General features: G+C 64.3%; 37 protein-coding genes and 1 pseudogene. 3 read left to right on the top strand and 35 right to left on the bottom strand.

Translation table 11 applies throughout. The features are described from left to right. From ABWY06_RS01345 to ABWY06_RS01280, 14 genes are all read right to left on the bottom strand, one after another. A partial coding sequence (locus tag ABWY06_RS01345) for an acyl-CoA dehydrogenase family protein (RefSeq protein WP_353923754.1) occupies window positions 1-531 on the bottom strand: 531 nt, incomplete at its 3' end. Window positions 532-560: 29 nt separating this feature from the next. Further along, window positions 561-962, bottom strand: a complete 402-nt coding sequence (locus tag ABWY06_RS01340) for a MerR family transcriptional regulator (protein ID WP_353923753.1) — start codon at window positions 960-962, stop codon at window positions 561-563. 497 nt (window positions 963-1459) lie between these two features. Beyond that, on the bottom strand, window positions 1460-1987 hold the full coding sequence (locus ABWY06_RS01335; RefSeq protein ID WP_353923752.1) for a hypothetical protein: 528 nt from the start codon (window positions 1985-1987) through the stop codon (window positions 1460-1462). Further along, on the bottom strand, window positions 1980-2618 hold the full coding sequence (locus tag ABWY06_RS01330; RefSeq protein ID WP_353923751.1) for a CDP-alcohol phosphatidyltransferase family protein: 639 nt from the start codon (window positions 2616-2618) through the stop codon (window positions 1980-1982). The genes ABWY06_RS01335 and ABWY06_RS01330 overlap by 8 nt, the downstream gene beginning before the upstream one ends. Further along, the gene (locus tag ABWY06_RS01325) at window positions 2615-4213 is read right to left on the bottom strand and encodes a fatty acid CoA ligase family protein (RefSeq protein WP_353923750.1); all 1599 of its coding nucleotides are present in this window, start codon (window positions 4211-4213) and stop codon (window positions 2615-2617) included. The genes ABWY06_RS01330 and ABWY06_RS01325 overlap by 4 nt, the downstream gene beginning before the upstream one ends. Continuing rightward, window positions 4210-5322: a hypothetical protein gene (locus tag ABWY06_RS01320; RefSeq protein WP_353923749.1), complete on the bottom strand. Its 1113-nt coding sequence runs from the start codon at window positions 5320-5322 to the stop codon at window positions 4210-4212. The genes ABWY06_RS01325 and ABWY06_RS01320 overlap by 4 nt, the downstream gene beginning before the upstream one ends. Beyond that, window positions 5315-8062, bottom strand: coding sequence for a phosphoenolpyruvate synthase (locus ABWY06_RS01315; protein WP_353923748.1), 2748 nt, complete (start codon window positions 8060-8062; stop codon window positions 5315-5317). The genes ABWY06_RS01320 and ABWY06_RS01315 overlap by 8 nt, the downstream gene beginning before the upstream one ends. Before the next feature lie 106 nt (window positions 8063-8168). After that, window positions 8169-10901 (bottom strand): hydroxymethylglutaryl-coenzyme A reductase family protein, encoded by a 2733-nt coding sequence (locus tag ABWY06_RS01310; protein WP_353923747.1) that lies wholly within the window; start codon window positions 10899-10901, stop codon window positions 8169-8171. 10 nt (window positions 10902-10911) lie between these two features. Continuing rightward, window positions 10912-11871, bottom strand: coding sequence for a UbiA family prenyltransferase (locus ABWY06_RS01305; protein WP_353923746.1), 960 nt, complete (start codon window positions 11869-11871; stop codon window positions 10912-10914). An 11-nt stretch (window positions 11872-11882) separates the two neighbouring features. After that, a complete protein-coding gene (locus tag ABWY06_RS01300) occupies window positions 11883-12914 on the bottom strand; it encodes a fatty acid desaturase family protein (RefSeq protein ID WP_353923745.1) in 1032 nt (343 codons plus the stop codon). Next, window positions 12907-15297 carry an efflux RND transporter permease subunit gene (locus ABWY06_RS01295; protein ID WP_353923744.1) on the bottom strand — a complete coding sequence of 797 codons (2391 nt, stop codon included), beginning with the start codon at window positions 15295-15297 and terminating at the stop codon, window positions 12907-12909. Before ABWY06_RS01295 ends, ABWY06_RS01300 begins: the two co-directional genes overlap by 8 nt. 128 nt (window positions 15298-15425) lie before the next feature. Further along, window positions 15426-16694 carry a hypothetical protein gene (locus ABWY06_RS01290; protein WP_353923743.1) on the bottom strand — a complete coding sequence of 423 codons (1269 nt, stop codon included), beginning with the start codon at window positions 16692-16694 and terminating at the stop codon, window positions 15426-15428. A 1-nt stretch (window position 16695) separates the two neighbouring features. Further along, entirely contained in the window at window positions 16696-17466 is a 771-nt protein-coding gene (locus ABWY06_RS01285; RefSeq protein ID WP_353923742.1) for an outer membrane lipoprotein-sorting protein, read from the bottom strand. Window positions 17467-18071: 605 nt separating this feature from the next. Next, a complete protein-coding gene (locus ABWY06_RS01280; protein ID WP_353923741.1) occupies window positions 18072-18998 on the bottom strand; it encodes a LysR family transcriptional regulator in 927 nt (308 codons plus the stop codon). Between the two features lie 157 nt (window positions 18999-19155). Here ABWY06_RS01280 and ABWY06_RS01275 point away from each other — a divergent pair, with 157 nt between their 5' ends. Beyond that, window positions 19156-20385, top strand: a complete 1230-nt coding sequence (locus tag ABWY06_RS01275) for an acyl-CoA dehydrogenase (protein ID WP_353923740.1) — start codon at window positions 19156-19158, stop codon at window positions 20383-20385. A 24-nt stretch (window positions 20386-20409) separates the two neighbouring features. Here ABWY06_RS01275 and ABWY06_RS01270 read toward each other — a convergent pair whose 3' ends face one another. The 13 genes and pseudogenes from ABWY06_RS01270 to ABWY06_RS01210 form a co-directional block, all read right to left on the bottom strand. Further along, window positions 20410-20580, bottom strand: coding sequence for a hypothetical protein (locus ABWY06_RS01270; protein ID WP_353923739.1), 171 nt, complete (start codon window positions 20578-20580; stop codon window positions 20410-20412). Between the two features lie 286 nt (window positions 20581-20866). Further along, window positions 20867-22456 carry a glucose-6-phosphate isomerase gene (pgi, locus tag ABWY06_RS01265; RefSeq protein ID WP_353923738.1) on the bottom strand — a complete coding sequence of 530 codons (1590 nt, stop codon included), beginning with the start codon at window positions 22454-22456 and terminating at the stop codon, window positions 20867-20869. A 14-nt stretch (window positions 22457-22470) separates the two neighbouring features. Continuing rightward, window positions 22471-23973: a xylulokinase gene (gene xylB, locus ABWY06_RS01260; protein WP_353923737.1), complete on the bottom strand. Its 1503-nt coding sequence runs from the start codon at window positions 23971-23973 to the stop codon at window positions 22471-22473. A 9-nt stretch (window positions 23974-23982) separates the two neighbouring features. Next, window positions 23983-24186: pseudogene (locus tag ABWY06_RS01255) on the bottom strand (transaldolase family protein); the annotation flags it as partial. Between the two features lie 14 nt (window positions 24187-24200). After that, window positions 24201-25682, bottom strand: coding sequence for a mannitol dehydrogenase family protein (locus ABWY06_RS01250; RefSeq protein ID WP_353923736.1), 1482 nt, complete (start codon window positions 25680-25682; stop codon window positions 24201-24203). 94 nt (window positions 25683-25776) lie between these two features. Then, a complete protein-coding gene (locus tag ABWY06_RS01245) occupies window positions 25777-26880 on the bottom strand; it encodes an ABC transporter ATP-binding protein (protein WP_353923735.1) in 1104 nt (367 codons plus the stop codon). 78 nt (window positions 26881-26958) lie between these two features. Then, the gene (locus ABWY06_RS01240; RefSeq protein ID WP_353923734.1) at window positions 26959-27792 is read right to left on the bottom strand and encodes a carbohydrate ABC transporter permease; all 834 of its coding nucleotides are present in this window, start codon (window positions 27790-27792) and stop codon (window positions 26959-26961) included. Window positions 27793-27802: 10 nt separating this feature from the next. Continuing rightward, a complete protein-coding gene (locus tag ABWY06_RS01235; RefSeq protein ID WP_353923757.1) occupies window positions 27803-28717 on the bottom strand; it encodes a carbohydrate ABC transporter permease in 915 nt (304 codons plus the stop codon). A 96-nt stretch (window positions 28718-28813) separates the two neighbouring features. After that, window positions 28814-30118: an ABC transporter substrate-binding protein gene (locus tag ABWY06_RS01230; RefSeq protein WP_353923733.1), complete on the bottom strand. Its 1305-nt coding sequence runs from the start codon at window positions 30116-30118 to the stop codon at window positions 28814-28816. 275 nt (window positions 30119-30393) lie between these two features. Continuing rightward, a complete protein-coding gene (locus tag ABWY06_RS01225; protein ID WP_353923732.1) occupies window positions 30394-31623 on the bottom strand; it encodes a maltoporin in 1230 nt (409 codons plus the stop codon). 212 nt (window positions 31624-31835) lie between these two features. Continuing rightward, entirely contained in the window at window positions 31836-32729 is an 894-nt protein-coding gene (locus ABWY06_RS01220; protein ID WP_353923731.1) for an AraC family transcriptional regulator, read from the bottom strand. A gap of 71 nt (window positions 32730-32800) precedes the next feature. Continuing rightward, window positions 32801-33736 carry a carbohydrate kinase family protein gene (locus tag ABWY06_RS01215; RefSeq protein WP_353923730.1) on the bottom strand — a complete coding sequence of 312 codons (936 nt, stop codon included), beginning with the start codon at window positions 33734-33736 and terminating at the stop codon, window positions 32801-32803. A 291-nt stretch (window positions 33737-34027) separates the two neighbouring features. After that, on the bottom strand, window positions 34028-35407 hold the full coding sequence (locus ABWY06_RS01210; protein ID WP_353923729.1) for a substrate-binding domain-containing protein: 1380 nt from the start codon (window positions 35405-35407) through the stop codon (window positions 34028-34030). A 526-nt stretch (window positions 35408-35933) separates the two neighbouring features. Between ABWY06_RS01210 and ABWY06_RS01205 the strand changes: the two genes are divergently transcribed. Together ABWY06_RS01205 and ABWY06_RS01200 are read left to right on the top strand one after the other, a co-directional pair. After that, entirely contained in the window at window positions 35934-36617 is a 684-nt protein-coding gene (locus ABWY06_RS01205) for a hypothetical protein (RefSeq protein ID WP_353923728.1), read from the top strand. Window positions 36618-36879: 262 nt separating this feature from the next. After that, on the top strand, window positions 36880-37566 hold the full coding sequence (locus ABWY06_RS01200; protein ID WP_353923727.1) for a hypothetical protein: 687 nt from the start codon (window positions 36880-36882) through the stop codon (window positions 37564-37566). Between the two features lie 108 nt (window positions 37567-37674). Here ABWY06_RS01200 and alaC read toward each other — a convergent pair whose 3' ends face one another. The 8 genes from alaC to acnB all read right to left on the bottom strand — a co-directional run bounded on the left by alaC (window position 37675) and on the right by acnB (window position 48197). Then, window positions 37675-38904: an alanine transaminase gene (alaC, locus tag ABWY06_RS01195; protein ID WP_353923726.1), complete on the bottom strand. Its 1230-nt coding sequence runs from the start codon at window positions 38902-38904 to the stop codon at window positions 37675-37677. A 120-nt stretch (window positions 38905-39024) separates the two neighbouring features. Beyond that, window positions 39025-40140, bottom strand: a complete 1116-nt coding sequence (locus ABWY06_RS01190; protein WP_353923725.1) for a polysaccharide lyase family 7 protein — start codon at window positions 40138-40140, stop codon at window positions 39025-39027. A 140-nt stretch (window positions 40141-40280) separates the two neighbouring features. After that, window positions 40281-41639, bottom strand: a complete 1359-nt coding sequence (locus tag ABWY06_RS01185; protein WP_353923724.1) for a pyridoxal phosphate-dependent decarboxylase family protein — start codon at window positions 41637-41639, stop codon at window positions 40281-40283. A 376-nt stretch (window positions 41640-42015) separates the two neighbouring features. Continuing rightward, window positions 42016-43164 carry a polysaccharide lyase family 7 protein gene (locus ABWY06_RS01180; RefSeq protein WP_353923723.1) on the bottom strand — a complete coding sequence of 383 codons (1149 nt, stop codon included), beginning with the start codon at window positions 43162-43164 and terminating at the stop codon, window positions 42016-42018. A 113-nt stretch (window positions 43165-43277) separates the two neighbouring features. Further along, on the bottom strand, window positions 43278-43853 hold the full coding sequence (locus tag ABWY06_RS01175; RefSeq protein ID WP_353923722.1) for an ANTAR domain-containing response regulator: 576 nt from the start codon (window positions 43851-43853) through the stop codon (window positions 43278-43280). A 12-nt stretch (window positions 43854-43865) separates the two neighbouring features. After that, complete coding sequence (locus tag ABWY06_RS01170; RefSeq protein WP_353923756.1) at window positions 43866-45071, bottom strand: CmpA/NrtA family ABC transporter substrate-binding protein; 1206 nt, start codon at window positions 45069-45071, stop codon at window positions 43866-43868. Between the two features lie 208 nt (window positions 45072-45279). Then, the gene (locus ABWY06_RS01165; protein ID WP_353923721.1) at window positions 45280-45489 is read right to left on the bottom strand and encodes a YgdI/YgdR family lipoprotein; all 210 of its coding nucleotides are present in this window, start codon (window positions 45487-45489) and stop codon (window positions 45280-45282) included. Between the two features lie 107 nt (window positions 45490-45596). After that, window positions 45597-48197 (bottom strand): bifunctional aconitate hydratase 2/2-methylisocitrate dehydratase, encoded by a 2601-nt coding sequence (gene acnB / locus ABWY06_RS01160; RefSeq protein WP_353923755.1) that lies wholly within the window; start codon window positions 48195-48197, stop codon window positions 45597-45599. Window positions 48198-48250: the final 53 nt, after the last annotated feature.

Raw genomic sequence — 48250 nt, 5'->3', positions numbered from 1 at the left:
GGTCTTGGCGTAGATCACATAGGTGTTGGCGTCAGGGCCGTTGGTAATCCAGGTCTTGCTGCCATTGAGCACGTAGCGATCGCCACGTTTGTCGGCGCGCAGTTTCATCGATACCACGTCGGAGCCGGCATTCGGCTCGCTCATGGCCAGGGCGCCGACATGCTCGCCGCTGACCAGCTTGGGCAGGTACTTGGCTTTCTGCGCGGCCGTGCCGTTACGCTTGATCTGGTTGACGCAGAGGTTGGAGTGGGCGCCGTAGGAGAGGGCGACCGAGGCCGAGGCCCGGCTGATTTCTTCCATGGCGATCACATGGGCCAGGTAACCCAGGCCGGCGCCGCCGTACTCTTCCTCGACGGTGACACCGAGCAGGCCCATGTCGCCGAACTTGCGCCAAAGGTCGGCGGGAAACAGGTTTTCGCGGTCCAGCTCGGCCGCGCGCGGGGCTATCTCGACGGCGGCGAAGTGCTGCACTTGCTCGCGCAACATGTCCAGGGTTTCGCCATGGGCGAAGTTGAGTGACGGATAGCTCATGGTTCCACCTGTTATATTTGTAAAGAGATTCAGTTGCTAAGAGATTGTTTTTGATCGGTTTCAGCCAGCGCTACCTGGCACCGCTCTTCGGCCGTGTCGAGTTCCAGCTGCATCTGTTGGATATCCAGTAGCTGCTGCTCGAGCTGGGCGCGACGTTCGGCGATCTTGCGCATAAAGGTTTCCAGCTGCTTGCGGTTGCCGTGTACCGGATCATAGAGCTCGATCAGCTCCTTGCACTCGGCCAGGGAAAAACCGATGCGCTTGCCGCGCAGGATCAGCTTGAGGGTGACCTTGTCCTTGGCGCTGTAGATGCGCTCCAGCCCCCGGCGCTCGGGGGCCAGCATCGCCTGCTCCTCGTAGAAGCGGATGGCGCGGGTGGTGATGTCCAGCTCGCGGGCCAACTCGGAAATGCTGTAGGTGGGGCTGCTCATCGACAGGGCTCGGGCTATGACCTTTACGTTAACGTAAGGCATGCTTGACGTATACGTCAAGCGGGATCGCTGAAGCGGCTCCACAGCTAAACAACTGATAATTTATATGCATTTAAATCAGTTGGATAAGAGCGTTATCTGATCTGATTTCGCATTCAGCAATGCTTAGCTTTCGGTTACTGCAGTGTTCCAAAGGCGCGGGTATGGACCCTGGGAGTAGCGTTACTGGCGTTCAACACTGTCGATGGACCACGGTTTGTGCGCTGCGGCCGCTACGTAGGGGCAGGTCGGGCGACGCAGTTCCAGACTGCTACGGGCATAGACAGGCCATGGAGACCCCGGCTTCCTCACTTTGCGCACCGCCTGCCAGGACCAGTGGGGCTGGATCGAGATCAGCCGCGACGGCCGCGGTATCCCCAGCGAGACACTCATGGCGCATTAGATAGCGGCTTTGTAATGGGTGAGGCGCTACAGGTCGAAAATTGCCTGCGTTGTTCCTAGACCGCCGATTGCTTGAGCCGCCCCCAGTACAGCAGGCGCTTGACCAGCAGCGCGGTCAGCGGAAAGGTCAGGGCGTACAGCAGGCAGACCCGCGCCGGTTGCCCCAGTAGCAGGCCGTAGGCCAGGGCCACGCCCAGGCCCGAGTCCAACTGGTCGCCCAGCACCACCCAGCGCGAAGGCGCCACGCCTGGGGCGATGCCCAGTCGGCGTTTGATCCAGGAGTTAGGCAGCTCGGCCAGCACGTAGGCGAAGCCGGCCACCAGGCCGGCCAGCCACAGCGGCTGGGTGAAGACCGCGCGAGCGCCCAGCAGCTGCTCGCTGGGCCACAGGCACAGTGCGCCGAAGGCGGTCAGCAGCGGCACCAGCAGCACCCCGCGCCAAGTCTTGTTGGCGCCGAACAGGCCGGCATGCAGCGGAACACGCAGCGTCGGCAAGGCGTCGCGGGTCACCGCCAGCATATGCAGGACCCCGCCAATCACCACTGGCACTTGCAGGTACAGCGCAATCAGCAGGGCTTCAGCCATGGGGAACGCCCACCAGGAACTGCAGTGCTGCCAGCAGCGCAAAACCGCCCAGGCACAGCGCGAAAATATGCGACAGGCGCTTGAACTTGAAGAACGGCCGGCGCCAGAGCATGGCGTGACTGAACGCAACCAGGGCAATGGCCAGCAGGCTGTGCAGCAGCAGCGGCGGCAGCCACAGCACCAGCAACTGGAAGCCGGCCAGCAGGAACAGGTTCCAGAACACCGGCATGCCCAGGTAGGCCAGGTCGTCGCCCTCACGGATATTGCCGATGTCGTTGAACACCGCCAGGCGCGTGCAGCCGCAGCCCATCAGCAGCAGCAGGAAAAACATCCAGAAGCCGTCGAAACCTTGCAGATACAGAATCAGCGCGGGCGACACCAGGTAGATCTGCATGTCGACGAAGCCGTCCAGGTAGCGCCCGAACGGACGCTCCAGCTGCAGGTGGCGGGCCAGCATGCCGTCCAGGGCGTCGCCGAGCATGGCCAGGAACAAGCAGGCGCAGGCCAGCGGAAAAAGGCCGTTCAAGGCACTGAGCAGGGCCAGGCCCGAGGTCAGCAGGCCGGACAGCGTGACCAGGTCCGCCGGGTTCAGCCGCACTATGTACAAGGAGGGGGTGTCGAGGCTTTTCATGGTGGGGTTCCCTTGAGGACCAGTTGCCCCTTGCTCAGCGCGTCGCGCAGGGCCGGGCGGTCAATCTTGCTGTTGTGCCGGCCATCCACCGGCATCCGTTCGATCTGGGCCAGGCGTGCGGTGCCCAGACCGTGCTGGCCGAGCAGGCTGGCCAACCCGCTCGGCGGATGGCCTTCGATGACCAGCACCGCGTCACCCTGGGCGTGGCTGATCAAGGCGCTGCGGCGTACCCCAGGCAAGGCATCCAGCGCCTTTTCCAGGGGAAAGCTGTAGAACGGCTGGCCGTCCAGTGCCAAGGCATCCTTGAGTCGGCCGCTGAGCCAGAGCCGACCCTGGTCGTCCAGCGCGCCGACATCGCCGGTGCGGTGCCAAACCAGGCCGTCGCCACGGGGGATCTTGCTCTCGGCGGTGGCCAGGGGGTTGTCCACATAGGCCTTGAGCACGTGGGGGCCGGCCACCAGGATTTCTCCCAATTGCCCGGCCGGTTGCCGCGCACGCACCACCGCCCTCGCGTCCGTCAGCGCCTGGTTCGGGTCGACGATGCACAGTTCGGTCATGGGCGCGGGCCGGCCGACCAGGTGGCCTGGTTGCCGGTGCCAGTCGCGCAACAGCTCGTCCATGTCCACTTCGGCGATCGGCTCGGCTTCGGTTGAGCCGTAGACCACCCGGGCGTGGGCATTGGGGAAAACCGCCAGGCAATCGCGCGCCAGGCGCTCGGTCAGGGTCGAGCCGCCGACCACCAGCGAACGCACGCCGGGATAGCGCCAGCCATGGGTCTGCGCGTGCTCGACCAGCCGCTGCAGGTAAGCCGGCGCGCCAGCCACGCGGGTGATGCCATCGAGCTGGATCTGCCGCAACACGCTGGCGGCGTCGACCTGGCCCGGTGTGGCGAGGTCGGTGGCCGGCAGCACGGTGCTGATGCCGCAGCAGAGGTTATGCAGCACCAGCACCGGGAAACAGGGCAGGTCGATGTCGTCGTCCTGGTCCGGCCAGTGTTCGCGGATGGCCAGGTGCTGGGCCGTCAGGCTGGCGTGGGTACGGTCGGCACCCTTGGGCAGGCCGGTGCTGCCGGAGGTGAAGCTGATCAGCCCATGGCTGTGTTCGTCCACCGTTTCGCAGCGAAAGCCCTGAGCCGTGGGTCGGGTATTGCAGCTCAGCGCGCTTACCCCCGCTGTGCGACCGTCCAGTGCCAGGCGCTTGAGGGGCCAGAGGCTGGGCAGCAGCCACCAATGTTTCAGTAACTGCCGCTCGCCGAGCACGGCACGGGCGCCACTGTGGCGGATCGAGGCGACCAGGCGTGGGCGGCTCATGCCGCGGTCCAGCAGGACGGGGACCATGGCCAGGCCGAGCAGCGCAAGAATCACCGCGTAGAGGTCCAGGTTGGGCTGGGCGATCAGCAGCACGCGGTCGCCGCGCTGCAGGCCGGCCTTGAGCAGGCCGTCCTGCAGTTGGGCGGCGCGGGCCAACAACTCGGCATAGCTGAGGTGATCGACGCTGCGGTAGTCATCGTTGGCGCGCGGTACCCGCAGCGCCAGACGTTGGGGATGGCGGCGGGCCGCGGCGACCATGGGAGCGCAGAAATTGTCGATGGTCATAGGCTTCCCCCGTACAGGCCATAGTGGTGCAGGTCACCGCCACTGTGGCGCAGGGCGAACTGCCGGGAGTTGTTGTCCTCGCGCACCATGGCGCCGACGATGCGCTGGTAATGGGGCGCGGCGCGCAGCACCACCTCGCTGCCCATGGCGGTAAACAGGCCGTGCTGGCGGAAGTCCGGGTGCACGCCACCGGTCTTGGCCAGCAGCTGGCGCGGCGTGGGCAGCAACGGGTAGTGCGCGGCATGGCTGAGCGAGTTAGCGGACACTTGCTGAGGGCTGTCCCGCCGCAACAGCGGGCCGTAGTCGGGGTAAGCGAGGAAAAACCCGGCGATCCGGCCGTCCTTTGCCCGTGCCAGCACCGAGCTGTGTGGGCACAGCCGGTCAGCCAGGCCCTGGCCGCACTGTTGCTCGAACGCCTGGCGCGACAACGGCGTATAGGCAAAGTTGGCGCCGAACACCTGGTCGACGAAGGGGTACAACTCGTCCAGATGGGCCATCCAGAACGCCCCGTCGAGCGGCTCCAGGCTGACCAGCCGCTGCAGCTCGGGCCTGACCCGCATATAGTCAGGCCCCACCGAAGCGGCTATCTGCCCGGTCTGGTTGAAGGTCGAGAGGTAGCGGTGACGCAGGTCCAGACCGAGCCCCTCGAGCAGGCCCGGGTAATAGGGCGGGTTGAAGGGTTCACCGGCGAAGCAGCCAGCCTCGAACTGGTCCAGGCGCAACCGGTAATTGCCAAAGGTGGTGAAATTGATCGGTCCGTACAGGCGGGTGGCACCCAAGCCATGGGCCCAGTCGCGCAGGCCCTGGAACAGGCGCTGGTTGGCGGCCGGATCCTCCAGTGTCTCCCAGAAGCCGAAAAACGCCACGGTTTCGCCGTCCACCACCTGGCCATTGAAGAAACCGGCCAGGCGCGCCAGGCCCGGTTCCACCCCCAGCCAGGCCTGGCCGCTGGCGAACCAGGGGTTGGCCGGCGAGAACTGCCGGGCCAGGGCCTGGGGATCCTCGCCGAGCCAGGCCGGATGCTCGGCATAAACCTGCTGGGGCAACTCGACAAAGGCAGCCGGCAGCGCCTGTTCCGGCCGCCAGGCCCCCATCCAGACACTAGCCATGGGCCACCCCCTGATCGTCGAGCAGGCTGACCGCCACCGGGATCTCCAGCGGATCCAGGCGTTCGATGGTGCCCGCCGCGCCGTCCATGCGCACCCGCTCGCCGTTGCGCAGCAACGCGGTGATCCCGGGAATCCCGACAATCGCCGGAATGCCCAGCTCGCGGGCCACCACGGCCGAGTGGGACAGGGTCGAGCCGCGTTCCACCAGAATGCCGCCAGCGGTGGGGAACAGCGGCGCCCAGCCCGGGTCGGTGCGCACGGTGCAGAGGATCTGCCCGTTGAGCGACAGCTCGTCCTGGGGCGAGAAGATCAGCCGGACTTTTTCCTCCACCACCCCCGGGTAGCAACCGATGCCGCGGATATCGCCCTCGGCCTGCACCACCGGGGTGTGCGGGTACTCGTAGCTGTTGTGCCGGTAGACCATGCCCCAGGTCCAGAAATGGTGCGGCAGGTCCTGCTGCTCGTAGCCGGCATACTCGGCCTGGCGGGCACTGACCAGGCTTTTCAGCTCGGTCTGCACGGCGCGCCCATCCTGCAGCGCGTAAAGCTCGTCCAGGCTCAGGTAGAAGATATCCCGGGGTAGGGCCAGGGCCTCGTCCATGGCCAACTGCTGGCCGATCTCGAGGAACAGGTCGCGGTACAGGCCGAACATGCGGGTACGCGCCAGGCGCATGTTCTCGCGGTTGCGGATGGCCGAGCGCAGCTGCCCCAGGTGCTTCTTGAAGCGGCGCAAGGCCCGGGCGCCGAGACGCTGGGCGATGGTCTCGAATGCCAGCTGCTCGGCCTGCAGGCGGTAACGCGCTTCGTTGGCGGCCAGGGTTTCGGGGGTCAGGTCGGGCCGGCTCAGGTAGTTCTTCAGAATGGCGAAGAGGAAACTCGGGTCCTGGCGCAGGGTGATGGACTCGAGCTTGAGTTCGCCCATGGTGCGGTCACCGTACTGCTCGATATAGTGCAGGCACTGGCCATGGAACAGCGGGTCCCAGACCTGCACCCGGCCCAGCAGACTGGCGTTGTCGGCGCCCTCGATCAGCTCCTTGAGTTCGGCGCGGGTGCGCACGTAGGCGCACATGCGCAGCAGCAGTTTGGTCGGCTCGGTGCTCTCGATGCCGTCCTCGCCGGACAGCAGGTTGTTCTGCAGCACCTCGGGCTGTTCCAGGCCGGCGGCCACCAGGCAGCGGTGCACCCGGCCGTTCATCATCATCACGTAGAAATCGTTGACGATGGGCGAGGTCCAGCGCTGCAGCAGTTCACGGTCGAGTCGACGGACTTCGTCGATCAGCTCGCCGACGCTCAGGCAATGCAGTTCGTCGCGCGGCACGCTGCGGTAGGCGCGGTCGAACATCGCGCGGAACTCGCCGACCAGCGCGTCCATGCGGCGGAAACCGCGCGTCAGCAGGAACAGCGCGCGCAGCACCTGGGGCAACTTGGCCAGCTTGGCCGCCAGGCCCGGTTGCTGGTCCTGCACCAGATCCACCGGATCGGTCAGGCCCATCATGCGTTCCAGGTCGGCCTTGTTGGTCTTGAACGAAGGCAGCACCAGCAGGCCGCGGTACCAGTTGTTGATGTTGTAATAGACCCGCCCGTGGATCAGCCCAAGCATATTGTCGAGCATGTCGCGGTGGGCCTGAATCTGCCGGTCGGAGACGCCGATCACCCGCATGGTCTGTTCGTACACCGTGGCGTAGGCACGGTTGGCGAACGAGAAGGTCAGCGGCGTGGTCACCCCGCAGTAGGATTCCTGAATATTCGAATTGTCGAACACCAGGCGCTGGCCGCTGGGCTGGCTGGGCGCCGGCAAGCGGGTGATGGGGCGGGTCTGCAGGATATAGAACTGCTCGCCGCGCAAGGTCCACTCGATGTCCTGGGGAAAGCGCAGCAGGCTGGCGATCTGCCGACCCTGGTCGCGCAGCTGCAGCACCTGGGCATCGCTCAGCGCCCGGGCATGGCGCTGCGCCGAATCGACCTCTACTTCCCGGGTGCCGCGGCCGCTGCCGCTGTCGAAACGCACGGCGACGTCCTTGTCCGCCAGCTGCACCGCGACCTGGTCGTCGAACAGGCCGACGCTGTATTCATCGGTATTGCAGATACCGGCGACTATGCCTTCACCGACGCCCCAGGCCGCCGAGATCAGGGCATGGCGACGGCTGCCGGTGACCGGGTGGGCGGTGAACATCACACCCGAGACGTCGCCCTCGACCATCTCCTGGACGATCACCGCGGCGCGGATATCGCTCAGGGCGATGCCCTTGGCCTGGCGGTACTGCAAGGCACGGGCGTTGAACGCCGAGGCGGCGACCTGCAGCAGGCTCTGCTCGATGGCGCTGAGCCCGGACTGAAACAGGTAACTGTCCATCTGGCCGGCGAACGAGGCGCCCTGGGCGTCCTCACCGAGCACCGAGGAGCGCACCGCGAACTGGACCTGCTCCTGGCCCGCCAGGGCCTCGGCGAGTTGGTTGCGCAACACCTGGGGCAGCACCGCGGCCAGCACCTGTTGCTGGATCTGCAGGGCCAGCACCTCGAGGGCGGCGTTGTCGCGGCCGACCAGTTTCAGCCGTGCCTCGATCGAGGCGCTGAGGTGGTTGTCCTCCAGCAGCAGCTGGAAGGCCTCGGTGGTCAGCACCCACCAGCGCGGTACGGGCAGACCTTCACGGGTCAGGCGGGCGAGGTTGGCAGCCTTACCGCCGAGCTGCTCGGGCGGCAGGAACAAGGCCTGTTCCTGGGTGTAGAAATATTGAGTCATGACCAATTTACCCCATCGATTTCCAGCGTCTGAGAGACGGTCTGCAGGTTGGCGTGCAGCTCCGGGGGCAGGAACAGAGCCTGTTCCTGGGTGTGCAAGTAACGAGTCATGACAGGCGTACCCCTTCGATTTCCAGCAGGTGGCGGAAGGTGCGGTAGACCCTTTCCATAAATGGGTAATGGCGGAAGGTGTGGGCCATCAGGTACATCGGCAGGCGATTGACCAGCAGGTCGCGCAGCGCCAGCTTGTAGCCATAGCGCCATTGCTCCGGGTCGATGGACTGGCCGCTGTGGCGCTCCAGCTCGACGCGGTGCAGTTCCAGGTAACGCTCCACCGTGGCCGGGTCGACCGGCGCGATCAGGGTGAAACCCAGCAGCTCGGCCAGGTCGTGCTGGGGCAGGTGCAGGGTCGCCAGTTCCCAGTCGTAGGCGCACAGGCGTAGGCCGTCGCGGTCCTTGCGCAGGGCGATATTGCGCGGGTTGAAGTCGTTGTGGATCAGGGTGCGCGGCATGCGTTCGATATCCGCCCACCAGGTGCCGATGCCGCTGACGATGCTGCGGAACACCCCCAGGTGCTCCTCGCTGAACCATACCGGGAACTCCTCACGGGCATGGGTACCGAGCAGCTCCCAGAGGCGGCGTTTTTCCAGCATGCCAGCGGCGCTGGGGTAGTCCACCAGCCAGGGTTGCTGCTTGAGCTCTTCCTCGCGGCCATACCAGATGCTGTGCACCTCGGCGATGCCGCGGATCGCGGCCTCCAGGTGGGCCGGCGTCCAGTCGTGGGTGTCGTCGGCGCTGTCCATCAGCTCGAGGCCCTCGAGCAACTCCTCGACTATGACAAAGGCCTCGCGCTCCGGGTCCTCGACCACGCCGTACACGCGCGGCGCGTGGCGGGTAAAGCGCGGGTCCTGCTGGCTCATCACCGCCAGCTCGCGCACATGGCAGCCCTTGAAACCAAGCTGTTCGCGGTACTGGTTGAAAGTCTGCGCCAGGCGCGCGTCGCACATGCTGGCCATGCTGTTGAGCATGATGATGACTTCGCCGTCCAGCGGCTTGACCTTGGCCATCACCCGCACATCGCCGTCGTTGGTCTTGAGCGTGAAGGGGAAGTGCCCGAGCAACTTGCTGACCTTGTGCGCGGTCAGCTCGGTGATGATGCTCGAGCCCTTGTTTTCAACCTCCAGAGATTCCACGGCATAGGGTCGCAGGCTGCTGAGGCCGCTGCGGGCCAGAGCCTCGGCGAAGAACGGGGTGTCCAAGTCAGCGAGTTTCAGGTAGTTGACCGGGCGATTGCGGCCCAGGCGCTCGTGGGCGCGGGCGAACTGGTCGGCGGCGATCGCGGCCAGGGTCGAGAGGTCCAGGGCCAGGCAGTAACTGGCGATGACTTCCGCCAGTTTGTGGGCCTTGCCGGGGCCGGCGCAGTCGATCAGCTCCAGGCACTCGCGCTGTTGCGGCAGGTTGGTGCCGCCGCCGACGGTGCCAATCACCAGCGAGGGCATGGTCATGATGCAATACACGTCGCCGCTGTCGTTGAGTTCCAGGTGCAACTGCGCCAGGGCCGATTCATGCACGCAGGCGATGTCCTGGCCAAGGGCGGTAAACATGGCGGCGACCACGTTGGCGACATTGATGTTGAAGCCGATCATGCCGGCCGCCAGGGAGCCGGTGACGAAGTTCTGGTAGGCCGTCACCAACTGCGGCGCGCTGACCTTGAGCACCCGCTGGCAGATCTCGTCGGTCAGCACCGCCTCGGCCATCACCCGCACGCCACGGCCCTTGAGAAAGGTCTGGTAAGTGACCTTCTTGTCGTTGGACAGGTTGGCCTCGACCATGAAATTCAGCACCTTGAGTCCTTCGAAGCGCTGCAACTGTTTGAAGATCCACTGGCAGGCCTGCCAGGTGCAGGTGGTGGTCATGTTCTGCCCGGCGGCGTCGCCGGTTTCGTAGATGAAGTGCACGTGCACGTTGCGGCCCATGACCTGCGCCTGCACCTCGACCAACTTGGCGTAGTTGGAAAACTTGCGCACCTCAAGGGCCAGGTCCTGGCTCTGGTCCTGCACCCAGTCGGCGAAGAACAGCGCCTGTTTCATGCAGCCGAAGCCGAACAGCGGCACGCGCATCATGCGCTGGCCGATGACCCGGGTGGTCACGCCGCCGGAGCGTGACACCGCGGTGGCGCCGCGCGTGGCGGAGGCCAGCAGGGCGCCTTCGGAGGTCGCCATGGGCGCGTAGTACAGACCCACCGCGTGTTCGCCCTTGATATGCAGCGGGCCGGCCAGGCCCACCGGGATTTCCACGGTGCCGATAAAGGCCTCGATGTTGCTGACCAGCTTGCGCGGATCGAGGCGGGTTTGTTCCACCTCGCCGAGCTGCGCGCCGGTCTGTTCGCGGGCGAAGGCCAGGCGTTCCTGGCGCGCCTGCTCGGTGTACAGGCCGCGGGCCGGGACCTTGGGCAGGGTCAGTTCGTCGTAGCACAGTTCGGCGCCGCGCTGGGGCTGCATGCGCATGCGGTAACTGAGCTCCCAAAGGCGCTGGGTGGTGATTTCGCAATCGTCGCTGGACAGCAGCAGGTGCGGGCCGCCGGCGGCCTTGCGGATATGCTCCAGGCGCATGTTCGGCAGGATAAAGTCCTGGCCGAGGGCATGCAGTTGCAGGTTTTTCAGGGCGCTGCCGAGGCTGGGCAGCAAGCGGTCCGGCTCGACCCGGACCCAGAGGTGGTCCTTGGACACTTCCAGCGGTGTCAAGGGGCTCAGCGAAGTGGGGACCAGCAACGTCAGGCAGGCATGGTGCTTCTCGCTGAAGGACATGCGCTGCGCGTCTTCTTGGGTATTGATTCGCATGCTCTGTTCCTCAGATCAGATAAAGGGAAAGGCCGTGGTCGAGCGCCACGGTGGCGATCAGCACGGCATAACCGGCCAGCATGGTCAGGGCGACCAGGGCCTCGTTCTTGCCGCGCAGGGCGGCCGAGGGCGTGCGGATAAAGGCGAACAGTTGGCGCAGGGCCAGGGCGTAGGCCGCGACCAGCACCAGTACCGCCCAGACCGGCCAACCGTTTACCAGCAGGCGCAACAACCACAGCTGGTTCAGCAGCATCAGGCTGACCAGCACCACCACCAGCACCGCCGAGCTGCGGGTGCCAAAGATCCGCGAGTAGGATTCGATGCTGTCGCGTTCCTCCTCCGGGCCCTTGGTCTTGCGGGTGATCTCGAAACAGAAGCCGCTGACGAAGGCCAGCGCCATCATGGCCTGCAACTCGAGGCTCAAGGTGCAGCCGGGTGCGGCCAGGTTGGCCAGCCACCAGACCACCAGGGGCATGACCAGCATGTGCGACACCGCGTACCAGGTCAGGTGGCGGTTGAGCCAGTCGTGGATAAAGAACTCCTTGGCCATCAGCCCGGTCCAGGCCAGCAGCGCGACCCAGGCCAGCGTCACCTGGCCGATGCCCTGGTCCAGCCACAGCGACCAGAGCCCCTGGGCGAGCACCGCCAACACCCCGGCGACTTTCAGGTGGCGCAGGCTGATCAGCCCGCTTTGCAGCACCCGCTGGGGGTGATTGTGGCAATCGAGTTGGTAGTCCTTGTGCTCGTCCAACACCCGCAGCAGCAGGAAAAACGACCAGGTGACCAGGCAGCCGATCAGGTCGCGCAGGCTGACCTCGAGGCTGCCGGTTTGCCCGGCGCGCACCACCGTGGCGGTGGCCAGGTAGAGGATGAAAAACAGCAGGGCGTTGGCGAAGGGGAACCGTTCCTTGAGCCAGGCGAGGAAACGGCTGGGAAAGGGTGAAGCCAGTGTCAGCGTTTGAGTGTGCATAGCGATCCCTGTCATGAAGCGGAAGAAAGCGGTGTGGAGGGCGAGCGGCGGGGCCGCGGCCACAGGCTGCGGTGCGCGTAACCCTGGATAAACCAGCCCTTGAGCAGGTCGAGGTACGAGCGCCGCTCGACGACGCCGTGGGCCAGCAGCAGCGGGCGCATCAGCTCGACGGCGCGGCCCATGTGGTAGAACGGCAGGCGCGGGAAAATGTGGTGGATCACGTGGCAATCGCCCGAGTCCCAGAAAAACAGCAGGCGGCTGATCGGCCCCGTGCGGTAGCAGGTCGACCAGTGCCAGGGGTTGCCAGGATCCGCCTCGGCATGTTCGATGATGATCCGCAGGCTGTTGGCAACCGGGCCCACCACCAGCACCGGCAGCAGGTAGCCGAGCAGGGTGTGGGCCGGAAACAGCCAGGCCAGTGGCAACAAGGCCAGCAGGCCTGCGCGCAGCAGGGTTTTTTCCAGGCGCGCGCGTCGCTCGACCGATTCGCCCTGGCCACTGACGTCGTGGTAGCCCTTGAGCGATTCGCCCTGTTTCAGCTTGCCGGCCTGGGCCAGCTTGATGCCCAGCAGCGTGGCGAACAGCCAGCGTTTGCCGCGGCTGTCCAGTTGCTGCTTGTAGGCTTCGGTGTCCCGCTCGGTGCCGATCCAGCGGTGGTGCGCCAGGTGCGCCTGGGCGTAACCGGTGGGCAGCGACAGGCGCGGCAGGGTCAGCACCAGGCTGGCCAGCCAGGAGCCGGTCGAGCCCCAGAGGCGCCGGTGGACGAACAGGTCATGACTGACCAGGCCCAGCAACTGCAGCAAAAAGCCTTGCAGCACGAACAGCAGGCCCCAGGTCAGGCCGAACGGCAGGCTGGCCAGCAGGTGCAAGTTGAGCCCGAACAGGCCGACGGAAGCCAGCACGGCCAGGGCGTCCAGCCAGGGACGCGGTCGGTGCAGGTCGGCGACGGTGTCGCGGCCCAGTCGGGCACTGATTTCCTGGCGGACCTGGGCCAGGTCCTGCTCGCCGTGCCGAGGGGGGAGAGTCGCAGTATCGTCAGCCATGTTGAATCACCTTGGGTAGCGTGAGCTCGTCGTGGGCAGGCGCTACAGCCATATCGCGCTTGTCGATGAATAGGAACAGGATCGGCAGCAGGAACAGGTCCACCAGCAGGGCGAAGGCGATGGTGATGGTGGTGACAATCGCCGTGTTCACTGTCACCTGGATGGTCGAATTGGCCAGCCAGGCGAACCCCGAGCCCAGCACCAGGGTGGTGGTCAGCAGGGCGAAGCCGACGTTGCGAAAGGCCGCGCGGATCGCGTCCTCGGGCATCAGCCCCTGCTGGCGGGCGTGTTCGTACTTGCTGATGAAGTGGATGGTGTCATCGACCACCACGCTGAAGGAGATGCCCAGCACCAGGGTCAGGCCCAGATCGATATTGCCGTTGAGCAAGGCCCAGGCGCCGAACGCCATGCCGATGGGGATCAGGTTGCCGACGAAACTGGCGAAGCCCAGGCGCCAGGCGCCGAACACCAGCATGATGAACAGCGATTCCATCAGCAGCGAGCCAAGCATGCCGCCGAACATGCCGGTGATCGAGCGCTCGCCAATGTGCGCGAACATCAGCGACAGCGACGCGCCCTGGACCTGCATGGTGGCCGGCGCGTGCTGCTTCAGCCAGGCATTGGCGGCGGCGTCCACGGCGATGATTTTTTGCCCACTGGAGGTGCCGACGGCCACCCGCACCCGCGACTCGGCGCGGTCGAAGCGGATCAGGTAGTTCAGGTCCATGCCATAGGGCATCGACAGTTCGTACTGCAACAGGTACTGGGCGATCTCCTCGCGGCTGTCCGGGATCCGGTAGAAGGCCGGGTCGTTGTCGTGCATCACCTGGTTCATGCGCTTGATGATGTCGACCAGGGAGTTCACCTGGGTCACGTCGGGCTGGGTCTTGAGCCACTGCTGGAAGGCGTCGAGGGTCCGCAGGTACTCCGGTTCGGCGATGCGGTCGGGGCCGCCGGCCGGCAGCGAGTAGTTGATCTCGCCGATACCGGTCAGGTGCTGGTTGACGAACTCCATGTCCTGGCGAAAGGTGGTGTCGGGGGTGTAGTACTTGACGATGTCATCGTTGACCTGGTTGCGCGGCACGAAGGCGATCAGCGCCCCGGCCAGCACCAGCATCAAGGCGAAGATCGGGTGACGGCGGCGGATCACGAAGTCGGCCAGGCGGCCCATCTGCACCGAATCGGCGGTCATCAGTGGCGAGATCTTCTTCGGCGGCCGACCCGGCAGCACGACCAGCAGGGGCGCGGTGATAAAGAAGGTGACCAGCAGGGCGAACATCACCCCGGCGGCGACTATGTAGCCCATGACCTGGAAGGGCGGCGAGTCGTTGAAGTACAGGGTCAGGAAGCCCACCGCGGTCATCAGCGAGGTCACCGTCATGGCGCCCATGTTGCTCTGCAGGCTGTGCACCATGGCGGTCCGCTTGTCCTGGCCGGCATGCATGCCCTGGATCCAGTTGACCACCAGGTGGATGCCGTCGGCGAAGGCCATGGAGAGGATCATGATCGGCGAGATGATCACCGAGTCATTGATGGTGGGGGTGAAAAAGCCGATCAACCCGGCACCGCCGAGCACCGCCAGCTGGCAGGCGAGGAAGGTCACCAGCATGGCCTTGATGCTGCGGTAGAAGTACACCAGCAGGAGCATCATGGTCAGGCCGAACCAGGGCCAGACCCGGACGAAGTCGGCCTGGGATTCCTCGGGGAAGGCCTGATTGGCGATGGTCTGGCCGGCCAGGTGGCTGTCGATGCCCGGGTGCGTCCGGTGCAGTTCGGCCACCAGGGCACGAATGGCATGCACCACTTCCGGCACTTCCTTGAGCTGGTCCACGCCGGGCATATTGAGGGTTACCCGCACCCCGGCCACCGTCCCCGCGGGGTTGACCAGGGCATTGACCAGGAACGGCTCGGCCAGGGCGATGCGGCGAACCTCGGCCAGCGCCGCGCTGTCGAGTTGAGCTGGGTTCTGCACCAGGTCGGCGGTGTCGAGGCTGTCGCCCGCGACCCGCACGTGCTGGAAGTTGGTCAGCGACTCGACGCGCTGGGAGTAGGGCAGCTGCCAACTTTTTTCAGTCAAGTCGTGCAGTGCGCTGAGAAACTCGGGGGTGAACACCGAGCCTGAGCGCGGCGCCAGGGCGATGATCACCGCGTCGGTTTTCGAATAGTCCTGGTGCAGCTTCTCGAAGGCCTGCAACTGCGGATTTTCCGCGCTGAAAAAGACCCGGTGATCAAGGGAGTAGCGGTAACCGCCGAGGCCGACGGCCGCACCGGCCACCAGCAGCAGGCCGAACAGCATGGCGTAGAACGGGTAAGCGACTATGCCATGGGCCAGGCGTGCGATCTGCCGGTCCATCCATTGGTCTGCGGTGCGCAACTCTTTCATGGCGAAGCCTCTTCTGGTGGCCGAAGGCACCGCCGCGGCGGACCTTCCGGGTGGGTCGACAGTCGATCGGCCCGGGTAACACCGCTGTCCTGGTCACCCCGGCCCTGGCGGGCCGGCGCTCAGAACCCTTAAAAAAACCAGCTCAGCTCCAGACGCACGAAATCGTCCTGCAGCAGGGGGCGCAGCTTGTGTTCGAGGTCGGGCTCGAGGAGAAACTCGACGGGGTCCTGGGGGCGTTGGCGGCCACCGGCGACGGCCCGCACTTCCAGTTCCAGCGACAGGTCCTCGTCGAGACGGTGCTGGGCCTCGATACTGAACAACCGCTCGCCGCTGTCGCGGTCGAGGATCAGGCTGGTCAACAGGCTGCTGCTGGCCGCGTCGTTGAACGCCACCCGCCAGCCCAGCAGCAGGTCGTGCTCGAAGGGCCCGCTGGCTCGCTCGCCGCGACTGTCGTGCAGGTATTCGAGCAGCCAGCCGAGGTCCAGGCCGCTGCCGAAGGCGCCGACCTGGGTGTACTCGAGGCCGGCATCGGCGGCGTTGAAATTTTCCCGCCCGCCGTTGCGCTGGATCGCCTCGAGTTTCCACAGCAGGTCGCCCTGGGTGACTTGCAGGTCCAGGCCCAGCTGGTTGATCAGCGGGTAGTAGGGGGCGAGCACCGGTTGATAACCCGGGGCGAAGCCCACTGGGCGACCCTGGTCCAGTCGCACCTGGTCGAACTCGACCACCGGCTGCAGCTCCGGTTCACGGGCGGTGCCGGAGAACCCGCTGAGTCCCAGGCGCAGGGCCGGCAGGTTCAATTGCCAGCGCGCGGCCAGGTCCAGGCGGCGGTTCTCCCGGGACGACTCGTAATGGGCCAGGTCCTCGTCGACCCACAGCGGCAGGCGCAGGCGGCCCTGCTCCCCGGGAAAGGTGCGCTCGCGGGCGCCGACCAGCACAAACAGGTCGAGCATCTGCTGGTCGCGCTCGATGGCCAGGTTGAGCATCGGCTGCCCGAGTTTCTGCTCGCCATCGAGGCTTTCCACCTGGTCGGTCTGGTTGATGATATCGACCAGGTGTACGCCTTCGGTGACGCCCCAGAACACCTGGCGCACGCCCGCGCGCAACTCGAAGCCGTCGCCCAGGTGATTCCAGCTGGCTTCACGCAGGTCGGCATGGCTGCGCTCGGCGTCCCGGGCATCGGCGCGCACGAAGGGCGTCAGGGCCAGGCGGTCACGGCCATTATCGAGGTCGTGCCAGAACTCGCTGCGCAAGCTGAGCGAGCTGTTGTCACGGGCCTGGCCCTGGGCCCCGGGCTCGGCGAAGCCCCAGGCCTCGAGCCCCAGCTCGTGGCGCTGCTGCAGCGCCTGGGTCGGCAGGCTGCACAACAGGGCGCACAGGGCGATCAAGCGCTGGGCCATCTCAGCGCACTCGCAACAGCGCGTTCTGGCTGAAGTCGCGCTCGCTCAAGCCAGTGTGAAAGCTGTAGTCATTCCACAGCAGGCGGGTCTGTTTGCCGGTTTGCTGATTGACCATCAACATCTGCCCGGGCCGCCAGTGTTTGCCGGCGTACTGCTTGAAGTCGGTGGCGCTGTAGGTTTTCAGCAGGCTGTTCTTGCGGTCGAAATACTCGATGCGGCGAATCAGGTACTGCTGCTGGTCGATCCAGACCCGTTGCCGGGCATAGCCGGAGAAGGGGTCGTTGGGGATTCGCTCAAGGGTGTAACAGGCCAGGCCGTCGAGGGTGTCCTCGGCCAGGGAGCGATAGTGAAACTTCTGCCAGAACGGCGTGACGATATCTTCGAAAGCGAATTCAGAGCCCATAAAGGGGCCGGACTTGTTACGGGCGCCGATTTGCTTGATACGTTTTACCGCAGGCAGGTACAGCCATTGTTCGTCCTCCCCGGTGGCCTGGTTGTGCGACAGCAACCCCGACCCGGCCAGGTCCCGCGGGCTGTCGAAGGTCATCAGGGTTTGGTCGGTGCTGTCGCCGGCCTCGCGGCTGCGTACCCGCAGGCGTCGGCTGGCGGTTTCCCCGGAGGGGCTGATCAGCACCATCTCCAGATTCATCTGCACATCGTCGTAGCCGCGCAGGTTCTCGTCGGCACGTTGGGCCACCTCTTCGGCGGTGACCGCCCCGGCGGACAGCGGCAGGCTAAATAGCAGGCACAGCAGTACGGAATTCAGGCGCATGGCAAATCCTTCTGGCGCATGACCAGGCTACGGGTCGAGTATCGGGGCAGCGAAAAATCACTATCATCCGCACCGCCGCTGAACTGCTGTCAGCTTTATGACGTGCTATGGGTGCCGGTGATGGTTACAAAAAGTATCAGCACTCCGGACGTTCATCCCTACCTAACTAAAGTTGGGTGACCGTTCGTACCTGAATTTGACTCTTCATTTACGAACAATTCCGATAGTTTCGGAACATTTCTGTATAGCCCGGAAATACTGCCTTCCAAATGGGAATAACGGGAAAAATCCGCTGTCATGGAGCGGTCAAAAAAAAATGATAAGGCTGAGGTTTTTTTCAGGCTTTGCCCGGGAAAATAACCCTTGGGTTGGGTCTTTTTAGTGAAATCTGGGCAAAAATCGACGTGAGAGGGCGTATCGGAGAAGCGGTCTTTGGGAGAACGGCCTTGGGAAAGGGCTTAATGATGCAAATAGGCCTCGTTATCATCCGATAAGAGGCATGCGTGCACAGAGGGGGACAAGACCTGACCTGCCGGTCTCCAACATGACCGGCCAGGGTCAAGCTCGACGGTCACTGGCGCTGAAATCCAGGGTTGCGTCAAAACTCAGGCGATATCAGTTTTTTTCTCCTGAGCCATCACCTGTTGCGCCAATTCGATCATCTGTTCGCGCATCCAACGGTTGGCCGGGTCCTGATCCGTGCTTTCGTGCCAGTACAGGTGGGTCTCCACCGGCGGCACGTCGTTGAGGGGCAGGGGCACATAATGCAGCCCATGACGGCGGGCGAAACGCTCCGGCACGGTCATGGCCATATCGGTTTGCTGCATCACGGTGGACGCCATCAGGTAGTGCTGTGAGCGCAGGGCGATCCGCCGCTGGATGCCCATCTTGCCCAGCGCCAGATCCACGTGGCCCAGGCCATTGCGGCGACTTGAAATGTGGATATGGGTCAGGGACAGGTAATCGTCCAGGCTGAGCTTGTCCTTGGTCAACGGATGACCCTGGCGGAAGGCGCAGACATAACGGTCTTCCAGCAGCTTGACGTGACGCACCTGGGGGTCGGTGTTGAGCGGAGCGTCCACCGCGAAATCCAGGCGGCCGGCCGCCAGCTCCTTGGTGGTTTCCCGGCGCTTGGCCAGGAAACTTTCGATAAACACCTGCGGGGCCAGGCGCCGCAAGCGCTGGAACAGCGGGGGCAGCATTACCTGCTCGGTCAGGTCGGTCATGCTGATGCGGTAGGTCTTGTTGGCCTGCAGCGGGTTGAAGATGCGGCTTTCCTGCACGGAGACCCGTAGCAGCGACAGCGCATTGCGCACCGGACCGATGATATTTTGCGCCATGGGGGTGGGCACCATGCCCTGGGCGGTGCGCACGAACAGCGGGTCGTTGAAGGTCTCGCGCAGCCGCGAGAGGGCGTTGGACACCGCTGGCTGGGTGATGCCGACGATCTGTCCGGCACGGGTCAGGTTGGCCTCGGTATAGATGGCGTCGAAGACGATAAACAGATTGAGATCGACCTTGTTCAGGTTCATTTCGAGCGCGCTCCAGGGCTGGTCCACATTCGCCGATCATATATCGGTTATGAATGTTTATACACGGCGAGAATAGGTTAGATAAATTTTAACCGCTGATCTAGGATCATTTTCAGACCGCATTGCCCCTTTCCACCGCCCCAGAAGGTACCTGCACATGGATTTTGCCTATTCGCCCAAGGTTCAAGCGTTGCGTGAGCGTGTCACGGCCTTTATGGAAAACCATGTCTACCCGGCCGAGGCCATTTTCGAGCAGCAAGTCGCCGAAGGAGATCGCTGGCAGCCCACAGCCATCATGGAGGAGCTGAAAACCAAGGCCAAGGCCGAGGGGCTGTGGAACCTGTTTCTGCCGGAATCCGACCTGGGCGCCGGGCTGACCAATACCGAATACGCGCCACTGGCCGAGATCATGGGCAGCTCGCTGATCGGTCCCGAGCCGTTCAACTGCGCGGCACCGGACACCGGCAATATGGAGGTGCTGGTGCGTTATGCCAACGAGGCGCAGAAGCAGCAGTGGCTGGAACCGCTGCTCAAGGGCGAGATCCGCTCCGCCTTTGCCATGACCGAGCCGGGCGTGGCCTCCTCGGACGCCACCAATATGCAGGCCCGCGCCGTGCGCGAGGGCGATGAATGGGTGATCAACGGACGCAAGTGGTGGACCTCCGGCGCCTGCGACCCGCGCTGCAAGATCATGATCTTTATGGGCCTGACCAATCCCGACGCACCGCGTCACCAGCAACATTCGATGATCCTGGTGCCCATGGACGCGCCAGGGGTGACGGTGGTGCGTGCGCTGCCGGTGTTCGGTTATGACGATGCGCCCCATGGCCACGCCGAAGTGCTGTTCGAGAACGTGCGGGTGCCCTACGACAGCGTGCTGCTGGGCGAGGGCCGTGGTTTCGAGATCGCCCAGGGTCGCCTCGGTCCCGGACGCATCCACCACTGCATGCGCTCGATTGGCATGGCCGAGCGGGCCCTGAAACTGATGTGCCAGCGTTCCGTCGAGCGCACCGCGTTCGGCCAGCCCCTGGCACGCCTGGGTGGCAATATCGACCTGATCGCCGACTCGCGCATGGAGATCAATATGGCGCGGCTGTTGACCCTGAACGCGGCGTACATGATGGACACCGTGGGCAACAAGATCGCCGCCAGCGAAATCGCCCAGATCAAGGTGGTGGCGCCGAACGTCGCCCTCAAGGTCATCGACCGGGCCATTCAGATTCATGGCGGCGCCGGGGTTTCCAACGATTTCCCGCTGGCCTACTGGTACGCCATGCAGCGCACCCTGCGCCTGGCCGACGGCCCGGACGAAGTGCACCGCATGGCGATCGGCAAGTTCGAGATCGGCAAGTACGTGCCCAAGGATGCCTTGCGCAGCCGTCACTGACGGGGGCTGATGTCCTGGCGGGGCTCAGGGGCGAAAATGTGGCAGCACCTGTTGGCCGAACGTCGAGATAAAGGCGGCCTGGTCGGGGTGGACGTTGTGCAGGTACAGGCGCTGGAAGCCCAGCGCCGCATCCTGCTTCAGCCACTCCAACTGCTGCCGGGCGCTGGCCGACACACGCACATGGGCAGCGACCATCAATGTGATGGGTATCGCTTCGCCCCGGTCGCTGGCGTTCAAGGCCGCAGGATGGGTTGAGCGCAGCGATACCCATCCTGCACATCCAAGCCACGAACGCTGAACCACAACGCTCTGCCGCGCGGGGGACGGCGGAGGTCCTGATGTGGACGGCGGCGAGCAGCCCTGACGCCAGGGTGTTGCCGGTCAATCAATGTCATGGGTATCGCTTCGCTCAACGCCATCCTACGGTGCACCCCAACGGTCTCTGGCGTTCAGGGCCTTGGCCTTGGCCTTGGCATATGGCTCAGCTGCGCAGGCGTGCCAGCAGGCCGGCGGTGGAACCGTCCAGGCCGTCCAGCGCGCCACTGCGCAGGCGTGGCAGCAGGTCACTGCAGAGCGCCTTGCCCAGTTCGACGCCCCATTGGTCGAAGCTGTTGATGCCCCACAGCGCGCCGCTGACAAAGACCCGGTGTTCGAAGAGGGCGATCAGGGCCCCCAACGCCCGCGGCGTCAGCGCTTCGAGCAGCAGCGTGCTGCTGGGGCGGTTGCCGGGAAAGGTCCGGTGCCGGGCCAGGATCGCCGGGTCCAGGTGCGGTGAGGCGGTCGGCGGGTTTTCCTCCAGCGCCTGGGCCGTGGTCTTGCCGAGCATCAGTGCCTGGGACTGCGCCAGGCCGCTGGCCAGCAGCTGGTGATGCTGATCAGGCCAGGCGTGGGCAGGGCGCTTGACCAGGATAAATTCCACCGGGATCACATCGGTGCCCTGGTGCAGCAGCTGAAAATAGGCGTGCTGGCCGTTGGTTCCCGGTTCACCCCAGATCACCGGGCTGGTGGCGAACGGCAGGGGCTCGCCCGCCAGGTCCACGCACTTGCCGTTGCTTTCCATCTCCAGCTGCTGCAGGTAGGCGGGCAGGCGTTTGAGGCCCTGGTGGTAGGGCGCGATGCTGCGGCTGGCGAAGCCGTGGAAGTTGCGGTACCAGATATCCAGCAGTCCCAGCCGAACGGGCAGGTTGAGGGCCATCGGCGCCTCGGCGAAATGCCGGTCCATGGCATGGGCGCCGGCCAGCAGCTCGCGAAACGCCGCGGCGCCGATGGCCAGGGCGATCGGCAGGCCAATGGTCGACCATAACGAATAGCGCCCACCGACCCAGTCCCAGAACTCGAAGCTGGTCTCGATGCCCAGTGCCTTGGCCGCCGACGCGTTGGCGGTGGTGGCGACGAAATGCCCGGCGATGTCTCGGCCGCCATTGCCCAGGAACCAGGCTTTCGCCGCCTGGGTATTGGCCAGGGTTTCCTGGGTGGTAAAGGTCTTGCTGGCAATGATAAACAGCGTCTCCTGGGGTTTTAGCGGGCGCAGCACCGGCTCCAGGTCGTGCCCGTCGACGTTGCCGACGAAATGCAACGACAGACCGGGCAGGGCCAGGGCCTCCAGTGCGCTCACCACCATCTGCGGCCCCAGGTCGCTGCCGCCAATGCCGATATTCACCACGTGGCGGATGCCGCGGTTGGCCCGCACGCTTTCGGCATACGCCAGCATGCGCTCCAGGCTGTCGTTGACCCGCTCGCTCAGCTCGCCACGTCCGCGCGGAGCCCGCAGGGCGCTGTGCAGCACCGCGCGACCTTCGGTGTGGTTGATCGCCGCCCCGGCGAACAGGCTGTCGCGCCGCGCCTCCAGCTGGCAGTCGCCTGCCAGGTCCAGTAGCAGCGCCTGGGTCGGGGCGTCGAGCAGGTTTTTCGACAGGTCGGCGAACAGCTCCGGAGCCTCTACGGCGAAGCGCTCGAAGCGATACGGATCGGCGGCGAAGGCCTGGCGCAGGTCGAAGTGCCGCCCGTGCTCGGCATAGTGCTGGCGCAGGGCGGCCCAGGCCGGGGTCTGGTCACAGCGCGGTGGGTGCATGGTTAGGACGCTCGTCAAGGGGAAGGGGCCGGGCCATACAGGGCATGCAGCTGTTCGCGGTAACGGCCATATACAGGTGCGTAAGCCGCGACGTGGGCGGCGATGGGGCTGACCGCGCTGTCGGGATCCAGGCTGACGCAGCGCTCGCAGAGGGTCGCCAGACTGGCGCTCGGATCGCTTTGCCGAGCCAGGCACCAGGCGGCCTGGATGGCCGCGCCCAAGGCTGCCGCTTCGCCGTGGCGGGTGCAGATCACCGGGGTGTCGGTGATGTCGGCGACCATCTGCCGCCACAGCGGGTTTTTCGCGCCGCCGCCGATCAGGCGAATGCCCTGGCTGTTCAGGCCGCCTTCGCGCAGTAGGTCGAGGCCGTAGCGCAGGCCGAAGGTGGTGCCTTCCACGACCGCACGACAGAGGTTGGCGCGGGTCAGGTTGTCGCTGGTCAATCCCAGCAGGCTGGCGTTGGCCTGGGGCAGGGCGGGCACCCGCTCGCCGTTGAGAAACGGCAGCATCAGCATGCCCCCGGCCCCGATCGGCGCCTGGGCCAGCAGTCCGTTGAACGACGCCAGGTCCAGCGCCAACAGGTCGCGGACGGCCGCGTTGGCGTTGGTCAGGTTCATGGTGCAGATCAGCGACAGCCAGCCGCCGCTGGACGAGCAGAAGCTGGCCACTTCCGGCAGCGGACTGACCGCGGGTTGGTCCGAATAGGCATAGAGAGTGCCGGAGGTGCCGAGGCTCATGGTGATCACCCCCGGGCGGATATTGCCGGTGCCGATGGCGCCGAGCATATTGTCGCCGCCCCCGCTGGCCACCAGGGTGCCGGCGGGCAGGCCCAGCCGCGTGGCCACCGCGGGCAGCAGCCGGCCGGCCGGCTGGTGCGCTTCGAGCAGCTGTGGCAAGGCCGCTTGCAGACGTCCGCTGGGGTCGATATGGCGCAGCAGCGCGGTGTCCCAACAACGCCGCCGCACATCGAAGTAACCGGTGCCCGAGGCATCGCCGTACTCGCTGCAGGCTCTCCCGGTCAGCCAGTGGTTGATGTAGTCGTGGGGCAGCAATAAGTGGGCGATGCGGGCAAAGACCTCGGGATGCCGCTCGCGGGTCCAGAGCAGCTTCGACACCGTGTAGCCGGGGGCGATGGCCACGCCCAGGCGCTCCAGGGAGCCCCGGGGGCCGCCCAGGTGCTCCAGCAGCCGGGCATTTTCATCGGCGGATTCGGTGTCGCACCAGAGTTTGGCCGGGCGCAGCAGCGCGCCCTGAGCGTCGAGCAGGACCAGGCCGTGCTGCTGGCCGGAGACGCCGATGCCGCGCACCGCCGTACCCGTGGCACCGGCGGCGCGCAGGGCCTGGCGGGTCGCCTGCTCGCAGGCGTTGAGCCACTGTGCGGGGTCCTGTTCGCGGCGCCCCGGGGCGCCGCCGATCAGGTCATGGGCTGCCGCGCCTTCGCCCAGCACCTGGCCGCTGTCGGCGTCCAGCAACAGCGCCTTGGTGCCCTGGGTGCCGCAATCGATACCGAGAAACATAAGCCGTCCTCAGGAGGTGCCGCGCAGCTGCAGCAGCTGCTGTTCGACCAGCGCCTCGAGGCGCTGCTGGTCGGCATGGAAACCACGGATACCCTCGGCCAGTTTCTCCGTGGCCATGGCGTCCTGGTTTATCTGCCAGCGGAACTGCGCTTCATCCAGGGGCGCCGGGCGCGGCGCGCGCTGATCCTCGGCAAGCATATGGCGCTCGAGCTGCGTCAGCAGGCTGCTCATCGCCGCGCTCCCACTAACGCGGCCAGGGTCCCTTCTACGCCCCGTTGACGCAGGCTCCGCAGGCTGCGCTCGAAGGCCGCGACAAAGGCCGGGTGTTGCACCTGGGTGCCCAAGATCTCCCTTGCGCCGAGGACACGCTCGACCAGTTGCGCCTCGTCGGCCACCAGGCCTTGGCAGTAGTCCGCCCGCGGATCGACCACGGCGAAACCCTGGCCCTGTTCGTCGACCCCCTTGAGGTGCAGCGCCCAGGCGGCCACCACCAGGGCCACGCGGTCCAGGGGGCGGCCTTCCTCGATCAGGCGCTCGAGGGTGGGCAGGATAAACTTGGGCAATTTCGAGGAGCCGTCCGAGCAGACCCGTTCCAGCTGGTCGGCGATTGCCCGATTGGAAAAACGCTCGATCAACTGGACCTTGTAGGCCTCCAGGTCGATGCCCGGGACGGGGGCCAACTGTGGCGTCACATCCTGGTCCATAAACTCACGGACATAGGCGACGAACAGTGGGTCGGCCATGGTCTGGTGAACGAACCGGTGGCCCCTGAGCACGCCCAGGTAGGTGAGTGCCAGGTGGCTGCCGTTGAGCAACTTGATCTTCATCGCCTCGTAGGGCGTGACGTCATCGGTGAACTGTACGCCTACCCGCTCCCAGGCCGGCCGACCGTTGATGAAATTGTCCTCCAGTACCCACTGCATAAACGGCTCGCAGACCACCGGCCAGGCATCCTCCAGGCCATGCCGGCGGCTCAGCTCGGCCTTGTGCGCGACGCTGGTCATGGGGGTGATTCGATCGACCATGGCATTGGGGAAACTGACCTGCTCGGCGATCCAGACAGCCAGCGCCGGGTTCACCCGCTCGGCGAAGGCCAGCAGGGCCTTGCGCGCCACCGCGCCGTTGTGCGGCAGGTTATCGCAGGACATCAGGGTAAAACCGGGCAGGCCCTGGTCGCGGCGCTTGGCCAGGGCCGCCAGGAGGAAGCCGAATACACTGACGGGGGCCTCGGGGTGGGCGATGTCGTGCTGGATAGGCGCCAGTTCGGCATTGAATTCACCGCTGCTGTCGTCCAGGCAATAACCGCCTTCGGTAATGGTCAGCGAAACGATGCGGATGGCCGGATCGGCCAAGGTGTCGATCACCGCCTGGGCCGATTCCTCGGCCAGCAGCATGGCGCCCACCGCGCCGACCACCCGCACCGGGTTGTTTGGCGCATCGCTGAGCTGCACCAGGCTGTACAGGTAATCCTGGGCGGCCAGGGCATCGCGCACCGCGCGGTCCTCCGGGCGCAGGCCGATCCCGCAGATGCCCCAGTCCAGGCTGTCGAGGCCGGCGTTGAACAGCGCTTCGGTGTAGACCGCCTGGTGCGCGCGATGGAAACCGCCCACGCCGATATGGGCGATGCCCTGGCGCCGGCGCTCGAGGGCATAGGCCGGCACATCGATGGCGGTTGGGAGCGCGCCGAGGTTCTGCTGGTTGAGTTTCATCTCATGTCTTCCAAAAAAAGCCGATCGAATCCGTCCGTCCCACACAGGGACGGTGGATGCGCAGTACGTTGAGCCGCGCAGCGTGCGCGCGGATTTAGGCGGCCTGTCGCAGCGCCAGGCCGATCGCCAGGCCACGTTCATCGAACAGGTGGCAGTGGGCCGGGTCGAGCGCCAGGTCCAGGCATTGGCCGTAACCGCGGGTGAAGTCGCCGCGAATGCGCAGGGTCAGTGGCTCGCCGGAGCGGGTGCGCACATGGCAGAAAGTGTCGCTGCCCAGGCGCTCGCTGACGTCGGTGGTCACGCTCAGGCAGCCCTGGCCTGGCTCGGCCACACTCAAGTGCTCGGGACGCACGCCCAGGGTGACCGGGCTGCCGATGGCCAGCGTCGCGCCGCTGCGCGGCAGGGTGATCGAGCCACCCGCGTCCAACTCAAGGGTGCAGCTGGCGGCGCCCAGCTGGGTGACCCGGCCCTTGAGAAAGCCCATCTTCGGGGTGCCGAGAAAGCCGGCGACGAACAGGTTGGCCGGGTGGTGGTAGAGCTCCAGGGGCGAGCCCACCTGCTCCACGCGCCCGCCATTGAGCACCACCACCTTGTCGGCCAGGGTCATGGCTTCGACCTGGTCGTGGGTCACGTAGATCATGGTGGCCTTGAGTTCCTGGTGCAGGCGCGCCAGTTCCAGGCGCATCTGTACGCGCAGCGCCGCATCGAGGTTGGACAGGGGTTCGTCGAACAGGAACACCTTGGGGTTGCGCACGATGGCGCGGCCGATGGCGACCCGCTGGCGCTGGCCGCCGGACAGCTGGCGCGGCTTGCGCTCCAGCAACTGGTCGAGGCCGAGGATGTGCGCGGTGTCCTTGATCTTCCTGTCCACCTCGGCCTTGGGCACCCCGGCCAGGTCGAGGGCGAAGGACATGTTCTTGCGCACGGTCATGTGCGGGTAAAGCGCGTAGGTCTGGAACACCATGGCCAGGTCGCGCTTGGCCGGACTGGCTTGGGTGATATCGCGCCCGTCCAGTTCGATGCTGCCGTGGGTGACGTCTTCCAGGCCGGCGATCAGCCGCAGCAGGGTCGACTTGCCGCAGCCGGAGGGGCCGACGAAGACCACGAATTCGCGGTCGCGGATATCCAGGTCGATACCCTGGATAATGGCCTGGCCATCGAAGCCTTTTTGCAGGTTGCGGATTTTCAGATCAGCCATGGTGAAGGCCTCGGGCAAGGTAAACAGGCACGGCCGGGCGCGGCCATTGAATAAGGGCGGGCGAGGGCAGTAGCGGCTTCATTTCACCGCTCCAAAAGACAGGCCGCGCACCAGTTGCTTCTGGCCGATCCAGCCGAACAGCAGGATCGGCGCGCAGGCCAGGGTCGAGACGGCCGACAGCTTGGCCCAGAACAAGCCTTCAGGGCTGGAGTAGGAGGCGATCAGGGCCGTCAGCGGCGCGGCGCTGGACGCGGTCAGGTTGAGCGACCAGAACGCCTCGTTCCAGCAGAGGATCAGCGACAGCAACACGGTGGAGGCCAGGCCGCCCTTGCTGATGGGCAGCAGCACCCGGACGATTTCCTGCAGGGTGGTGGCGCCGTCCATGCGCGCGGCTTCGAGGATGTCCCGGGGGATGTCCTTGAAATAGGTGTAGATCATCCAGACCATGATCGGCAGGTTGATCAGGGTGTAGATCACAATCAGCACGCTACGACTGTCCAGCAGGCCCAGGCTCTTGGCCAGCAGGTAGATCGGCATCAGCACGCCCACCGGCGGCAACATCTTGGTCGAGAGCATCCACAGCAGCGTGCGCTTGGTCCTTTTGCTCTCGAAAAAGGCCATGGAGTAGGCGGCCGGCACGGCCAGCAGCATGCCCAGCAGCGTGGCGCCGAAGGAGATGGTCACCGAGTTCCAGGCGTACTTCAGGTAGTCGCTGCGGTCCTGGATCAACAGGTAGTTCTCCAGGGTCGGGCTGAAAAAGAACTGCGGCGGCGTGGCGAAGGCGTCGATCTCGGTCTTGAAGCTGGTCATCAGCATCCACAGAATGGGGAAGAACAGCAGCAGCGCGACCGTCCAGGCCAGCACGCCGATCAGGCCGGTGTGCAGGCGACGGGTTTGGTTGAGCGTCAGCATCATGGGCTCCCTAGTGCTTGTCCGTGAGGTTCTTGCCGAGCATGCGCACCAGCACGAAGGCCGCGATATTGGCCAGCAGCACGGCGATCAGGCCGCCGGCCGAGGCGGTGCCGACATCGAATTGCAGCAGCGCCTGGCTGTAGATCAGGTAGGCCAGGTTGGTCGAGGCATAACCCGGCCCGCCGCTGGTGGTGGTGAAGATCTCGGCGAAGATCGACAGCAGGAAAATCGTCTCGATCATCACCACCACCGCGATCGGCCGCGCCAGGTGGGGCAGGGTCAGGTGCCAGAAGATCGCCACGGCCCCGGCGCCGTCCAGGCGCGCCGCTTCCTGTTGTTCCTGGTCCAGGGACTGCATGGCGGTCATCAGGATCAGGATGGCGAAGGGCAGCCATTGCCAGGCGACGATGATCACGATCGACAGCAGCGGGTACTGGGCCAACCAGTCCACCGGCTGGGCGCCAAAAAATTTCCAGAGCGCCGCCAGCACGCCGGACACCGGGTGGAAGATCAGGTTCTTCCAGACCAGCGCACTGACCGTGGGCATGATAAAAAACGGCGAAATCAGCAACACCCGGACGATGCCGCGGCCGGTGAACTCGGCGGCCTCCAGCAGGGCGGAGATCAGCACCCCAAGCACCACGCTGATCAGCAGCACGCTGGCGACCAGGATCAGGGTATTGCCCATGCCCGGCAGAAAGCCGGCGTCGGTGATGAAGTAGCTGAAATTTTCCAGGCCGACGAAGGCCTTCTCTCCGGGGTACAGCAGGTTGTAGCGGATCACCGAGAAATACAGGGTCATGCCCAGGGGCACGATCATCCACAGCAGCAGCACGGCCACCGAGGGGCTGACCAGCCAGCCGCCGGGGGCGCGTTTGCGCGCTGCGCGCGCGGTCTGAACGGTGGCGCCAACCGGCGCCGCCATGGTTTCGAACAGGCTACTCATGCACTCACTCCATCATGCCGGCGGGCGCGGGGCGTGATCGCTCCCGCAGGACGATCCGCGCCCCTGGGGGCGGGCTTACTTGGGATAACCGGCGCGTTTCATTTCCCGGCTGCTGGCCTGCTGGGCCGCTTGCAGGGCCTGCTCCACCGTGGTCTGCCCGGTCAGGGCGGCGGCGAACAGTTGGCCGACCTGGGTACCGATGGCCTGGAACTCGGGAATGGTCACCAGCTGGATGCCGACATAGGGCACCGGCTTGATGCTGGGGCTGGCCGGATTGGCGTTTTTCATCGACTGCAGGGTGATCGCGGCAAAGGGCGCGGCAGCCATATAGGCCTCGTTGTAGGTGGAGGCCCGGGTGCCCGGCGGCACGTTGGCGACCCCGTCCGTACTGGCCACCAGCTCGGCGTACTGCTTGGACGTGGCCCAGGTGGTGAAGGCCTTGGCCGCCGCCTGCGCCTTCGAGGTGCTGGGGATGGCCAGGGACCAGGAGTACAACCAGGCCGAGCCCTTGGCGGTGCTCTGCTGCGGGGCGAAGGCGAAGCCGACCTTGTCGGCCACCTTGCTCTGGGCAGTGTCGGTGACAAAGGAGCCGGCCACGCTGGCATCGACCCACATCGCGCACTTGCCGCTGTTGAACAGCGCCAGGTTCTCGTTGAAACCATTGCTCGACGCGCCCGGTGGGCCAAAGCTGCCCAGGGTCCGCACGTAATAGGTCAGCGCCTGGGTCCATTCCGGACCGGTGAATTCAGGCTGCCACTGCTCGTCGAACCAGCGGGCGCCGTGGGCATTGGCCAGGGTGGTGATCAACGCCATGTTCTCGCCCCAGCCGGCCTTGCCACGCAGGCACAGGCCATATTGCTCCTGCTCGGGCTTGTGCAGTTTCGCGGCGAACTCGGCCATTTGCGTCCAGGTCGGGTGCTCGGGCATCGCCAGGCCGGCGGCGGCGAACAGGTCGCGGCGATAGTAGGTCATCGAACTTTCGGCGTAGAACGGCAGGGCGAAGAGCGTGCCGTTGACCGACAGCCCTTCGCGCACCGAAGGAAACACGTCGTCCAGGGCATAGTCGGCCGGCAGCCCGGTCATGGGCGCCAACCAGCCCTTGGCGCCCCACAGCGCGGCTTCGTACATACCGATGGTCAGCACGTCGAACTGGCCGCCCTGGGTGGCGATATCGGTGGTCAGGCGCTGACGCAGCACGTTTTCCTCAAGCACCACCCAGTTCAGGGTGATGCCGGGATGGGCCTGTTCGAAGGATTTGGAAAGCCGCTGCATGCGGATCATGTCGCTGTTGTTGACCGTGGCGATGGTCAGGGTTTCGGCGGCCGCGGCGCTGGACAGGGCCAGCAGGCCGAGGGCGAGCAGGGTTTTACTTGCAGTCATCTCACACTCTCTTGTGCGCCCGGGGGCGCCAGTCGATTATTGTTTTTGTAGGCTTCCGGGCGGCGTATCGCCCTGTGTGAAGAAGCGTCTCGAGGCTCATTACACCGCCGCCGGGCCCGACTTACAAAGCCTTGGCCCCACCTGAACCGATACTATTTTGCACTCCGCCGGTAGGGCATCGATCTCGGTGGGTGCAGTCAGACCGCGGCGGGCGCGCCAGGCGCACCAGGGGCGTGCCCGGGCACTGCCTGGATTGCGTATCGGTTCGCCGGTGCCTACCACCAGTGTTCGACTTGCAGGCCAAGGGTCGAGCCGTGACGCGCATCGCCGAAGTTGCCGCTGTCGGACAGCGAGGAACCGGCGTCCAGCAGGCTGGCGGCGTCCTGGGCCGCCTGGTTCCACTGCGCGTAGGTGTAGAACAGGCGCACTTCAGGGCGGTCGCGAAAGCCCGGACCACTGGGTGACCAGGTGGGCGCCAGGGTCAGCTTGTTCAACCTGCGCACTCCGTCCGTGGCATCGACCTGGTCGTGCCCCAGTTCGAGCTGCAGCTTGAACTGGTCGGTCAGCGCATAGACCGGGCGCACGCCCGCTGACAGCCAATCCTGGTCGGCCCCGTCGGGGCGTTTGTCCTTCTGGTAGACCACCTGGAACTGCCCACTGAGGCGCGGGGTCAGCTGCCAATCGAAGTACTCGACCAGGCGGTAACTCTTGGCCGAGCGGTCCAGGCCGCTATCACCGGTGCTGCCCAGACCGGTGCCCGGGCCCTCGCCGTATTGCAGGGCGACCGTGTTGCGGGTGCCGGCACCGAGAAAATCCAGTTGCTGGTGCTGGGCGGTCAGGCTCCAGCCGCTGTGGGCTGCGTCCCGGGTGTCGGGCTTGTCCAGATAACTGAAGCCGAACTCCAGCGCGCCACCGGGGTTGACGTCGATGCCGCCGACGTTGAAATCATGTCGGTTGATATAGCGCTGCTGGTCGATATTGTCCTTGCGCGAGAAGGCGTAGCTGTATTTCAGCCCGCCCAGTTCCACGTCTTCCAGGCCTATGCCGGTGGCGGTCTGGTTCCAGTAGAAGAAGTCGGACATATGAATGTCGTTGCGCTTGTAGAAACGCCGCCCAGCCCAGAGGGTGCCCTGGTTCAGCGCGGCGATATCGCGCCAGTAGGCGTAGGCCTGGGGCATCCGTGTCTGGCCGAACTCACCGTCGAAACGGGGGGTATGGTCGTAGGCATTGCTCAGGCTAAGCATGCCGTAGACGCCCAGCTGGGAGCCGTCGTCGAGGGTCAGCAGATCCTGTTTCAGGGCAAGTTCGGCGTACTGCTCGCATTCGTTGCCGAGGCGGTACTTGGACGCGGCGCCGGGCAGGCGAAAGCAGCTTTGCGAACCATGGCCCGAGGAATCGCCCAGGCCGCCGCGCAGGTAACCGGTGAATTCCGCGGCCTGGAGGGTGCCGCTGGCGAGCAGGCAAGCGCACGACAACGCCAGGCGCCGGTGGGTCTTGTGAGTCATCTTGTGTCCTTTCTTATTGTTGTAATGGGCGGGCGCGCGAGGTGTCGCAGACGCCCGGGCCTATTACAACGAGCGGCGCCAGGCAGGACAAAGCCTGGGCCATACCGCGATCCGTATTATTTTGCACTGTGGGAAACGGGCTGTGCCCCGGCGGCGGCGCAACCGCGAACGGGTCGAGCGGAGCGAGCCCGGCAGGACGCGCAGAACGGCGGCTAGCCGAGGTTTTGCTCGGTCAGGCGTTGCACCACCAGCCGGCGGTAGTGCGAGGGGGTCATGCCTTTGAGTTGCTGGAAACGCCGGTTGAAGTTCGACAGGTTGTTGAAGCCCGACTCGAAGCAGACATCGGTGACTGGTCGCTTGCCGTCGGCCAGCAGTTCGCAGGACTTGCTGATGCGCAGGCTGTTGACGAACTCGACGAAGCAACGGCCGGTGGCCTGCTTGAAGAACCGCGAGAAATAGGTGGCTTTCATGCCCAGGTGATCGGCCACTTCCTCCAGCGGCAACTCGCGCATGTAGTGCTGGAAGATGTAATTGACCGCGAGGTTGGTACGGTCGACGTTGTTGTCGTCTCCCAGTTGCGCCGAGGTGCTGCCCGACAGCAGCTGATAGTCGTCGCTGCTGGCGAGCAGCTCCAGCAGGATCAAAAAATACCCCAGGCGCGCCATGCCGCTGCTGTCGGCGATGGACTGCATCAGATCCTTGGCCTGGCCGATGGTGTGCCGGCAATGGAACTCGATGCCGTAGCGCGCCCGTTCGAACAGTGGCGCCAGCCGGCGCAGCTCGCTGAACACCTGGGTGCCGGACTCGAACAACTGGTCGGTGAAATTGACCAGCATGTCGCGCTGGGGCACCACCTGGTCGTCCTCCAGCTGGCTGATCCAGTTATGCGGCAGGTGCGGCCCGGTGAGAAACAGACTGTCCGGGCCGAAGTTGCCGATGTAATCGCCGATAAAGACCTTGCCGGAGCTGGCGACTATCAGGTGCAACTCGTACTCCTGGTGATTGTGCCAGCGCACCAGGTGGCAGGGAAAACCGTGCTCGCGGTAGATCAACGAGTGGCCGTCGTGATCGTCCATCAATTCATAGGAGGGGTCCGTGGTTTTCATGCTTCTCACGCGGGGGCAATGAACGCGATTTTATAAACCCTTTTGGCCGCCTGGGCCATCGGCGCGCAGGGCTACAGGGGCAGCTCGTGGCGGTAAGGCAGTTGCGGACCCAGCCGCGAACAGGTGAGGGCCGCGGCTGTTACGGCGAATGCCAGCAACGCGTCCAGTTGCCGAGGGGTGATCAGGGCCAGGCTCTCGGGGTTGTCCAGGCCCTGTTCGTGCAGGTAGGCGAGCACCGCGGCCTGGAAGCTGTCACCGGCGCCGACCGTGTCGCGGGTCACCACCGCTCGTGCTGGCTGCGAACGCTGACCGTGGCGGCGGCTGAACAGGCTGGCGCCTTGCCGGCCGCGGGTCAGCAACACCAGTTCGCAGCGATGGTCGAGCCAGCCCTGGGCCAGGTGTTCCGGATCCTCGCCTGGGTAGAGCAGCGCCAGGTCCTCGTCGCTGACCTTGATCAGGTGAGCGTGGCGGGCGAACGCCTCGATGCGTGCACGCCAACGCAGCAGGTCGGGCTCGACGTTGAGCCGTATATTGGGGTCCAGGCTGATCAGCCGCCGCCCACTTTCCCGCTCGACCAGTGCCAGCAGGGTGGTGCCGATCGGCTCGACCACCAGGGAATAAGACCCCAGGTGCAGGCCGCGTACCTGCTCGGCCAGCTTCGGCAGATGCTGCAACAGGCGATCGGCGCAGCCTTCGCCGCGGAAGCTGTATTGCGGCGCCCCCAGGGCGTCGACCCCGACCATGGCCAGGGTGGTCGGCGCATCGACCTCGAGCACCTGCTCGGTGCCGACTCCTTCGTCGACCAGTACCTGGTGCAGACGGCGGCCCAGGTGGTCGCGCGACAGTCCGGCGAACAAGCCGACCGGCACGTCCAGACGCGCCAGCCCAACCGCGACGTTAAAGGGCGAGCCGCCGGCGATGGCGCGGTACAGCAGCTGGTTGCCGGGTACTTCGGCAGTGGACTCGAGGAAAAAATCGAACAGGGCTTCGCCACACACCAGGTACATAAGGGGGCTCCAGGGGTCGCTTTATTATTCTTGGTTTGGCTGCAAACCCGGGCAGGTTACTGCGCCCGCGCCCTGCGGCGACAGTACCCCTATGCGAATCGACTGATACTAATTTGCAGTGCGGCGTGGCGCAGCCATCGGCATTCGCCGAAGTCCCTGTGGCACCGCGAAAACCTGTGATGGTGCACCCAGAAGGGTCCTGACCAGGCGCGGGACGCCGGCGATGGTCATGCCCTTGCCGCGCCCAGCCTTATCGCGTGGTGTAACCCATGCGCACCCTGTCAGCAGTCCCTAATACACCCAGACTTCCACCCGGCGGTTTTTCATCCGGCCGCTGTCGGCGCTGTTGGCCGCCACCGGCAGTTCATCGCCCAGGCCGGTGACCTCGCGCGGCATCACCCCGCCCTTGGCCAGCTCGCGGCGCACCGCCATGGCCCGCAACTTCGACAGCAGCTCCGCCCGGGCCGGATCGCTTTTGGCGTCGCCAAAACCGACCAGCACCACCTCGTCGCGCAGCTTGCCCTGGCGCGTGAGGTAATCCAGCACTCGACCAATATCCCGTTGCGCCTTGTTGTCCAGGGTGGCGCTGCCTTCCTGGAAACGAAAGTTCACCGACAGCCGCTGGGCCTGCTGGCTCAGCTGCGCATAGGCGGCCGGCATGCCGGCGGTGGGGTCAACCGTCACCGCCTCGACGCTCTGGGCGACAAAACCGGTCTTCTGCACGATGGCCTGGCCGCGCGCGCTGTGGGCGAAGGCCACCAGTGCCTGGGCCCAGGGGTTTTTCTCGTTCACGCGGTTGTAGAAAAACAGCCGGCGCGACAGCGGGTAGTCCTCAGTGGCGATCGAGGTGGCACTGGGCAGCAACGCCTGGGCATCGCCGGCGCCAATGGCCAGCGCCTTGGCCTGGCGCACATAGGGCAGGCCGATAAAGCCGATGCCGTTCGTGTCGCGGCTTACCGCATCGGATAATTGCTCGCTGGACTCGAAGCGCCGTGCCGCAGGGGCCAAGGTCTTGCCCTGGGCCGCCAGCACCAGCTCCTTGAAGGTGTCGTAGGTGCCCGACTGGTCATCGCGGGCATACAGGCTGATCGCACCACCGCGGCTCCCCAGCGCTTCCCAGGTGGCGATCTCGCCGGAAAAAATCCCCGCCAGTTGTTCGGTGCTCAGTGCTTTGAGCGGATTGTCCGGGTGCAGGATGATCGCCAGCCCGTCGAGGGCGATCACCTGTTCGGCGCGCCGGTCCTTGAGGTCGCCCGCGGCGCCAAGCGCCTGGGCCTCGCTGTCCTTGACCGGCCGCGAGGAGGCGGCCAGCTCGGCCGTACCGTCCTTGAGGGCGACAAAGCCGGTACCCGAGCCGTGGGCGGCAACCTGTACCTGCACTTGGCGACCCTCGCGGGTGCGGCCCAGCACCCGTTGTTCGTTCTCCGCAGTCTTTTCCACGCGTATATCGCTCAAGCCCTGTTCTTCGAACAGACCCATGACCAGCGCCGGACCGAGCTTGGCGCCCACGGTGTTGGAGCCCTGGATACGCAGCAGCGGTTGCCCGTCGGCGGGCAGGGGTAGGGCGGCGAACACCGACCAGGGCAGGGCGTAGGCGATAAACCCCAGCAGCAGAAAAGTCGTGGTCCGACTCCAGATTTCACGTTCGACAGCAGCCCGGGCGCGCGGCATGGCACAAACACCTTAAACAGGGGGAAGGGAAAGTGCCGCGAAGATTAAGTCGTTTAGGTGTCAGTCGTGTGACAGCCGGCCGTGGGGTTCGGACCACCCTTAGTCGCCTACCTCGAGAAGCGACTCGGCTGCGTCTGCCGTTACTCTGCAGGACCGGTGATATGGGTAGAGCATGCGCTGCAACTGGAAGGCCTCGGAGGTTGGGAAAAACGCGGTCGATGCAGCATGATGCGCACGCCTTAACTCACCGATCCTGCTGGGTGATGTTCGAGCACCCTCGGTCATCGAACACCCGCCTGCAGGTAATCCGCCTACGGACTGGCGTTGGGAAAGGGGGGAGGAACGTTATTGGGAACACAATGTAATACTTGCTGTTGTCTTAAAGGTGCAGGGCTGCCAGCACTCTCCTTGGCTGGACGTAGCATGGGGAAAGATAATTTGCATGGGTTTTGTGAGTGCCGGTGCAAAGCACTTCCCTGTTGCCTCTGTACTCCTGGGTTTTTCATTATAAAATACGAGTCTTGCCATGCAGTCAAAAACACTTGAGCGATTTAACGAGGCACTGACGAAGTTCAATGCTCTCGAAACAGCGTCTCGTACCCAGTACCACAATTACTTGGTGAGGGAAAAGGGTGAGAAAGAAAGCTTGCGACAGCATCTGGAGGCGTATGCCTCACTGTCGACCTTTGGCCAGCCGGTCGCTGAACAAGCTATCCAGGAAATTGCTCCAGCAGTGCCTTTTCCTGCCGATCTAGTGGCATTTTATCGCACTCAAGGTTGGTTTTACGGTGGAACTGCATTTCAAGTGTTGACTGTTTTTTCACTTGAGAAATTGTTGGGGATGTACGGTGCAGATTACGCTTACCAGCAATTCCATTCGCTGGGCTTGGCGGATATGATCAATTTCCAATGGGATAACGACCGCGACGAGCTTGATGTCAGCAGTGAGCAGGCTATTTTCACCCAGGAACATATCGATTATTTAAACAGCAGTTATATTGTAGTCGCAACCTGGGAGGATTATTCGTGGGGAAGCGAGGCGCATTTTTATATTTATTATGACAGACAGGGCTGCTTCGGTATTTTTCACTTGCATCAAGATACCTGGAAAATCGAGCATATGTTCGATGAAAGTCCGGCCAGGCAAACCTGGGATCAGGTGATGAATGAAGCGCTGGACAGAATATTGAAGCGCAGTGAGAACTCATAGGCGGTCGGTCACGGAAAGCTGAGTACAATGCCCGAACTTCGCCTGTGGTGTGGTACCAGGATGTTCGCGCTCTGCTACCGCAAACGTCCGGTTAGAAGGGCTGGTTATTATTTTAGTCGTGCAGGGTCTCAGCGCTGCTATGAAGGGAAATCAGTGGATGGTAAGACATAGGTTGCATGGCTTTTTCGGTGTGCCCCTTGCACGGTGCCTGCGCGTTATCGGATTGTTCCTGAGTTTTTCATTGTCGAATGCGAGTCTAGCTATGCAGCCAGAAACCGTTGAGCGCTTGAATGGCCTAATCAAAGAGTTGAACGCCCTGGAGATAGCGTCCCGTACCCAATACCACGAGTACTTGGTGAGGGAGCAGGGAGAGAAGGGAAGCTTGCAGCAGCATCTGGATGCTTATGCCTCTCTGTCGAAATTTGGAAAGCCCGTGCCTGAGCAAACCATCAATGCTTTCGGTCCTGCGTTGCCCTTTCCTGCCGATTTAGTGGCATTTTACCGTACGCACGGCTGGCTTGGCGGTGGCAAGGCGCTTCAATATCTGTCGGTCTATTCGCTTGAGCGTCTGGTGAAAAACAAAGAGTCGAAAAGTTACGTGAGATTTCACTCGCTGGGCTTGGCGGACATGATCAATTATCAATGGAGCAATGCCCGCGAGGAACTCGATCCCAACCATGAAAACGCCATTTACACCCAGGACGAAATCGATCACCTGAATTCCAACTATATCGTCGTTGCAACCTGGGATGATTTTTCGTGGGCGAGCGAAGCGCATTATTATATTTACTACGATAAGCAGGGCCGCTTTGGTATTTTGCATGTGCACCAGGATACCTGGTATATAAATCATATGTTTGGCGAAAGTCCGGCCAGACAGACCTGGGATCAGGTAATGAACGAGGCGCTGGATAAAATATTGGCCTCCAATAAAGAGCTGGAAGAATAACCCGCGCGAACCGCACCCTGTAGAAGGCGCGACCTCGCGCCGAAAGGAGCCCGACTCACCTGGCTGTAGCAGAAAGAATCCCGCGGCCTCGGGCCGCGGGTAGGCCTCCTACAAGGAGGCAGAGGGCTTGGCCTCGCGCGGCAACAGCCCGTCGGCGCGGAACATGCCACGAATGCCACGCAGGGCCTGGCGGATGCGATCCTGGTTCTCGATCAGGGCAAAGCGCACATGGTCATCGCCATAGTCGCCAAAGCCGATGCCGGGCGAGACGCAGACCTTGGCCTCGCTCAAGAGTTTTTTGGCGAACTCCAGCGAGCCGAGTTGGGCGTAAGCCGCCGGTATCTTGGCCCAGACGTACATCGAGGCCTTGGGGTTTTCCACCATCCAGCCCAGTTCATGCAGGCCCTTGACCAGCACATTGCGCCGTTGCCGATACTGCTCGGCAATGTCCAGCACGCATTGCTGGTCGCCTTCCAGAGCGGCTATGGCCGCCACCTGCAGGGGGGTAAAGGTGCCGTAGTCGTGGTAACTCTTGATCCGCGCCAAGGCGCTGACCAGCTCCGGGTTGCCGACCATAAAACCGATGCGCCAACCGGCCATGTTGTAACTCTTGGACAGGGTGAAAAACTCCACCGCAATATCCTTGGCGCCCGGCACCTGCATGATCGAAGGGGCTTTCCAGCCGTCGTAGACGATGTCGGCGTAGGCCAGGTCATGGATCACCAGCACGTCGTACTGCTTGGCCAGGGCCACCACCCGCTCGAAAAAATCCAGTTCCACGCATTGGGCGGTGGGGTTGGACGGAAAGCCAAGGATCATCATCTTGGGCTTGGGGATGGATTCGCGAATCGCCCGCTCCAGTTCCGCGAAGAAATCCACGCCGGGGATCAGCGGCACCGAACGCACCTGGGCGCCGGCGATCACCGCGCCATAGATATGGATCGGGTAGCTGGGGTTGGGCACCAGTACCGTGTCGCCGTGGTCCAGGGTGGCGAGCATCAGGTGCGCCAGGCCTTCCTTGGAGCCGATGGTGACAATGGCCTCGCTTTCCGGGTCGATGTCCACCTGATAGCGGTCGGCGTACCAACGCGAAATGGCCCGGCGCAGGCGTGGGATGCCGCGGGAGGTGGAGTAGCCGTGGGTGTCTTCGCGCTGGGCGACTTGCACCAGTTTTTCGACTATGTGCGGCGGCGTGGCGCCGTCCGGATTGCCCATGCTGAAGTCGATGATGTCCTCGCCACGGCGGCGGGCGGCCATCTTCAGTTCGGCGGTGATATTGAAAACGTAGGGGGGCAGGCGATCGATGCGCGCAAAACGGCGCTTAGCTTGTTCAGCCATGTGTTCCTCGAAGACGTCAGCGCCCGGAACCGTCCGAGCGACGTTGGCCACTGCGGTGGCCAGGGCGCACGATAAACGCAGCGCTCAGTGCTTGTCGAGCCCGCATCGAGGTCGGCAGTCTCAAGGAGCCGCAGGCTCGACCCGCAACGAGAAGGTCTTGGCATGGGTGCTGCCGTGCACATCGCGTACCTGGGCCATAAACCAATGGGCCTGACTGGAGGCCGCACTGGCGTCGGGGCTGCCCCGCAGCACGCCGTCGGCGTCCAGGTTTAGGCCGGCGGGCGGATGGCCGCTAACCAGGGTCCAGGTGGCGCCACCACGTCCGCCGGTGCTGTAGAGCTGGGCCAGGTAGGGGTGGCCGACCTGGGCCGGCGGCAGGATGCCCTGGCTGTTGATCAGCAGGCCGTCGTTGGGGTGGCTGGCGGCCAGGCGGTAGAATTTCACCCGCGCGCCCTCCGTGGCGCTGTCGCCGCGCCGGTGCAGGGCGGCGCCAGCCTTGAAATAGAAGGTCTCGCCGACCCAGGCCGGGTCCATGACCCAGCGTGTCGCGGCGCCGCCATTGACCGAGGCGCTGGCGACGTTTTCCTTGACCTGCAACTGGTAGGAAAAACCTTGCCCCAGGCGCACATTGCTGGCCAGGGTATGGCGGCTGGACGGCGAGCCGGGCGACGGCAACCCCTGATATCGGGCGATGACCTGGCCCGTTTGACGGGCCGCGTCATGGCGGTAGTACAGCAGGATCAGCGGCGCACCAGCACTGCTATGGACCTCGCCGAGGTTGACCAGGCCATCGTCCGGCACCTGGGTCACCTTGACCAGGGCTTCCTGCAGCGAATGCCCGGCGGCGCTCCAGGCGCTGCCCAACAGGCTCGAGCCACTGCGTTCGCGCAACTCCACACGGGGCCGGCTGGCGCCGCTGGCCAGGGCGCCATTGAGCGGAACCCACAGCGTCATGGCGCCATCGGTGTCGGTGGCGAACCAAAACGATTGATAGCCCAGGGGGCTGCTCAGTCGATCCGCCGGCAGGATTGCCGCGGTACCGCCGTTAGCGCCTTCGGCATCCACCGGCAAAGTCAGGTTCCAGTACTGCAGGTCAAAGTTGCCGCCGGGCGGAACATCCGGATAGAGGTCCGCCGAGGCCCTGGGCGTCAGCGAAATGCCCAGCAACAGGCTGCCCAGAAGGGCGATTCGGTGCGCCGGGCGGGTGTCGCGGCGGTGTTGAAGCGGTGTGCTCATAACCTGCATGCCGGGCTGTCCTCGTCCCAAGGGCGGCTCGAGACGGTCCCTTTCGCGGTGACTGCGTGCCCGAGGCCTGCGATGGGCAGGCTTCAGAGCAGACTCCAGGTGCGTCGGTTGGTTCGCGGCGGCTGGCGGTCTCAGACGGCCGTGCGCTGGCGCAGTTCGATCAACAGCGTGGCCAGGGAGTCGACGTCGGCGTCGGTGGTGCGCCAGGACGACAGGCTCAGGCGAAAGGCCGGACGGCCCTGCCAGAGCGTCGGACCGAACCAGACCTGCCCCGAGGCCTGGGCCGCCTCGCGGATCGCCAGGGTCTGGGCATCGCTGTCGGCGCGCACCAGCACCTGGTTGAGCACCACCCGATTGAGCACTTCAAAGCCGGCCGCGCGCAGCCGCTCGGCCAGTTCCCGGGCCTGGCGCAGGTGACGGTCGAGCAGCTCGCGCAGGCCATCGCGGCCGAGGGCGGCCAGGGCCGCCCAGATCGCTACGCCCCGGGCACGCCGGGAGAATTCCAGGTTGAGGTTTTTCTGGGCGTCCTGGCTGGCCGTGGCATAGACCGCGTCGCTGTTCATGGCGGCCGCCAGGGCGGCGGCATCGCGACAGATGGCCATGGCGCCGTCGTAAGGGCTGTTCAGCCATTTGTGCCCATCAGTGGTCCAGCTGTCGGCCAGCTCGACGCCATCGACCAACTGTGCCTGGCCGCTGCAGCGGGCCCATAAGCCAAAGGCACCGTCGACATGGACCCAGGCGCCGGCCGCTTTGGCGCGAGGGATCAGCGCGAGGAACGGGTCGAATTCCCCGGTATTGACCTCGCCGGCCTGCAGGCAGAGCAGGGTCCGCTCGTCCAGTTCTGGCAGTTGCCGCGGGTCGACCCGACCGTGCTCGTCGGTCGGCGCGAGAATCAGACGATTGATACCAAACCCCAGGATGCGCAAGGCCTTCTTCACGGTGATATGGGCACTGGCGGAAATCACCACCCGCACCTCGGGTGCGCCGTTCAGGCCGTCGCCGTCGAAATCCCAGCCCTGGCGCGCCAGCAGCACCCGCCGGGCGGCGGCCAGGCAGGCGAGGGTGCAAGCGGTGGCACTGGTGCCGAAGCCCACGGCACTGTCGCGGGGCAGGTCCAGCGCCTCGGTGATCCAGCGCCCGGCGACCCGCTCGATAGCGTCCGCCGCCGGTGAGTTGTCGAACGACGAGGCGCACTGGTCCCAGGCCAGCACCAGCCGCTCGGCGGCGGCAGCCGCCGGCAGGGTGGCGCCGATGACAAAACCGAAGTAACGGGGCCCGTTGGAGGCCACGGTGGCCGGCGAAGCCAGGTCATCCAGTTGTTGCAGGACCTGCCCCGCTGCGCGCCCCTGGGCCGGCCAGGGTTCGTTGAACGCGCTCAGGGCGGCGATGGCGCTTGTCCGAGGGAAGGCGGGACGCTCGGCGATACCGGCGGTGTAGGCCAGTGCGCGGCGATCGGCCTCGGCCAGTAGCGATTGTTCGTCGGTGTGCATGGCGACTCGTTGGGGAAGAGGACGGTGCCAGGAGCCTAACCAAGAGTCGCGCCCAGCAGCAGATACACAGGGCAACCGAAAAACAGGTACAGTTTAACAACTTACATTTCACCAACCATAACAGTTCCCGTCGGGTGCCGTTCAGTTGAGCAAGCGGTACCCCCGCCTATGCCTTTGCCCGCGGGTTAGGGCCTGTGGATGCTCGCCACACGCGCCGCGTTGCCGCGGAAAATGGACCCGACTTATGCACGCAACACGGAGGCTAAGCCTGCTGAGGTGCGATACAGTGTTACGCGTCGCTCATTTAGCGTGAGCAAACTTCGCGATTCTTGCCTGTTTTCGCGCCCAACCAGGCGCCAACGCTATGCTCAAAGGCCTAGGGCGTGACCAGGATGGAAAATTTCTTGGCAAAGGTACTGCCGTTGGCGTCCCTGACCTGCACCATCACATCATTGGGCTTGCTGGTCACGGCGCTGGGCAACGCGCTGCCGCCGATCACCCCGTCCGTCCCCAGGCTCAAACCTGCGGGCGGAAAACCGCTGACTAACCGCCAGGTACTGCCGCCGATCCCACCGCGGGCCTGCAAGGCGAACTTGTAGGGGCTGCCGACGGTGGCGGCGGGCAGGGCGGACGGGGTGACGATGCTCAGGCCGTTGGCCGGATGGCTGGCGGCCAGCCGGTAGAACTTCACCAGACCGCCGTCCGTGGCGCTGGTGGCCGAATTAAGGTAGGCGCCTGCCTTGAAGTAGAAGGTCACTGGATCCCAGGCCGGATTCATGGTCATTTGTGCAGGAGCGCCATTGTCCACCGAGACAGCGACTACCGCCGGTTCGGTGCCGCTGCGGGATACTTTTATTTGATAGGTGAAAGCCTGTCCCAGCTTGATGTCGCGAGCCACCTCATGAACTGAGTAGGGCGTGGTTTGCGGGTCAGGCAAGGTTTGCAAATTGGTGAGCAGCTTGCCGGTTTGCTTCACAAAATCGTATTTGTAATAGAGCTTGGCCAGGGGGGCGGTTTTACGGCCGGGTCGGTGCGAATGGGCTTGCCCCACGATGATCAAGCCATCGCCTGCTGGAACTTGCATCACCTTGAGCTGCGCCTCAAGCAGTGCGCTACCGAAACTGTCCCAGTTCACCTGATCGTTACTGGGATCGATCATTTCGCGTAGCTCGGAGCGCGGATCGCCGTTGGGTGCAATTTCCGCCGTGGCACCGCTCACCGGCGTCCAAAAGGTCATAGCCCCGTCGGACGCGGTATGGAACCAGGGTGAAGTGTAACCGGTTGGACCGGCCAATTGAGCCGGAAGTACCGTGAGGGCCTTGCCGGTAAACAGCCCCTCCTTGTCGACGGGAACAACCAGCTTCCATTGCTCCAAGGCGAAGTTACCCCCAGGAGACAACCCGGGTCTGACCTCTGCCCCGGCGGCCGGGCAAAACATGGCGAGCAGCGAAAGCGCGCTTGAAAACACAGCTGCCAAGCCCATCGCTTGGCTTGAGCGCGGGCGTAGTTGGAAGAATGTCGGCATCGATAGGGTTCCTGCTCCTTGGATTGGGCAGGCAGCCTAACAGCCGTCAAGCAGACATCCTTTGATGGCGTCACACATTTGGAATCTGGTTGTACTGGCTTGCGGGGCTCCTATCAGCCCAATAAGTCGTTCATCGCAATGATCTGCTCGGCAACCTGGATCAGCTTCTGTTGGCGGCTCATGGCTTGCCGCCGCATCAGGGTATAAGCCTCTTCCTCGTTGCAGGCTTTCATTTTCATCAGCATGCCCTTGGCCAACTCGATGCGTTTGCGTTCGGCCATCTGCTGGTCGCGGGCGTGCAATTGGGCGCGCAGGGCCTGGTCGCTCTCGAAGCGGACCATGGCGACATCGAGTATCGGCTTGAGTCGGTTGGCCTGGATGCCCTCGACTATGTAGGCGCTGACCCCGGCCTGGATCGCCTGGCGCATCACCCCCGGGTCCTGTTCGTCGGTAAACATGACGATTGGGCGCGGCTGGTCGCGGCTGACCAGCACCACTTGCTCCATCACGTCGCGGCTGGGGGACTCGGTGTCGATCAGGATCACATCCGGACGTACGGCCTCGACCCGTTCGGGCAGGTCGATGGTCAGCCCCGACTCGTCGATGACCTCGAAGCCCGCTTCGATCAGCGCGCTTTTCAAGCGGCCCACCTTCTTCGGGGTGTCGTTGATCAACAAAATTCGCAGCATGGCGGTATTCCGTTACAGGGCAATGGGCGCGACGGTGTCGCTGCGCGCATGGATGGCAAAACTGCGGGCGTAGCCGGCCGGGTCGCTCCCCTCCCAGACACTGCCGTCGAGCAGGGTGGAGCGGCGCATGGGATGGCTCGGCACGGCGATATCCAGGGCTTCGGCGGCCTGGCGGTAGAGGTCGAGCTGGTGGATCTGCCGGGCGATGCCCAGGTAGTCGGGGTCCTCCTTGAGCAAGCCCCAACGGCGGAACTGGGTCATAAACCATATTCCGTCGGAGAGCCAGGGCATGCTGACCTGACCCTCGCTGAAGAAGCTCAGCGGGTGGGCATCCAGCCATGCGTGGCCTAGGCCGTCCTCATACTGACCGAGAAAACGCGGCTCGATGGTCGACAGCGGCGCGTCGACGTAATCGCGGCCGCTGATCAGTTGCGCCGTGCTGCGGCGGTTTTCCAGGTTCTGGTCGATAAAGCGACTGGCCTCCAGCACCGCCATGGTCAGGGCGCGCGCGGTATTGGGGTAGCGTTCGACGAATTCGCGGGTCACCCCCAGTACCTTCTCCGGATGGGCGGCCCAGATCGACTGGCTGGTGGCGAGGGTAAAGCCTTGCCCCTGGTCCACTGCCAGGGCGCCCCAGGGCCCGCCGGCGCAAAAACCGTCGATCCGCCCGGCCTGCAGGTGGGCAACCATCTGCGAAGGCGGTACCACCACGGTGTTGACGTCTTCCAGCGGGTGGATCCCCTGGGCGGCCAGCCAGTAGTTGAGCCACATGGCGTGGGTGCCGGTGGGGAAAGTCTGAGCAAACGTCAGTTTTGCACCGCTCTGGCGCACGCGTGCGGCCAGCGCCTCGGCGGAGGTCACGCCCGCGCGCCGTAACGGTTCGGAGAGGTTGATCGCCTGGCCGTTCTGGCACAGTCCCATAAGAATGGCCATGTCGGTGGCCGGGCCGCCGAGGCCGAGGTGGATGCCGTAGATCTGCCCGTACAGGCTTTGTGCGGCATCCAGTTCGCCGCTGAGCAAACGGTCGCGCAGGCTGGCCCAGGACGCCTGGCGGTGCAGGTTGAGGGTCAGCCCATAAGGCTGGGCGAAGCCCTGGGTGGCGGCGACTATCAGCGACGCGGAGTCGGTCAGGGCCATAAAACCCAGGTTCAACGCGCTCTTTTCCGGTGCGTCGCTGCCGGCCACCCAGGCCAGTGCATCGTTACGGGTGCTGTGCATCGTGTTCATTTGCTGGGTTCCGCCGTTGAACGAAAAGGCACCGTCCCGGCTACCGAAGGCGGGGTGGCCAGAAACGCCGCCCGTGTCTGTGAACGGACCCCGCCGTTGCCGCGAGTCCGGTGGGCAATGCTTAAGCAAGCGATATGCCAGCCATGCTGACGGGCAAAAAAAACCCCGCCGTGGCGGGGTGGTAGAGCCTGATGGGCATTCAGCGCTCCATCATCTGTTTCACGTTGGCCTGGGGAATATGCTGTTTACGCCCTTCGCTGTCCTCGAATTCGAGCATGCCGGTGTTTTTGTCCAGCTCCGGTTCGCCGTCGCTGGTGAGCATTTGCCCATCGGTCGTCATGATGATGTACTCGCTGGAGCAGCCGGCCAGGCTGGCCAGACAGAAAATGGCCAATAGCCAATGTTTCATTGCGTTTACTCCTGGTTGGTTGGTCCACAGGCGAAAACTAGCCCGCTGGCGCGTCCTAGGCAATAAAAAACCCCGCACGAGGCGGGGTTTTTCAACGCACGCAGAGCTTAGGCTTGAATCACCGGGATCTTGGCGTTGGCCGCGGCTTCACGGAACTCGGCGATTTGGTCGAAACTCAGGTAGCGGTATACGTCCGCGGCCATGGTGTCGATTTCCTTCGCGTAGACCATGTACTCCTCGACAGTCGGCAGGCGACCGAGGATCGACGCCACCGACGCCAGCTCCGCCGACGCCAGGTAGACGTTGGCACCGTCACCCAGACGGTTGGGGAAGTTACGGGTCGAGGTGGAGACCACGGTCGAGTTGGCCTCTACCCGTGCCTGGTTACCCATGCACAGCGAACAGCCCGGCATTTCCATGCGCGCGCCGGCCTTGCCGTAGATGCCGTAGTAACCTTCCTCGGTCAACTGGTGAGCGTCCATCTTGGTCGGCGGCGACAGCCACAGACGGGTGGGCAACTGACCCTTGACCTTTTCCAGCAGCTTGCCGGCCGCACGGAAATGGCCGATGTTGGTCATGCAGGAGCCGATAAAGACTTCGTCGATCTTCGCGCCCGCCACGCTGGACAGCAGGCGCGCATCGTCCGGGTCGTTCGGTGCGCAGAGCACCGGTTCCTTGACGTCGGCCAGGTCGATCTCGATGACCTCGGCGTATTCGGCGTCCTTGTCGGCTTCCAGCAGGTCCGGCTGGGCCAGCCAGGCTTCCATCGCCAGCGCACGGCGCTCCAGGGTCCGGGCATCGCCGTAGCCTTCGCCGATCATCCAGCGCAGCAAGGTGATGTTGGACTGCAGGTACTCGGCGATCGACTCTTTCGACAGCTTGATGGTGCAACCGGCGGCGGAGCGTTCGGCCGAGGCGTCGGACAGCTCGAAGGCTTGCTCGACGGTGAGTTTTTCCAGGCCCTCGATTTCCAGGATGCGTCCGGAAAAGGCGTTTTTCTTGCCTTTTTTCTCGACCGTCAGCAAGCCTTTCTGGATCGCGTAGTAGGGGATCGCATGCACCAGGTCACGCAGGGTGACGCCCGGTTGCAGCTCGCCCTTGAAGCGAACCAGGATCGACTCGGGCATGTCCAGCGGCATCACGCCGGTGGCCGCAGCGAAGGCGACCAGGCCGGAACCGGCCGGGAAGGAGATGCCGATCGGGAAACGGGTGTGGGAGTCACCGCCGGTGCCGACGGTATCCGGCAGCAGCATGCGGTTCAGCCAGCTGTGGATGATGCCGTCGCCCGGACGCAGGGACACACCGCCACGGGTCATGATGAAGTCGGGCAGGGTGTGGTGGGTAGTGACGTCGATCGGCTTCGGGTAGGCCGCGGTGTGGCAGAAAGACTGCATCACCAGATCGGTCGAGAAGCCCAGGCACGCCAGGTCTTTCAGTTCGTCACGGGTCATGGGACCGGTGGTGTCCTGAGAGCCGACGGTGGTCATTTTCGGTTCGCAGTAGGTGCCAGGACGGATACCGTCGGTACCGCATGCCTTGCCGACCATCTTCTGTGCCAGGGTGAAGCCTTTGGTGCTCGCAGCAGGGACTTCAGGCAGCTTGAACAGGGTCGAAGGAGGCAGGCCCAGCTCGGTGCGCGCCTTGCCGGTCAGACCGCGACCGATGATCAGCGGAATACGACCGCCAGCACGGACTTCATCCAGCAGGACCGGGGTTTTCAGTTCGAAAGTGGTGATCACTTCGTCGCTGTCGTGCTTGCAGACCTTGCCTTCGTATGGGTAAACGTCGATCACGTCACCCATGTTGATGTTGGTCACATCGAATTCGATGGGCAGTGCGCCCGCATCTTCCATGGTGTTGTAGAAGATCGGAGCGATCTTGCTGCCGAAGCAGAAGCCGCCAGCGCGCTTGTTCGGGACGTAAGGAACGTCGTCACCGAAGAACCACAGCACCGAGTTGGTTGCCGATTTACGCGAGGAGCCGGTACCGACCACGTCACCGACGTAGGCGATAGGGAAACCCTGGCCGCGCATTTCTTCGATCTGCTTCATCGGGCCGATGGAGCCTTGTACGTCCGGCACGATGCCGTCGCGGGCCATTTTCAGCATGGCCAGGGCGTGCAGCGGGATGTCCGGGCGGGACCAGGCATCAGGAGCAGGGGACAGGTCGTCGGTGTTGGTCTCGCCAGTCACCTTGAATACACGCAGGCTGATCTTGTCGGCCAGGGTCGGGCGGTTCTTGAACCACTCGCCGTCAGCCCAGGATTGCAGCACGCCTTTGGCGTGAACGTTGCCGTTCTTGGCTTTTTCCGCGACGTCGTGGAATGCATCGAACATCAGCAGGGTGTGCTTGAGTTGCGCGGCAGCGACTGGCGCCAGCTCGGCGTCGTCCAGCAGGTCAACCAGAGTGACGATGTTGTAGCCGCCCTGCATGGTGCCGAGCAGTTCTACAGCGCGCTTTTTGTCCAGCAGAGGGGAGGAAACTTCGCCCTTGGCCAGTGCAGACAGGAAGCCGGCTTTGACATAGGCCGCTTCGTCCACGCCTGGTGGAATGCGATTGGTGATCAGGTCAACGAGAAATTCTTCTTCGCCAGCCGGAGGGTTTTTCAGCAGCTCGACCAGGCCTGCTGTTTGTTCGGCGTTAAGCGGCTGGGGAACGATACCCAGGGCTGCACGCTCTTCGATATGTTTGCGGTAGGCTTCAAGCACAGTTATTACCCTCATCAGTGGTCCCAAATGGGTGTCCGGGACGCTCATCCCGA

The sequence above is a fragment of the Pseudomonas sp. genome (genome assembly GCF_040514055.1).
GTDB lineage: Bacteria > Pseudomonadota > Gammaproteobacteria > Pseudomonadales > Pseudomonadaceae > Aquipseudomonas.
Note: the sequence above shows the minus strand (reverse complement) of the source record. Positions and strands in the feature narration are given on the sequence as shown.

Coding starts and splice junctions, on each gene's coding strand:
- ABWY06_RS01180 (WP_353923723.1), bottom strand. CDS start 43,164: ATGCCGACATTCTTCCAACTACGCCCGCGCTCAAGCCAAGCGATGGGC.
- ABWY06_RS01235 (WP_353923757.1), bottom strand. CDS start 28,717: ATGGCGGCGCCGGTTGGCGCCACCGTTCAGACCGCGCGCGCAGCGCGC.
- ABWY06_RS01210 (WP_353923729.1), bottom strand. CDS start 35,407: ATGCCGCGCGCCCGGGCTGCTGTCGAACGTGAAATCTGGAGTCGGACC.
- ABWY06_RS01300 (WP_353923745.1), bottom strand. CDS start 12,914: ATGGCTGACGATACTGCGACTCTCCCCCCTCGGCACGGCGAGCAGGAC.
- ABWY06_RS01340 (WP_353923753.1), bottom strand. CDS start 962: ATGAGCAGCCCCACCTACAGCATTTCCGAGTTGGCCCGCGAGCTGGAC.
- ABWY06_RS01285 (WP_353923742.1), bottom strand. CDS start 17,466: ATGCGCCTGAATTCCGTACTGCTGTGCCTGCTATTTAGCCTGCCGCTG.
- ABWY06_RS01185 (WP_353923724.1), bottom strand. CDS start 41,639: ATGCACACCGACGAACAATCGCTACTGGCCGAGGCCGATCGCCGCGCA.
- ABWY06_RS01220 (WP_353923731.1), bottom strand. CDS start 32,729: ATGAAAACCACGGACCCCTCCTATGAATTGATGGACGATCACGACGGC.
- ABWY06_RS01270 (WP_353923739.1), bottom strand. CDS start 20,580: ATGGTCGCTGCCCATGTGCGTGTGTCGGCCAGCGCCCGGCAGCAGTTG.
- ABWY06_RS01315 (WP_353923748.1), bottom strand. CDS start 8,062: ATGACTCAATATTTCTACACCCAGGAACAGGCCTTGTTCCTGCCGCCC.
- ABWY06_RS01310 (WP_353923747.1), bottom strand. CDS start 10,901: ATGCGAATCAATACCCAAGAAGACGCGCAGCGCATGTCCTTCAGCGAG.
- ABWY06_RS01230 (WP_353923733.1), bottom strand. CDS start 30,118: ATGACTGCAAGTAAAACCCTGCTCGCCCTCGGCCTGCTGGCCCTGTCC.
- alaC (WP_353923726.1), bottom strand. CDS start 38,904: ATGGCTGAACAAGCTAAGCGCCGTTTTGCGCGCATCGATCGCCTGCCC.
- ABWY06_RS01165 (WP_353923721.1), bottom strand. CDS start 45,489: ATGAAACATTGGCTATTGGCCATTTTCTGTCTGGCCAGCCTGGCCGGC.
- ABWY06_RS01245 (WP_353923735.1), bottom strand. CDS start 26,880: ATGGCTGATCTGAAAATCCGCAACCTGCAAAAAGGCTTCGATGGCCAG.
- pgi (WP_353923738.1), bottom strand. CDS start 22,456: ATGCACCCACCGCGCTGTGACCAGACCCCGGCCTGGGCCGCCCTGCGC.
- ABWY06_RS01330 (WP_353923751.1), bottom strand. CDS start 2,618: ATGAAAAGCCTCGACACCCCCTCCTTGTACATAGTGCGGCTGAACCCG.
- ABWY06_RS01275 (WP_353923740.1), top strand. CDS start 19,156: ATGGATTTTGCCTATTCGCCCAAGGTTCAAGCGTTGCGTGAGCGTGTC.
- ABWY06_RS01200 (WP_353923727.1), top strand. CDS start 36,880: ATGCAGCCAGAAACCGTTGAGCGCTTGAATGGCCTAATCAAAGAGTTG.
- ABWY06_RS01225 (WP_353923732.1), bottom strand. CDS start 31,623: ATGACTCACAAGACCCACCGGCGCCTGGCGTTGTCGTGCGCTTGCCTG.
- ABWY06_RS01320 (WP_353923749.1), bottom strand. CDS start 5,322: ATGGCTAGTGTCTGGATGGGGGCCTGGCGGCCGGAACAGGCGCTGCCG.
- ABWY06_RS01240 (WP_353923734.1), bottom strand. CDS start 27,792: ATGCTGACGCTCAACCAAACCCGTCGCCTGCACACCGGCCTGATCGGC.
- ABWY06_RS01190 (WP_353923725.1), bottom strand. CDS start 40,140: ATGAGCACACCGCTTCAACACCGCCGCGACACCCGCCCGGCGCACCGA.
- ABWY06_RS01295 (WP_353923744.1), bottom strand. CDS start 15,297: ATGAAAGAGTTGCGCACCGCAGACCAATGGATGGACCGGCAGATCGCA.
- ABWY06_RS01250 (WP_353923736.1), bottom strand. CDS start 25,682: ATGAAACTCAACCAGCAGAACCTCGGCGCGCTCCCAACCGCCATCGAT.
- ABWY06_RS01280 (WP_353923741.1), bottom strand. CDS start 18,998: ATGAACCTGAACAAGGTCGATCTCAATCTGTTTATCGTCTTCGACGCC.
- ABWY06_RS01215 (WP_353923730.1), bottom strand. CDS start 33,736: ATGTACCTGGTGTGTGGCGAAGCCCTGTTCGATTTTTTCCTCGAGTCC.
- ABWY06_RS01305 (WP_353923746.1), bottom strand. CDS start 11,871: ATGCACACTCAAACGCTGACACTGGCTTCACCCTTTCCCAGCCGTTTC.
- ABWY06_RS01325 (WP_353923750.1), bottom strand. CDS start 4,213: ATGACCATCGACAATTTCTGCGCTCCCATGGTCGCCGCGGCCCGCCGC.
- ABWY06_RS01335 (WP_353923752.1), bottom strand. CDS start 1,987: ATGGCTGAAGCCCTGCTGATTGCGCTGTACCTGCAAGTGCCAGTGGTG.
- ABWY06_RS01175 (WP_353923722.1), bottom strand. CDS start 43,853: ATGCTGCGAATTTTGTTGATCAACGACACCCCGAAGAAGGTGGGCCGC.
- ABWY06_RS01205 (WP_353923728.1), top strand. CDS start 35,934: ATGCAGTCAAAAACACTTGAGCGATTTAACGAGGCACTGACGAAGTTC.
- ABWY06_RS01290 (WP_353923743.1), bottom strand. CDS start 16,694: ATGGCCCAGCGCTTGATCGCCCTGTGCGCCCTGTTGTGCAGCCTGCCG.
- ABWY06_RS01170 (WP_353923756.1), bottom strand. CDS start 45,071: ATGCACAGCACCCGTAACGATGCACTGGCCTGGGTGGCCGGCAGCGAC.
- xylB (WP_353923737.1), bottom strand. CDS start 23,973: ATGTTTCTCGGTATCGATTGCGGCACCCAGGGCACCAAGGCGCTGTTG.